This is a genomic window from Spirillospora albida (genome assembly GCF_000718255.1).
Taxonomy (GTDB): Bacteria; Actinomycetota; Actinomycetes; order Streptosporangiales; family Streptosporangiaceae; genus Spirillospora; species Spirillospora albida.
In genome coordinates, this window is sequence record NZ_JOFJ01000014.1 from 1 (window position 1) to 56,101 (window position 56,101).

Sequence of the window (56,101 nt, forward strand, 5' to 3'; positions counted from 1 at the left end):
CCGGATCGATAAAGGCACTGGCTTTTAACACGCTGTTGAGTTCTCAAGAAACGGACACCCACCGCGCTCAACCCGCATCCGCGAGTCTCGCCCCGGGGCAACCATACTAACTTACCCGATTCGTTCCGACTGTCAAGTCGATCCGTGAAGATCTTTTCGACATGGTCGGTGACGTACCGGTCTCTCGCGCGGCGACGGCAAGCCAGGAGAAACCTGTCCCGCATCGCTCTGTGAGAGGCGCCCTTCGGGCCGGCCGCCTCTCGGCGTCCTGCATCCCGTCTCGGGCTGACCAGATCAGCGTACCGCGCTCCGGGCGATGCCCGAACCGTTTTTCGGAGATCCGATCCCCCCGGGGCCGTCCGCCTCTCGGCGTCCCGCATCCCCTCGGGGCATGGAGAACATTATGGTCCGCCTCGAAACCCGTCAAATCCACCGCGCCGATCTCTGGCGCCCGCACGCGGCAGGCGGCACTATTCCTCCGTATGACCTCGTAATTCCCCCGCGGAGTGCGTCGGGTCACACTGCGGTACCGTCCGTGGATCGCCGTGGAGGGATGTCCGGAATCCGTGTTTCCGGCGATCCGGCGGCCGACAGCAGGAGGAGCGCCCCGTGAACGTCACCATCCGCGCTTCGGCGGAACGCCTGGTGGTCGCCGCGACGATGGGGCCGACGGTGCATGACGTGCACGCCTGGCGGTTCCGGATCGTGCCGGGGCTGATCGAGGTGCACGCCGATCCCGACCGGTTCCGGCCCGCCCCGGACCCGGCCGGGCGGGGGCTCCACCTCAGCTGCGGCGCGGCGGTGGTGAACCTGCGGCTCGCGGCCGCGCAGCTCGGGCACGAGGCGGTCGTGCGGCTCCTTCCCGACGCGGGAAGGCCGGCCGTGCTGGCGGCGGTGCGGCTCGCGGGCCGCCATCGGATCACGCGTGAGGAGCGCTTGCTCTACGCCGCCACGCTCCGTCCCTTCCCGTCCATGCCGTCGGAGGGGGCACCGCCTCCCCTTCCCGTGCTCAATGAGCTCGGAGAGGCCGCGCGGCTGGAGGGGGCCACCCTTCACCTGCTTCCGGAGTCGTCCGGGGGGCCGTCGCGCCGGGCTCTCCTCGCGACTCGTGGCGACTCCCCCGCCGAGTGGGTCCGGGCCGGCCAGGCCCTGCAGCGCATCCTGCTCAGCGGTGCCGCACGGTCCGTCTCGATGGCGTTCCGTTACGGCCGCGAGGATCTCCTGAGCGGGCAGGACGTCGCGGAGCCCGGTCAGGTTCCGCAGGTGCTTCTGGACATCGTCCAAGACGTTCGTGCCGTCAACAGGCGAGGGCTCGCCCGTTAGCCGAGCCCTCGGTGACGACCGGCGTCAGGCGAGTCTCCGGTACACCGACAGAACGAAGGAGACCGGCACCGGAAGCGGGTCCGGGAGGGTCTGCAGGCGCTCCACCAGGACGGGCTCGGGCACGTGGTGCGCGCTCGGGCCCATCAGGACGAGCGTGGTGACCTCGTCACGGGTGAGAACGACCTGGTCATCCAGTTCGTCTCGCAGGTCGAGCTTGAAGTAGCCCGCGAGCGCCGCGTCGGTGCGTTCCGTCTTGCGTTCGTCCACGGCCAGGAGGCCCAGGGGACCGATGAGGGATCCGAGGTGACGCGGGGACGGGGTGACCGTGAAGAGCAGGCCGTCGCCGTGCAGGACGCGGTGGAACTCGGCGGCGTTGCGCGGCGCGAACACGTTGACGACGGAGCCGGCGGCCCCGTCGCGGAGCGGCAGGGGGCGCCAGAGGTCGGCGACGATGGCGCCGGCGCGGGCATGGGCCCTGGCGGCGCGGCGGGCGGCGTGCTTGGAGATGTCCAGGGCCAGGCCCACCGCGTGCGGGTCGGCGTCCAGGATCCGGCTCAGGTAGTGGCCTGTTCCGGCGCCCGCGTCGAGGACGAGCGGCGCCGCGCCGCCGTGGTGGGCGACCGTGCGGGCCAGCCGGCTCGACAGCGATGTGAAGTGGCCGGCGCCGAGGAACGCCTCGCGGGCGCGGACCATCTCGGGCGTGTCGGCCGTCCCCGGGCGGGCGTTGCCCGGCAGGAGGTTGGCATAGCCCTGCCGCGCGATGTCGAAGGCGTGCCCGGCGGGGCACCGCAGTCCGCGGTCCGCCGGCGCGAGGTCCGCCCCGCACACGGGGCACACCAGGTACGGGACGACATCGGCGAGCATCCGTCCATCATCGTCCATGCGGCGGGGCCGAGGGACGGCGCGGCGGGTGTCTTCGCCGGAGCGCCGCCGCGCCGACACCCGGCATTCACGGCGATCAGGACTGGGCGCGCTTGCGCACGTCGTCCATGTCCAGGCCGCGCACCTGCTCGATGACGTTCTCCAGGACGTTCTCGGGCAGCGCTCCCGGCTCGGCGAAGACGATGATGCCGTCGCGGATCGCCATGAGGGTAGGTATGGACGCGATGCCGAACCGCTCGGACAGTTCCGGCTGCGCCTCGGTGTCGACTTTGCCGAACACGATGTCCCCGTGCTTGCCCGCCGACTTCTCGAACACGGGCGCGAACCGGCGGCAGGGACCGCACCAGTCGGCCCAGAAGTCGACGAGGACGATCCCGTCGCCTTGCGCGACCTCGTCGAAGTTCTCGGCGGTGAGTGTGACGGTCGCCATGTCGCTGTCTCCTCAGTCGGGGGTATCAGGACCCATAGAGCGGCTGACAGCCACGCAGTATTCCCCACGTGGGAATCACCGAACTGCGATCGGCGTTGTCCTCTTAGGGAGATCGCATCGGAGAAGGGTCAGGATGGCTGCAACCCGTACCAAGGGCGACAGGGTCGACGTCCCCGACAAGGATCTCGTCGGGGCCTACCTCGACCGGATCGGCCGCACTCCCCTCCTCGACGCCGAGGAGGAGGTCGATCTGGCGAAGGCGATCGAAGGGGGCCTGTACGCCGAACAGCTGCTCGACGAGGGGACGATCCCGAAGGGGGTGTCCCGCGAGGAGCTGGAGGAGGTGGCCGCGGCGGGGCTGCGCGCCAAGAGGCGTTTCGTGGAGGCGAACCTGCGCCTCGTCGTCTCGATCGCCCGCAAGTACCCGACCGACTCGTTGCCCCTCATCGACCTCATTCAGGAGGGGAACCTGGGGCTGATGCGCGCGGTGGAGAAGTTCGACTACCGGCGCGGCTTCAAGTTCTCCACGTACGCGACGTGGTGGATCCGGCAGGCGATCGGGCGGGGGCTGAGCCACACGGCCCGCACGATCCGGCTGCCCGTCCATGTGGAAGAGGAGCTGTCGCGGCTCCGGCGGGCGGAGCGGCAGATGAGCCGCGACCTCGGCCGCGAGCCGAACCGCGAGGAGCTGGCCGCCGCGCTGGGCGCGGCGGAGGAGCATGTGGACGAGCTGCTGCGCTGGCGGCGCGACCCGGCGAGCCTGGACGCGACCGTCGACGACGCGGGCGAGACGCCGATGGGCGATCTGCTGCAGGATCCGGAGGCCGTGACCCCGGAGGCGGAGGTCCTGGCACTTGACGAGACGGAGGGGCTCGGGCGGCTGCTCGAGCGGCTGCCGGAGCGCGAGTCGGCGATCCTGCGCGCCCGGTTCGGCATGGACAGCGGCCAGCCGCTGTCGTACGCGCAGATCGGCGCCCGGTACGGGCTGAGCCACAACCGGGTCCGGCAGATCACGGACCGTTCGCTGCGGCGGCTGCGGCAGTACGCGACGGACGTCGCGCCGGCGGAGGCCGAGCCGGCGCAGCGCGCGCTGGCGGGGGTGGCGGCCGGCGGCGAGGTCGGGCGCCCGGTCCCGGCGGACGCCGGGGAGCGCGCCGCCTGACGTGCATGATCAGCGGAAGGGGCGGTCCCGTCGCGGGGCCGCCCCTTCCGCTGTCTGAGGGCGGGTTGGCGGCGCACCACGGGGCGTGCCATAGCCTTTTCCTGTGAGTACTTCGAGCGTCCCGGGGGAACTCGACGCCTGGCGCGACCTCCCGGCCCTTCAGCAGCCCGAATGGGACGATCCCGCCGAGGCGCGGGCCGTCACCGCGGAATTGTCCCGGCAGCCGCCGCTCGTCTTCGCGGGCGAGTGCGACCAGCTCCGGGACCGGCTCGCGCAGGTGACCCGCGGGGAGGCGTTCGTCCTCCAGGGCGGCGACTGCGCGGAGACCTTCGACGGGTCGACCGCGGACGCGGTGAAGAACAAGCTGAAGACGCTGCTGCAGATGGCGGTCGTGCTGACCTACGCGGCGAGCGTCCCGGTCGTCAAGATCGGGCGGATGGCGGGGCAGTTCGCGAAACCGCGCTCGAAGCCGACGGAGGTCCGCGGCGGGGTGGAGCTGCCCGCGTACCGGGGCGACGCGGTGAACGGGCTGGCGTTCGACGCCGGCTCGCGGCGCAACGACCCGCGACGGCTGCTGAAGGCGTACCACTGCTCGGCGGTCACGCTGAACCTGTGCCGGGCGTTCACGAAGGGCGGCTACGCCGACCTGCGCCAGGTGCACGCCTGGAACCGGGACTTCGTGGCGCAGAGCCCGGCGGGCAAGCGCTACGACCGGCTGGCCGGGGAGATCGACCGGGCGCTGACGTTCATGAAGGCGTGCGGCGCGAACCCCGAGGAGTTCCACGGAGTGGAGTTCTACTCCAGCCACGAGGCGCTGCTGCTGGAGTACGAGCGGGCGCTGACGCGGATCGACCACCTGAGCGGCCTCCCCTACGACGTCTCGGCGCACTTCCTGTGGATCGGTGAGCGGACCCGGCAGCTGGACGGCGCGCACGTGGAGTTCCTGCGGCACATCCGCAATCCGATCGGGGTGAAGCTCGGCCCGACGACGTCAGCCGACGACGCGCTGCGGCTGATCGACCGGCTGAACCCCGACGGGGAGCCCGGCCGCCTGACGTTCATCACGCGCATGGGCGCGGGCCGGATCCGGGAGGCGCTGCCGCCGCTGATCGAGAAGGTCAGCCAGGGCGGCGCCCCGGTCGCGTGGGTGTGCGACCCGATGCACGGCAACACGTTCGAGGCGCCGAGCGGCCACAAGACCCGGCGGCTGGACGACGTCCTGGACGAGGTGGCGGGCTTCTTCGAGGTGCACCGCGCGCTCGGCACGCACCCGGGCGGCATCCACATCGAGTTCACGGGCGACGACGTCACCGAGTGCGTGGGCGGCGGCGAGGGCCTCGTCGAGGGCGATCTGCACCAGCGCTATGAGACGGCGTGCGACCCGCGCCTGAACCGCGGCCAGTCCCTCGACCTGGCCTTCATGGTCGCGGAGCTGTACCGCAAGTCGTCCTGACCTCGGCGGACGTAGACGAGAGCCCCGCGCCGCTCACGGCGCGGGGCTCTTCTGCGTCCATCGGCGCGTCCCGGCGGAACCGGCGGGACGCCTCAGACACTGACCTCGGCCCAGACGACCTTGCCGCCGGTGACCGGGTCGGCGCCCCAGGAGGAGGCGAAGCGGTCGACGATGAAGAGGCCGCGGTGCGATTCGTCCAGGGGGCCGGGGACGGTGAGGCGCGGGAGCTGCGTGGCGCGGTCGCGGACCTCCACGCGGACGCGGCCGGCGCCGCGCAGGAGGCGCAGCTCCAGGGCCGTGCCCGCGTGCCGGACGGCGTTGGCGACGAGTTCGGCGACGATGGCGGTGACGAGCTCCTCACGGTCCATCAGCGCCCAGGTGCGCATCGTGCGGGCGGCGAGGCGCCGCGCGTACTCGACCGCCTCCGTCTGGGGTGCCGCGCGCAATGTCGTCTCGGTCATGGGGTCGGTCACTCCGCCCGGTCGCCGTTCCGTGTGGTGTGCGGCCCGGGGACGGGGACCGCTCGGGGCCGGCCGATGTCAGCGTCCATCCGCCGGCGCCTCCTCCGGTGCCCCGTCCGCCGCGTCGGCGATGAGGAACCGGTCGAGGCCCGTGGTGCGCAGGACGTTCTCGACCCGGCCGTAGGCGCCGGTCACGGTCAGCGTCGCGTTCTGCGCGCGCGCGTGTTTGTATGCGCGGACGAGGACGTTCAGCCCCGAGGAATCACAGAAGTCGACCGCCGTCAGGTCGACGACGACCTCGCGCTCCCCGGCGTCCACGAGCTCGGTCAACCGAGCCCGCAGTTCGTCGGAGGAGTGCAGGTCGATGGAGCCGCGCGCGGCGATCGTCGCGCGGCCGTCCTGTCGCGTCGTGTGCAAGGCAAGCCCCACGCCACCCCACCTTACCGATTGTTGGTGTTCATCATGACGCCCGCAGAACGATGAGGGCAACGTCGTCGTTGGACGGCTCGGCGCCGAAGTCGCGCACCGCGCGCTGGATGCGCGCGGCGACGGCACCGGCGCTGAGCCCCGTACAGCCTGCCAGCAGCCGTTCCAGGCCGTGGCCGTCGCCGAGCAGCCGGCCGCCGGAGCGCCGCTCGGTGACCCCGTCGGTCACGCACAGCAGCACCTCGCCGCGGCGCAGCTCGACGGTGTCGGTGTGGAACTCCACACCGTCGAACACCCCGAGCAGCGGCTGCGGCGACGACGCCTCCCGCACGGCGCCGTCCGGGGCGAGGACGAGCGGCGGCGGATGCCCCGCGCTCGACAGCCGGATCGTGACGCCGTCGCGGCCGCGCCGCGGCGTGATCTCGCCGTGCAGCAGGGTCAGCAGCCTGCCCCGCTCGCCCTCGCCGAGGATGAGCCGGTTGAGCCGGGTCAGCACGGCGGGGACGGACAGGTTCTCGGCGGCGAGGATGCGCAGCGCGTGCCGGGCGAGGCCGGTGACGGCGGCGGCCTGGGGCCCGGTGCCGCAGACGTCCCCGATGGCGAAGCGCCAGCGGGGCGCGGCACCACCCGGGCGGCCCCGCGGGGGGCCGCTCTCGAAGACGTCGTAGAAGTCGCCGCCGACCTCACTGCCCTCCCCCGCCGGCTCGTACACGACGGCGACCTCCAGGCCGGGGATCTCGGGGATGCCGGGCGGCAGGAGGCTGCGCTGGAGTGCGCTGCTCATCGCGGTCTGGGCGGAGAAGAGGCGCGCGTTGTCGATGGCGAGGGCGGCGCGGCGGCCCAGCTCCTCGGCGAGCTCGATCGCGCTGCGCGGGAACCGGTCGCCGGCGGGGCGTCCGATGACGAGGGCGCCGATGCGGCGGCCGCGGGCGCTGAGCGGGAAGGCGTGGACCGTGTCGGAGGCCGGGTCCGAGCCGGTGTCGGAGGCGGGATCGGGGCCGTCCCCGGACACCGGATCCGGCCCGGCGGCGAGGCCGTTCCAGGGGCCGGTCGCGTCGGTGGGCGGTGCCGGGGCGCGGACGAGGAGGTCGCGCAGCCGGTCGGCGCGGTTCTCGTCGGCGTGCCAGACGTAGGCGAGGCGGGCTTCGCCGCCCTCGGCCTCGGTGACGGTGTAGACGGCGCACCAGGTGGCGAGGCGGGGGACGACGAGCTGGGCGACGAGCGCCATCGTGCGCTCCTGGTCGAGGGTGCCGGCGAGCAGGTCGCTGGCCTCGGCGACGAAGCTGAGCCAGCCCCGCCAGGATCGTTCCAGTTCGCCCACCCTGGCCCGCTCCAGGGCGAGCGACGTCTCATCGGCGAGCCGGCCGACGCGCAGCCGGTCGGCCTCGTCGAAGCGGCCGGGGCCGTTCGCGACGGCCACGATGACGCCGGTGACGCGGCCCTGGGTCGCCAGCGGAGCGGCGGCGAGGGACGCGGCGCGCAGCGCGGCGGCGGTCGGGTCGGCCGCGTCGGCGGCGATCCAGGGCGTGCCGGCGCGGACCTCGGGGCCGAGCGCGCCGATCGACAGCTCGCCGGGCTCGAGCTCGGCGGCGGTGCCGGTGGCGGCGCCCATGATGAGGCGGCCGTCGGGTTCGGTGAGCAGGACGGCCGCGCCGTCGGCGCCGAGGACGTCCCGGACGGTCGCGACGGCGTCCTCCATCGCCTCGACCGCGGCGGCGGAGCGCAGCAGCCGGTCGCCGGCGGCGGGCGTCTCCCCCGTCTGATCGCTCAGCCGGGACTCCCGGCTCCGGTGCGGCTGCCGCGCGTGCGCCGCGCCGGACGCGTCGGACGCGTCGGACGCGTCGGCCCGGTCGGCTCCGCCGGTCTCCGGCCCGCCGCCCTCGGGCCCGCCGTCCACGGCGGATCCGGACGCGGCGAAGGAGGGTGCGGCGCCGTTGACCGCGCCGTGCCGTGCCAGCCGGAACCAGACGCCCTTGGTGCCGCCGTCGTAGGAGACGCCCCAGGAGGCGGCGAGGCGCGCGATCGACGGCAGGCCCCGTCCGCTGGTCGCGGTGACGCCGGGCATCTCGATGCCGCGGGTGGGGTGCCGGTCGCGGATCTCGACCCTGACCGCGCCGTCCTCGAGGCGGCAGGTCACGTCGAAGGAGGTGCCCGCGTAGGCGACGGCGTTGGTGGCGAGCTCGCTGGTGGCCAGGACGGCGTCGTCGGCGAGCTCCTCGACGCCCCAGTCGGCGAGGGCCTTGCGGACGAACCGGCGCGCGTCCGCCACGGCCGCCGCGGCCGACGGGAACGTCGCCGACGCCGTCTGCCGATCCACCTGTCGCCCTTCGCTCGTTGCGCTGCCCTCGGCCCCTGCCATCGTGACAGACCGGCCGGTCCCCCGCCCACGATAGGCGGTGAACGCGGCCCCGTACGCCCACCGCCCGGCAGGTCAACCGGGCAAAGCGGTCCCCCGCCACGACACGACCGACGGTAACACGAAGGCTACGGGCGCCATTGACGGGCGTTGCCGTTCCTTTGCGCGGCGTGCGGCGATGCGGGGCGGCGGGGCGCACGGCGACGTAGAGTGCAGGTGCGGGCCGCACCGGCGCGGCGCGCTCACCGGGTACCTGACGACCGCGGGCCAGGAGGATGAAGAGCATGCCGCGTACCGCGTCCCGTGCCCGTCTCGACGGCGGGTTCCACGACACCGCACCGCGCTACAGCGACGCCGATCTGGCGCCGCTTCTGAAGGCGCTGGCCGCCGTCCGGGACGGCAAGGCGCGCGAGGAGCTGAGCGTTCCGGGCGAGGGCGCCGTGGCGCGGGCCGGGGAGATCCTGGAGGAGATCCGGCAGAACGCGCATCAGCTGACGTCGGGGCTGAGCCGGGTGCGGCGGGAGATCGGCAGGGAGGGCAGCCTCCAGGGGAGGCTGGCGCCGGGGACGCTGCGCGGCACGTGGGCGGCCGGGGTCGAGGACGCCAACGCCATCATCGGGAAGCTGACCGATCTGGCGACCGGGATCCACCAGGTGGTGGAGGCGGTTGCCGCGGGCGATCTGAACACGCGGGTGGAGCTGCGGGTGGCGGGCCGGCCGATGCGCGGGGAGCTGCTGCGGATGGCCCGTTCGGTGAACGGGATGGTCGAGCTGCTCGACCAGTTCACCTGGGAGGTCACGCAGTTCGCGCGGGAGGTCGGCACCGAGGGCCGGCTCGGCGGGCAGGCGTCGGTGCGCAAGACGACGGGCCGCTGGCGGGACGTGACGACGTCGGTGAACGTGATGGCGTCGCGGCTGACGGCGCAGGTCCGCGACATCGCGGAGGTGACGACGGCGGTCGCCAAAGGCGACCTGACCCGCAAGGTGACCGTCGAGGCGACGGGCGAGCTGCAGGAGCTCAAGCTCACCGTGAACCAGATGGTCGACCAGCTGTCGGCGTTCGCGGACGAGGTGACGCGCGTCGCGCGGGAGGTCGGCGCGGAGGGGCGGCTCGGCGGTCAGGCGAACGTGCCGGGCGTCAGCGGGGTCTGGAAGAACCTCACCGACAACGTGAACGCGATGGCGAACAACCTGACCTACCAGGTCCGCAACATCGCGCAGGTCACGACGGCGGTCGCCGAGGGCGACCTCGGCAAGAAGATCACGGTGGCGGCGCAGGGCGAGATCCTGGAGCTGAAGGACACCGTGAACACGATGGTCGACACGCTGTCGTCCTTCGCGTCCGAGGTGACCCGGGTCGCCCGCGAGGTCGGCACCGAGGGTCGGCTCGGCGGGCAGGCGCGGGTGCCCGGCGTGAGCGGGGTCTGGAAGGACCTGACGAACAACGTCAACGGCATGGCGTCCAACCTGACCTACCAGGTCCGCAACATCGCGCAGGTCACGACGGCGGTCGCGGACGGCGACCTGACCAAGAAGATCACGGTGGACGCGCAGGGCGAGATCCTCGACCTGAAGGACACCGTGAACACCATGGTCGACACGCTGTCGGCGTTCGCGAACGAGGTCACCCGCGTCGCCCGCGAGGTCGGCACCGAGGGGCGCCTCGGCGGGCAGGCGTACGTCCACGGCGTCAGCGGCGTGTGGAAGAACCTCACCGACAACGTGAACTCGATGGCGAACAACCTCACCACGCAGGTGCGGAGCATCGCGCAGGTCACGACGGCGGTCGCGCAGGGCGACCTGACCCGCAAGATCGAGGTGGACGCGCAGGGCGAGATCCTCGAGCTGAAGACCACGCTGAACACCATGGTCGACACGCTGTCGGCGTTCGCGGACGAGGTCAGCCGCGTCGCCCGCGAGGTCGGCACCGAGGGGCGCCTCGGCGGGCAGGCGATCGTGCCGGGCGCGGGCGGCATGTGGAAGGACCTGACCGACAACGTCAACGGCATGGCGTCCAACCTGACCTACCAGGTCCGCAACATCGCGCAGGTCGCGACCGCCGTCGCGCACGGCGACCTGACGCGGCGGATCGACGTGGACGCGCAGGGCGAGATCCTCGAGCTGAAGACCACGCTGAACACCATGGTCGACACGCTGTCGTCGTTCGCGTCGGAGGTCACCCGCGTCGCCCGCGAGGTCGGCAGCGAGGGGCGGCTCGGCGGGCAGGCCGAGGTCGAGGGCGTGTCCGCCACGTGGAAGCGGCTGACCGAGAGCGTCAACGAGCTGGCCGGGAACCTGACCACGCAGGTCCGGGCGATCGGCGCGGTGGCGAGCGCGGTCGCGCGCGGCGACCTGACCCGGACGATCACCGTGGAGGCGCGCGGCGAGGTCGCGGAGCTGAAGGACAACGTCAACCTGATGGTGGCGACGCTCCGCGAGACGACCCGGGCGAACGAGGAGCAGGACTGGCTCAAGACGAACCTCGCGCGCATCGGCGGCCTCATGCAGGGCCACCGCGACCTGATGCAGCTCGCCGAGCTGATCGTCCGGGAGCTGACGCCGACCGCGAGCGCCCAGTACGGCGCGTTCTACCTGGCGGAGAACGGCGGCGAGGAGACCGAGCTCGTCATGATCGCCGGGTACGGGGCGCGGCGCGGCCGGGCCGGCGCGATCCGGTTCGGGCTCGGCGAGGGCCTGGTCGGGCAGGCCGCGCTGGAGCGCCGGACCCTGCTGATCTCCGACGCCCCCGCCGACTACCTCAAGATCCGCTCGGGGCTCGGCGAGGCGTCCCCGGTCAACATCATCGTGCTGCCGATCGTGTTCGAGGACGCGGTGCTCGGCGCGATCGAGCTGGCGTCGTTCGGCCGGTTCAGCGACGTCCATCTGGCGTTCTTCCGGCAGCTGATCGAGACGATCGGGGTGACGCTGAACGCGATCCGCGCCAACACCCGCACCGAGGCGCTGCTCGCGGAGTCGCAGCGGCTGGCGCAGGAGCTGCAGGAGCGGTCGGACGAGCTGCAGCGCCAGCAGGGCGAGCTGCGCCACTCCAACACCGAGCTGGAGGAGAAGGCGGCGCTGCTGGCCCAGCAGAACCGGGCGATCGAGATCCAGAACTTCCAGATCGAGCAGGCCCGCAAGACCCTGGAGGAGCGCGCCGAGCAGCTGGCGATCTCCTCGCGGTACAAGTCGGAGTTCCTCGCGAACATGTCGCACGAGCTGCGGACGCCGCTGAACAGCCTGCTCGTGCTGGCGAAGCTGCTGTCGGAGAACCCGGGCGGCAACCTCACCGACAAGCAGGTCGAGTTCGCGCGGACGATCCACGAGTCCGGCACCGACCTGCTGGAGCTCATCAACGACATCCTCGACCTGGCGAAGGTCGAGGCGGGCAAGATGGAGGTCCACATCCAGCGGCTCCCGGTGTCGGAGCTGGTCGACTACGTGGACGCGACGTTCCGCCCGCTGTCGGTCGACAAGGGGCTGCGGTTCGGCGTGGAGGTCGCGCCGGACGTCCCGCCCGTCCTCGACACCGACGAGCAGCGGCTGCAGCAGGTGCTGCGGAACCTGCTGTCGAACGCGGTGAAGTTCACCTCGGAGGGCGAGGTGCGGCTGCGGATCGAGCGGGCCGGCGGCGCCGCGTTCACACTGCCGACGCTGTGGAACCACCCGGACGTCCTCGCGTTCCAGGTGATCGACACGGGCATCGGGGTCAGCGCCGACAAGCTGCAGGAGATCTTCGAGCCGTTCCAGCAGGCCGACGGGACCACGTCCCGCCGGTACGGCGGCACCGGCCTCGGCCTGTCCATCAGCCGGAACATCGCGCGGCTGCTGGGCGGCGAGATCCACGCCGAGAGCGAGCCCGGCCGGGGCAGCGTGTTCACGCTGTACCTGCCCGCCCGCTACACCGAGCCGGACGGGCGCCGCCGGATCGTGCCGGCGCCCGCCGAGGCGCCGGCCGAGGCGTCCGCGCTCCCGGCGCCGGCGGGCGAGGCGGGGGCGGGCTCCGGCCGCGAGCCGGCCTCGGCCCGGCCTCCCGCCGGGATCGCGAACGGGCTGTTGGAGACGCCGCCCGCCGACTTCCTTGACGCCGTGCTGTCCGGGCGGAAGGTCCTCATCGTCGACGACGACGTCCGGAACGTGTTCGCGCTGACGAGCGTCCTGGAGGGCTACGGGATGGAGGTCCTGTACGCGGAGGACGGGCAGGCGGGCATCGACGCGCTGCAGCGCAACCCCGACGTCACGGTCGTGCTGATGGACGTGATGATGCCGGGCCTCGACGGCTACGCGACGACCGCCGCGATCCGGGAGATGCCGCAGTTCGCGGATCTGCCCATCATCGTCATCACGGCGAAGGTGATGAAGGGCGACCGGGAGAAGAGCCTGGCGTCCGGCGCGTCGGACTACGTCCCGAAGCCCGTCGACGTGGACCATCTGCTTGACGTCATGCGGACCTGGGTGCAACCCTCCATCGCCGGTGACGGGGCCCGGTGACCGGATTCGGAGAGGGGCGGCGCGTGGACGGCAAGGCCAGGATCCTGCTCGTGGACGACCGCGTGGAGAACCTCATCGCGCTCGAGGCCATCCTCAGCTCCCTCGATCAGGACCTGGTCCGCGCGCGGTCGGGCGAGGAGGCGCTCAAGGCGCTGCTCACCGACGAGTACGCCGTCATCCTGCTCGACGTCGTCATGCCCGGCATGGACGGGTTCGAGACGGCCCGCGACATCAAACGCCGCAAGAAGACCCGCGACGTCCCCATCATCTTCCTGACGGCGGTGAACAGCGACCCCGACTACGCGTTCCGCGGCTACGCGGCGGGCGCGGTCGACTTCATCTCCAAGCCCTTCGACCCGTGGGTGCTGCGGGCGAAGGTGTCGGTGTTCGTGGAGCTGCACGCCAAGAACCGCAGGCTCCGCGAGCAGGGCGCGCAGCTGCGCGAGCAGGCGGCCCTGCTCCAGGCCCGTTCCGTCGGCGCGGCCGCCGCCGAGCGCCTGGCCGCGGTGGAGGAGCAGGCCGAGACGCTCGGCAAGCACGTCCCCGCCGCCGCGCGCGGCGAGTTCGCCGAGCTCAGGCGGCGCCTCGCCGAGCTCCGCGAGACCGTCGTGCCCGCCGGGGACACCGAGGTGTAGCCGGCGCCGCACGCTTCGCGGCGTCCTCGCGCGGGGAGGGTTCCGCTGCGGAGGTGGCCCGTGGGCGGTACCGCTGACATCACCGCGCTGTTCCTCGCGGGCGCCGGGACGGGCCTGCTGGCGGGAGGCACCACGTGCGCCGCCGTCCAGCTGGGGCTGCTCGCCGGTGCGGTCCGCGACGGCGGCGGCCCGCGCCCGGCCGCCGCGTTCCTCGCGGGCAAGCTGGCCGCGCACACCGCGCTGGGCGCCTTCCTCGGCCTCGCGGGCGCGGCGCTCCAGCCCGGTCCCCGGGTGCGCGGCGCCCTCCTCATCGGCGCCGCGCTGGTGCTGCTGCTCTTCGCCCTGGACCTGCTGGGGTTCGCTCCGGCCCGCCGCCTCGTCCGCCGCGGCAGGGCCGCGGACACCTGCGCCGCTCCGCCGGCGAAGGACTTCGCCGGACTCGGTGCGGAGGCGCGCGCGGGAGGGGTTCCCGGGCGATGCGGGGAGCGGGGCGATGGCGAGCGGTCCGCGCGGGCGGAGCAGCCCGTGAAGGGCGGCTGGGGGTGGCGGGCGTGGGGGCTGGGGGCCGCCACCGTGCTGGTGCCGTGCGGGTTGACCCTGTCCGTGGAGCTGCTGGCCGTTTCGTCCGGGTCCGCTCTGGGCGGGGCCGTGGTGCTCGGCGCGTTCGTGCTGGGGACGGTGCCCTTCTTCCTGCTGGCGGGGCTCGCGGCCGGACGCGTCCTGGACGTGCTGCGGGGGCGGGCGGCGGCGCTGCCCGCCGCCGTGCTGGCGGTCGCCGCCGGATGGACGCTGCTGTCCGGGCTGCGGCTCGGGGGGTGGCTGCCGGACGGGGGGTCGGCGCCCGCGTCGGCGTCGGCGCGGTTCGTGCGGGTCGACGCGTCCGGGACGCAGGTCGTGACGGTGTGGGCGCTCGACCGGGGTTACCGGCCGGCGCTGGTCACGGCGCGGGCGGGCGTGCCGACGGTGCTGGTGCTGCGGACGCGGGAGACGCGGGGGCACACGCGGGCGTTCACCATCCCGGCGCGGGGCACGGACGTGATCCTGCCGGTGACCGGCGAGACGCGGGTGGCGCTGGGCACCCCGGGGCGCGGCCGGATGCGCTTCGTGTGCGCGTCCGGCCACTTCCCCGGGGCCATCACGTTCCGCTAGGCAAGGCGGGCGCGGGCGGCGGCGATGCGGGTCAGGGTGCGGTCGCGGCCGAGGATCTCCAGGGACTCGAACAGCGGGAGGCCGACGGTGCGGCCGGTGACGGCGACGCGGACGGGCGCCTGGGTCTTGCCGAGCTTCAGTCCGTGCGCGGCGCCGATCGCCTCGAGGCGGTTCTTCAGCTCCTCGGCGTTCCAGGGCGCGTCTGCGTAGGCGGCCTCGGTGTCGGCGAGGATCGCGGCGGCGGGCTCCTTCATCGCCTTGGCCCAGGACTGCTCGTCGGACGGCGGCTCGTCCAGGAACGCGAAGTCGATCATCGCCACGATCTCCGAGAGGAGCGCGATGCGGGTCTGGGCGAGCGGCGCCAGCTCGGCGAAGACGGCGACGTCCACGTCGAAGGGGGCGTTCTGGAGGAAGGGCAGGCACGCGGCGGTGAACTTCTCCACCGGGAGCGCGCGGATGTACTCGCCGTTGATCGCGCGGAGCTTCTTGACGTCGAAGAAGGCGGGCGAGGTGTTGACGTCCTCGATGCGGAACTCGTCGACGATGACGTCCCACGGCACGATCTCGCGGTCGCCGGCCGGGGCCCAGCCGAGCAGCATCAGGTAGTTGCGCATGGCCTCGGCGAGGTAGCCCTCGGCGCGGTAGTCCTCCAGGGCGACCTTGTCGCGCCGCTTGGACAGCTTCTGCCGCTTCTCGTTGACGATCACGGGGACGTGCGCCCACACGGGCGGCTCGCAGCCGAGCGCCTCCCACAGCAGCTGCTGCTTCGGCGCGTTCGACAGGTGCTCCTCGCCGCGGACGACGTGCGTGATGCCCTGGCTCATGTCGTCGACGGCGTTGGCCAGCAGGAACGTCACCGAGCCGTCGGCGCGGGCGATGACGAAGTCCTCCAGGACGGCGTTCTCGAAGACGGGCTTGCCGCGCAGCAGGTCGATGACCGTGGTCTGGCCCTCGTCAGGGGTGCGGAACCGGAGGGCGCGGGCCGGGCCGGGCTCCAGGCCGCGGTCGCGGCAGAACCCGTCGTAGCCCTTGTGCTGGTCGCCGGTGCGGGCGGTCACGGCGTCGCGGGTGCACTCGCAGTAGTAGGCGCGGCCCTGCTCGCGAAGCCGCGCCGCCGCCTCGGCGTGCTTGTCGGCGTTGGCGGACTGGAAGTAGGGGCCCTCGTACTGCTCGCCGTCCATGCCGAGCCAGGCGAGGGCGCGGATGATGCCCTCGGTCCACTCGGGGCTGTTGCGGGACGCGTCGGTGTCCTCGATGCGGAGTACGAGCGTCCCGCCCGACTGCGCGGCGATCACCCAGTTGAACAGCGCGGAGCGGGCGCCGCCCACATGGAACATGCCGGTCGGTGACGGCGCGAATCGCACCCGGATCGAAGACGTGGAAGCCATGCCCTCAAGGGTAGAGCGCCGCGGCGGCGGCTCGCGCCAGGCCGTCGGCGCGCCGCCGCCGGTCTCCGGTCAGGGCGTCCAGTGCGGGTCGCGGCCGGCCAGGCCGAGGACGCGGTGCAGGAGCGGGGCGTCCGCCGGGACGGGCACCTCCGCGCCGAACGCCCCGAATTCGCGGCCCATCTCCGCGGTCGGGACGAGGTGGCCCCAGACGGCGTCGAGGACCCCGGGCGGGAAGCCGGGGTCGCGGCCGAGCGCGGCGGCGACGTCCCATCCGTGCAGGACGAGCTCGCTGAGGACGATCCCGCCGATGACGGACGCCGGCATGCCGTCCTTGCCGCCGGTGAGGCTGGTCGCGCCCTCCCACGCGGCCGGGTCGTCCCAGGCGGCGGCGGTCCTGGCGGCCTGCTCCGCGAACCGGTCGGCCCAGCCGGGTTCGGCGGTGAAGTCGTGGTCCTCCCCCGGCCCGGCCGGCGGCCGCCTCCGCGCGGCGGTCTCCCCGCACGCGTTCCAGTAGAGGAAGTGGTTCACGAGGGCCCGCAGGTCCCAGTCGGGGCAGGGCGTCGGCGCGTCCAGGCGGTCGTCCGGTACCTCCCGGACGATCCGCACCGCGGCCTCGGTGGCCGGTCCCATCTGGGCGCGCAGGGCGGAGGTGTCGATATCGCTCATATGTTCGATCATATCCTCACGGTAGGTCGGGCGGCGGCGCGTGGTTATGAAGAAACGCGACGGCTGGCCTGGAATGGTGAGACGACCCCTACCCGAGCGGACGCGCGGCATCCTCCGCCCGCGTGCCGGGCGGCGGCCCTCCCGGTCGAGACGTGCGCGCCGGACGCGGCCCTCGCCCCGTTCGTAAACCACCTCTGGCTCCTGCGACGATCGACCCATGAGCGACCCCCTCGACGGCCCTGTCGACGATCTCGCCGCGTTCCACCGGCTCGCCGCCGAGCGGCTCGCCTCGTTCGCCCACACGACCGTCCCGGACGCGCCGGACCTGCGGCGTGCGGGCGTGGTGCTGTGCGTGGTGGAGCACGGTGGCGTCCCGTCCGTGATCGTGATCAAGCGGGCGTACCGGGGGCGGAACGCGGGGCAGTGGGGGCTGCCGGGCGGCCGGCTGGAGCCGGGCGAGTCGCCGGAGGAGGCGGCGCTGCGGGAGCTGCGCGAGGAGATCGGCCTGGAGGCGGGGCCGGGCGACGTCCTCGGGCGGCTGGACGACTTCCCCGCGGCGTCCGGGTTCGCCATCACACCGGTGGTGGTCGCGCTGGAGGATCCCGGTCCGCTGCGGCCGAGCCCGGACGAGGTGCATTCCGTCCACTACGCGACCCTGCGGAAGCTGGCCGCCGACGACACCCCGATGTGGGTGCCGCAGGAGGACGGCGGCCGGCTCCTGCAGATGTGGCTCGGACCGCGGTGGCGCGTCCACGCCCCGACGGGCGCGATGCTGTGGCAGTTCCGCGAGGTCGTGCTGCTGGGCCGCGACGTCCGGGTCGCGGACTTCGTCCAGCCGGACTGGACGCGCCACTGACGCCTCAGAAGGTGCCGCCGTCCACGACGATCCGCTGCCCCGTGACGTAGGACGCGGCGTCCGACACCAGGAACCGGACCACGTCGGCGACCTCCCCCGGGGTGCACACGTGCCCGTACGGCGACGACGCGTCGTGCTGCCTGATGTCGTCCAGGCCCATGGTGGCCCGGACGAGGCGGCGCCCCATGTCGGTGTCGACGATGCCCGGCGCGACGATGTTGACGTGCATGCCGTGGCCGCGCTCCTCCTTCGCGAGCGTCAGCGCGAGCGCTTCCATCGCGGCCTTCCCCATGGAGTAAGGGCCGCTGAACGCCGCCATCAGGTCCGTGGCGACGCTGGACACGAACACCATGTCGCTGCGCTCGGCCCGCCTCATGAGCGGCAGCAGCGCCTGGCTGAGGTGGTGAGGGCCGAACGCGTGGACGCGCAGGACGCGCTCCAGCTCGGCCGGGTCGGTGTCGGCCACGCTGTCGCCGCGGCTGGCGATCCCGGCGCAGTGGACGAGGATGTCGCAGGCGCCGAACGCGTCCTCCACCCGGGCGGCGAGGCTCCGGCACTCGGCCAGGTCGTCGACGGACGCGCGGAACGCCCGGCCGGCCGCACCGGCCGCCTCGATGTCGGCGGCGGTCTCGGCGGCCGCCTCCTCGTCCCGGCGGTAGGCGATGCCGACCCGCGCGCCGTCCGCGGCGAGGGCGAGCGCGATGGCCCTGCCGATCCCCCGGCCACCTCCGGTGACCAGCGCGGTACGACCGGCGAGAGAACCCATGGACACTCCTTCGTCAGAGCCCGTTGCAGGCGTCCATACTGCCGTCTCCGACACCCGGAGGTAAGTGGCCCCTGACGTCACGCTCCCGAGGGAGCGGGCTCCGCGGTCAAACCAGGGCGCGGAGCCAGCCGGCGGCGACGTCGAGATGGTCGTCGGTCAGCCCGCGCGCAGGGTCGACGGCAACGAGGAGGTGCTCGCCCACGCCCGGCTCGGCGGCGATGTGGTCGGTGGCGTCCGGCTCGTCCTCGAACCAGACGAACGGCCTCCGCTCCACCCATTCGGCGACGTGACGGGCCTTCCACGCCCCCAGCGAGCCGCCCTCCACACCGGGGAACCGCGGGATCGGCACGAACGGCAGCTCCGGCAGCCCGACCCTCGGAGCGATCCACTCGTTGGCGTGGTCGCACCAGTAGCTCGCCCACGCCAGTTCCGCGCCGGTCGTCTCGGCCAGCCGCACCAGCGCCGGACCGTGCTTCCTGTTCAGCCACAGCCGGAACGTCACGCCGTTCGGCGAGCATCTGTGCCGGCGGAAACCCCGGTGGGGCCGCTCGAAGGGATTCAGCACGCCGTCGACGTCGAGCAGGATGAGAGGCGACCCCATACCGGGACCGTACGGCATGAAGGCCCCGCCGTCGAAGGGTTCGACCACCGGACCGCGAACGTACAGTGGACGGGGTCCGATGATCATCCCCCCGGGAGTCCCGACGATGCAGCGAGAACTCACTCTGATGGCGGTCCACGCCCATCCCGACGACGAGGTGCTCGGCACCGGCGGCCTGCTGGCGCGGTCCGCCGCCGAGGGGATCCGCACCGTCCTCGTCACCTGCACGAACGGGGAGCAGGGCGACGACTCGGGCGGCGTGAAGCCCGGCGAGCCCGGCCACAACGCCGCCGAGGTCGCCGAGCGCCGCCTCGCCGAGCTCCGCGAGTCCGCCGCGCTGCTCGGCATCGACCACGTCGAGCTGCTCGGCCATCAGGACTCCGGCATGGAGGGCTGGGCGACCAACGACCACCCGGAGGCGTTCGCCAACATCCCCCTGGACGTCTCGTCCGGGCGGCTGGCCGCTTTGATGGAGCGGTACCGGCCGCAGGTCGTCGTCACCTACGACGAGATCGGCGGGTACGGGCACCCCGACCACATCCAGGCGCACCGCATCGCCGTGGACGCGGCCGAGCGGACCGGCATCCCCGACAAGCTGTACTACACCGCGATCCCCCGCTCGGGGATCGGGCGGATGCTGGAGTTCGCGCGGGAGGCGGGCCTCGACCTCGGCTTCGAGCCGCCCGCCGACTTCGGCACCCCGGACGAGCTGATCAGCGCCGTCCTCGACGTGTCCGCGCACGTGGACGCCAAGCGGAAGGCCCTGGAGGCGCACGCCAGCCAGGGCGAGAACATCTTCCTGCTGCGCCTCCCCGAGGAGGTCCAGTTCATGGTGTTCTCGCAGGAGGCGTTCGTCCGCCGCTTCTCCCGCGTGGAGACCCCGGAGCACGAGGACGACCTCTTCACCGGCCTGCGCTGAGGGGCCGGGGCGGCCGGGCGGCCCACCGGGAGCCCGGCCGTGTCGCCGGCGTTCCCCGCGGCGCGCGCGGTGGCGAGCAGGCGCCGTTCAGCGGCGGGCGGCGCGGTATCCGTCACGGACGTCCCGGCGGAGCAGGTGGCCGAAGCCCGCGTGCTCCAGGCGGTGGACGAGCGCGGCCTCGGTGACGCCGAGCGCGGCGGCGGTCGCGTCCAGGCGCCAGTCGTGGGCGGCGAGGCGCTTGAGCAGGTGGCCGCGGCGCACCTGCGCGTCGGAGAGCCGGAACGTCTTCAGGTAGGCGACGCGTCCGCGCTCGTCGGTGATCGTCTCGCCGATGTGGTTCTCGCGGCGGAGGGCGAACGACGGCAGGAACCGCGACAGCTCGAAGCCGTTCAGGGACTGGACGGTCTGGTAGGCGGCCTCGGGGTCGAACAGCTGCCCGGCCATGACCTCGTCGTGGAAGTCGGCCCACTCCCGCGCGCGGCGGACGGCGGCGGCGCGGAGGTCCCGGAGGGAGCGGATCTCCGCGTCGTCGATCGGGGCGGTGACGTTCCCCGCGGGCGCGCCGAGCAGGCCGTAGGTGTAGATCAGCTCGCCGTAGAGGTCCTCGACGAGGGTGGCGTGCAGGGCGCGGTAGTCGTCGGGGTGCGGAGTGACGAAGGCGCCCGCGAGCGAGTCGGCGAGGTAGACGAGGACGCCGCACTGCCCCGGATGGATCTCGAAAATGCGGAGCGCCTCCTCCAGCCCGCCGACGCGGAAGCCGGAATATGCCTGCTCGGAGCGGGGCGACAGGCCGCGGTCGACCGCCCGGCGCGACCACTCCTCCCAGACGATCTCGGGGCCGCCGAAGTGCAGCGCGAGATAGCCCTCGACGGCGAAGTGCAGCGGCAGGAAGCGCAGCCGGTCCCCGCCCGCCTTCCGCGCCATGCGGCGGGTCGTCCGGATCGGCATGCCCGGTACGGACGAGGTGTCCCGCTCCAGGAGGCGGGTCCCGTAGGACGCGGCGGGGGACTCCTCGCGTCCGGTCCAGGACGCCACGAACGCGTGCGGGACGAACGAGGTGTAGACGGCGCCGCCGCCGACGTCCACGACGGAGAACGGCTCCTCGTACGCCTTGCGGTGCAGCCGCAGGTGCGGGACGGGCTCGTCCCGCAGGAGGGGGACGAGGCGTACCGAGCCCCACGTCTGCCCCGTCCCGGTGCGCAGGCCGTCGAGGCGGAAGGTCATGGGGTCTCCAGGAAGCGGGCGGTCTTCTCGTCGAGGTGGGCGCGCAGGTCGGCCAGGCCCGCGCGGCCCTCGGCGAAGCGCGCGAGCTCGACCAGGGACGGGAGGTCCTCGGCGTCGCGGATGCCGGCGGTCGGGACGCCCGGCGCGAGGCGGCGGACATCGAAGCCGTCGGCGTCGTACACCGGGTTGAGATGCGTGATCGCGACGCGGTGGTCCGGGTCGAGCCGGGTCCGCCAGATGCGCAGGACGTCGGCGGCGAGGCCGGGCGGGGCGTTGTCCCAGCCGTCCGAGACGATGATCAGCCGGTCGGGGGCGGTGTCGAGGGCGTCGAGGATACGCTCGCCGAGCGGCGTCGGGCCGAACGGGTAGAGCAGCGTTTCGTCGGTGCGGCCGGACGTCCAGAGCGGAACGTAGCGGCCCGGCGCCGCGAGCGCGTCCAGCAGGAAGGACGCGGCGAGCGCGACCGCGAGGGGGCGGCGGCGCTTGTGGCCCGAGCCGGACGTGGAGTGGCTGTCGTCCAGGACGGCGGTGACGGCTCCCCAGCGTCCGGCGGACGCGCCCGCGACACGGCGGGCCGCCGCCCGGAGCGCGCCGGTGAGCTCGGCGCGGCGCGCGGCGCGGTCGTCCAGCGGAAGGGACAGGACATAGGACGCGAGCCGGGTCAGCGGCATGGCCGACAGGTCGGTGCGCGGCGCGACGGCGTCGCGCGCGCTCTCCTGGTGGCGAAGGCGCTCGAGGCGGGTCATGCGGCGCTCGATCCCGGCCAGGAAGCGCTCGCGGGGAACGGCGTGCTTGGCGGCGAAGCCCTGCGCGACGGTGAACGGGAGTTCGTAGATCGCCGCCTCCTCGTAATGGGCCCGGCGCCATTTCTCGAGCACCGGCGTCTCGTACCTCTTCACCGAATGCGGGGCGAAGAGGAACGCGCCGAGCTCGCCGCCGGGCGCGAGGTGGGCGTGCCTGAGCGCGGCCTTGACGCCGCCGCGGTACTTGACGGCGTCGAACGCCGGGTCGCGGCGTCCGTCGAACCAGTCGCGGATGATCGCGCGCGTGCGGCGGTTGTTGACGCGCAGGTCGCGCAGCTCGCGGAACAGCCGGTGGACGCGCTGCTGCGGCAGCAGCTCCAGGCGCCGCGCGATCAGCCGGCCCTCGTGCCGGCGGCGGCCGGGGCCGGCGGCGCCCGCCCGTACGAGAAGGTTCCGGATGATCAGCGCGGCGTTGTGGTCGTTGATGTCGAGCGCGAGCGCGGACGCGTAGATCTCGCGGTGGCCGACGAGCATGTACTCGTGCAGGAATTCGAGCGAGAGGCGCTGCGCACCGGAGGCGTGGTGGAATTCGCGCTGCCCGGTGGAGGTGATCGCCGCGTTGACGAACATCAGCGCGTCCTCGCACGCGATCAGGTCCGCGAACGTCTCGCTCATCCGGTGCCCTCGGGTCGGCGAAAAGGGGAGGGATGCCGGCCGGGGAATGGAGGAGCGACAGCGAATCATCGCGTTACATCACGTATTCCGGAAGTCGCACCGGAGTCCCGCGGCCGGCTCCCGCACCGTAGCACCGGACGGCCGGGCATTTCCTCCCTATTCGCCCCGGGTCAGGAGCGGTAGGTGCCGAAGTACCACTCGTTGCCGTCCGGGTCGCGGGCCGCGAAGTCGCGGGAGCCGTGGTCCTTGTCGGACACCTCCTGGAGGATCTCCGCTCCGGCGGTCTTCGCCCGGTCGTGCAGCCCGTCCGGGTCGTCGACGGCGACGTAGACCGACGCCCTGGGGCTGTCGGGCTTGCCGACCATGACGATGCCGGTGTCGAAGGACAGCTCGGCGTGCACGATCACGCCGTCGCCGTCCCGGTGGACCTCGCGGACGGTGAAGCCGAACGCCCGCTCCAGCCACTCCAGGGCCTTGTCCCCGTCGGCGGCGCGGATGATCGGATAGAAGGTGCGCCGGGTCTCGTCTGCCATGTCGTCCTCCTCTGTCGGTCGTGGCATGCCCAGTCTGGGGCGCGGCACGGCGCGCGGTCTTGGACGAATGTGCTCAGCGGCGGGCGGCGTCGCGCTCGGCGGCGAGGCGGCGCGTCTCGGGCGAGACGGGCGCCCCGAGGATCGCCGCGACGACGTCGACGAGGTAGCTGGTGAAGAGGCGGTCGTCGGTGCGGGGGCCGGAGCGGGCGCGGCGGGCCAGCTCGATCGAGGCGTACAGGATGGCGGTGAAGCGGCGGTGCAGGCGCGCCGCGTCCGCCTCGAGGAGCGGCTCGACCAGGGTGCGCCAGCGGCAGAGGCTGTCGGACGGGTCGTCCAGCACGGTGACGGGGACGAGGGGGTCGGGGCGGTTCAGGACGTCCGCCCAGATCTGCAGGTACGCCCGCCCGGACGGGTCGGCGAGGCGCGGCGTCATGGGCCGGATCAGCGCGGCGGCGAGCGGCCGGATGCCCCGCTCGCCGTCCTCGTAGGCGTCGAGCAGGGCGTGCCGGCGGGATTCGATGTCCGGGGCGTGCCGGGCGAAGATCGCCCGGACGACCCCGGCGCGGTCCCCGAAGTGGTACTGGACGGCCGTGGCGTTGCGGGCGCCCGCCTCCTGCAGGATCTCGCGCAGGCTGACGGCGTCGACGCCGCGCTCGGCGTAGAGGCGCTCGGCGGCGTCCAGCAGCCGCTCCCGGGTGTCGTTCACTCGTTGCCGATCAGGTGCTCCAGGGCGTCGGCGTAGCGTTCGCGGGCCGCCGCGCGGCGGGTGGGCAGGTGGGCGGTGGGCCACAGGCCCTCGACGGGCTCGACGTCGCGGAGCAGCTGCCGGGCCAGCGTGATCTTGTGGACCTCGGTGGGGCCGTCCGCGATGGCGAGGGCCTGCGCCCCCATCATCATGGCGGCGAACGGCATCTCGTTCGAGACCCCGAGCGCGCCGTGCAGGTGCATCGCCCGCTGGACGACGTCGTGGTACACCTTCGGCATCGCGGCCTTGACGGCGGCGATGTCCTTGCGGACCTTGCGGTAGTCCTTGTGCCGGTCGATGAGCCAGGCGGTGCGCAGGACGAGCAGGCGGAACTGCTCGATCTCGATCCAGCTGTCGGCGATCTTCTCGCGGGTCATCTGCATCTTGGCGAGCGCGCCGAACCTGGTCCGCCGGGAGACGGCGCGCTCGAGCATCATGTCGAACGCCACGCGGACCTGCGCGATCGTCCGCATGGCGTGGTGGATGCGGCCGCCGCCGAGCCGGGTCTGCGCGATCGCGAACGCGCCGCCCTCCTCTCCGAGGAGGTTCTCCGCCGGGACGCGGACGTCCTCGTACCGCAGGTAGCCGTGCGACCCCTCGCGCTCCCCCGCGCCGACGCCGACGTTCCGGACGGTCGTCAGCCCGGGGGTGCCCGCCGGGACGATGAACATCGACATGCCCTCGTAGGCGGACACGTCCGGGTTCGTGACGGCCATGACGATGAGGAACGTCGCGTGCCGGGCGTTGGAGGAGAACCACTTCTCGCCGTTGATCACCCAGCCGTCGCCGTCGCGGACGGCGCGCGTGGTGAACAGGGTCGGGTCGGCGCCGGCGTGGGGTTCGGTCATCGAGTAGGAGGACGAGATCTCGCCGTCCAGGAGGGGGCGCAGGTAGCGCTCCTTCTGTCCGGGCGTGCCGAAGTGGGCGATGATCTCGGCGTTGCCGGAGTCGGGGGCCTGGCAGCCGAACACCGTCGGCGCCCACCGGGAGCGGCCGAGGATCTCGTTCAGCAGAGCGAGCTTCACCTGTCCGTAGCCCTGGCCGCCGAGCTCGGGGCCGAGGTGGCACGCCCACAGGCCCTTGCCGCGGACCTGGTCCTGGAGGGGCCGGACGAGGGCCTTGTAGCGGGGATCCGTCCTGTCGTACGGATCACCGAGGACCAGGTCGAGGGGCTCGACCTCGTCCCGGACGAAGGCGTCCGCCCAGTCGAGGAGTTCCTGGTAGTCGGCGTCGGTCTCGAAGTCCCATGCCATGGGGGCCTCCCGGGATGCGGTGCGCTCCGTCCCGTTGATAATCGACCTAGCTGAGTTACTAATGCAAGTGCATGACTGTTACTCTCCGGTAGACCTTCGTGCCGGAAAGGGAACCCCGCCGATGCAGCCCGCTCAGATCGATCCCGCCCTGGTGGACTTCGGCGTCCTCGACCGCTGGATGGACGCCCGGGACCTGCCGGGCGGCCCCTTCGAGGACGTCCGCTCTCTGTCGGGCGGCACTCAGAACGTGCTGATCCGGTTCCGCCGGGGCGGCCGCGACTACGTGCTCCGGCGCGGCCCCCGGCACCTGCGCGCGCGGACGAACGAGGTGCTGCGCCGCGAGGCCCGCGTCCTGTCCGCGCTGGACGGCACGGACGTGCCCGCGCCCCGCGTCATCGCCGCCTGCCCCGACGAGGACGTCATGGGCGGCGCGGTCTTCTACCTGATGACGCCGGTCGAGGGCTTCAACGCGACGGTCTCGCTGCCCGAGCCGCACGCGGGCGACCCCGGCGTCCGGCACGCGATGGGCCTGGAGGCGGCCCGCGCGCTGTCCGCGCTGGGCGCGGTCGACCACGACGCCGTGGGCCTGGCCGGCTTCGGCAAGCCGGCGGGCTTCCTGGAGCGGCAGGTCGGCCGCTGGATGTCGGAGCTGAAGTCCTACGGCGCGCTGGACGGCTACCCCGGACCGGAGATCCCCGGCCTGGAGAAGGTCGCCGCCTGGCTGGAGGCCAACCGCCCGCGGACGTGGCGTCCCGGCATCATGCACGGCGACTACCACCTGGCGAACCTCATGTTCTCCTTCGACGGGCCGCGGGTCGCCGCCATCGTGGACTGGGAGATGTGCACGATCGGCGACCCGCTGCTCGACCTCGGATGGCTGCTCGCGACGTGGCCCGGCGCGGGCGACGAGAGCTCGCTGCTCGCGGGCCCGTTCGGCGCCGCCGGCGGTTTCCCGGCGGGCGAGGAGCTCGTCGCCGCCTACGCCGAGCGCGCCGGCGCGGTCGAGGGCCGGGACCTGTCGTCCATCACCTGGTACGCCGTGCTGGCGTGCTTCAAGCTCGGGATCGTGCTGGAGGGGACGCACGCCCGCGCGTTCGCGGGGAAGGCCCCGAAGGAGACCGGCGACCTGCTGCACTCCATCACGCTCGGCCTGTTCCGCCGGGCCGAGGCGTTCATCGCGTCCTGAGGCGGCTCATCCGCCGAAGGGCCGCGGGGCGCCGCGCTCGCCGGCGCCCTTGCCCCAGGCCAGCACCTCGTACCTGACGCGCTCGAGGTGCCCCTCGCCCGTCCCGCTCGTGTACCGGCTCGCCGGCTTCCGGCCGTCGAGGAGGTAGCGGAACGTGTAGGTGTCGAGGTCGAGCATGATGCCGGCGTGCGACGGGGCGCCGGGCCCGCGGTCGCCGACGAAGCCGATGACGCTGCGTCCCCTGTAGGTGACCCGCACCTTGGTGAGGAGCGGCCAGCTCGGGCTGGCGAACATGCCCCTCCGCATCGGCCGTCCGCTCGCGGGGGCGCCGGTGTCGCCGTTGACGCCGGAACCGTCGTCCCAGAAGTAGGACGCGGTGGTGGTGCCGGTCAGGAGCGCCTTCTCCCGGCGCGGGGCGACGGCGTCGCGCACGGCGTTGCCGGCGCTCTTCGCCGCCGCCTTCGCCTGCGGGGCGTCCACGGTCGCGGGCGCCTCGGCCTCCGCGGGAGCGGTGTCGCCCGCCGCGGCCGCCACGCCCGCCCCGATGACGCCCGCGAGGGCGGTACCGGTGGCGGCGGCCAGGACGACGTCGATCGCGCGCTGCTGCATGAAGATCCTTTGTTCGGGGAACAGGTCAGCCGCTCCGCGCCGCGGGCATGGCGAAGACGCCGTCCGGGCATGGCGGAGCGGTTCCGAGACGGATGGCTCGGTGTGCCGCCGTGAAAGGGGGGAGTACCGCTTCGCGAGAGTCCGCGCATGGCGGGTCGCGCCCGCCGCGCAGCGCGCGTGGCCGTCGTCGGACACGCGGGCTCGGACGAGCTGGATGAAGCGGAGGAGAGGCCGACCGGGGGCGCAGGGGCCCGGCACGTGCGGCCGTGACGGTGACGGCCGCGAAGTCGGCGGGTCCCGCCTGGCGGGCGGGAGAGGGCGACAGCGTTCAGCTGTGGCCGCGGATCAATGGTTCGTTGACCCCGGCCGGGCTCGACTATAGCCGGATTTGGAGCGCTTGAACCAAATGATGGTCTTCGTCACTTTTGACGCATAGATCATTAGACGCGAAGAGCCGGGATGGGCGGGGCGCGACGCGGCGAGCGCGTCAGGCCCCGTCCACCCCGGCTCGGCGAACCGGCGGGACGGCGGTCAGCGGGCTTGGTGGTAGACCGACGGCACGAAGGGCGTCGGCCCCGTCCCGCCGCCGTAGACCCCTGTCTGCTGCGCGTAGCCCGGCCCGGTGTAAGCGGGTTCGGGGTAGGCGGGTTCGGGGTAGGCGGGTTCGGGGTAGGCGGGCTGCCGGACGGGCTCCGGATGGGCGGGGCCGCCGAACGGCGACATCCCCGGCATCTCCGGCCCGGCCGTCGGCGCGGCCTGCGGGAAGGGCGGCGGCTGCGAGGGCGGCGGCACGTGCGAGCCGTCCGCCCGGCGCGGCTCCCGCTGCGGCGGCGCGCCCGGCGCGCCGCGCCGCTCGGCCAGCACCGCCATGAGGGCGCGCGCCGTCTCGGCATCCATCTTCAGCAGGACGCTGGGCATCCCCGACTGGTCGACGAACGGGGAGACCGAGGGGGCGGCGGCCACCCTCGGGAGGACGGCCCGGATCTCCTCGCGGAGGTCCTGCGCCAGCCGAAGCGCCTGTCGGTCACTGTCACTCAAGTGTGCGTTCATCGCGATCTCCGGGGAGTTCACGTGCGGGGGTCCGGGGCAATCCTGCTAGGGATGGCGTGCAGGTGCAAGAGCTGATGCACGTGCATTTCACGAAATATTCCCCCGTATCCCCCGTCACCGTCGATCATTCCGCCTCCCTTCCTGCCCCGTTTCCCCAGCCGTCTAACCGCTCACCAGCTGCGATGACCATCCGGTCACCGGGCGGCTGCGAACCGTCACCGGCTGCCGTGCGGAGCAGGCGTCGCGTAGGTTTCGGCGGAGGCACGACGGAAGGCGGGACGCACATGACGGAGACCCTGGGGGTCCGCGCGCTCAACCGGGCGACGCTGGCGCGGCAGCTGCTGCTCGCACGGGCGGAGATCCCCGTCGCGGCGGCCGTGGAGCGGCTCGGCGGCATGCAGGCGCAGGAGCCGAAGCCGCCGTTCCTCGGGCTCTGGACGCGGGTGGCGGGGTTCGAGCCCGCCCATCTGCTCACAGCGCTGCACGACCGGTCGCTCGTCCGCGCGACGGCGATGCGGGCGACGCTGCATCTGATGACGGCGGCCGACTACCGGGAGTTCCGCACGGCGCTCCAGCCGGCGCTGGACGCGGCGCTGCGCGTCCTCGGCGACCGCGCCAAGGCGCTCGACCTGGGCGAGGTGGTTCCCGCCGCCGTGGCGCACCTGGAGAAGGGGCCGCTCACGTTCAACGAGGTGCGCGCGCTCCTCCAGGAGGACCTTCCGGACGTCGACGACCGCGCGCTGGGGTACGCCGTCCGGCTGTGGGTGCCGCTGGTGATGGTCCCGACCAACGACCGGTGGGGGTTCCCGCGCACGTCCGCGTTCACGCTCGCCGCCGAGTGGCTCGGCCGCCCGCTCTCCCCCGGACCGGCCGTCGAGGAGCTGGTGCTGCGGTACCTCGCCGCGTTCGGCCCGGCGTCCGCCGCCGACGCGCAGGCGTGGTCGGGGCTGCCCGCGCTCGGCGAGGTCCTCGACCGGCTCCGGCCACGGCTGCGCACGTTCGCCGACGGCGCCGGCCGGGAACTGTTCGACCTGCCGGACGCCCCGCGCCCGGACCCGGACTCCCCCGCCCCGGCGAGGTTCCTGCCCGAGTTCGACAGTCTCGTCCTGGCGCACGCCGACCGGCGCCGGATCATCGCGGACGCGCACCGGCCGTTCCTCACCACGAAGAACCTGCGGGTCCGTTCCGTCTTCCTCTGGGACGGCTTCGCCGCGGGCGTCTGGGAATCGGAGTACAAGCGCAAGGTGGCGACGCTGCGGCTGCGGCCGTTCTCGCCCTTGCCGGACGCGGCGCTCGGCGCGCTGACGGCCGAAGGGGAGGCGCTGCTGCGGTTCATCGAACCCGGAGCGAAGGAGACCGTCGTGGAATCCGGTCCGGAAATGGCCTGACCGCGCCATTCCGGGAATGGCGCGGCCGGGGGTGGAAGGTGCGGGCCGTTCAGCTTCGCTTGATCAGGACGCCGCCGTACTCGCACAGGTCGCTTCGGAACTTGGTGGCGCCGACGAAGCCTTCCAGTTCCACGGGGACGGGGGCGAGCGGCGGCTGATCGGGGTCGGGGCGCCAGGCGCTGATGTCGGTGAGGCCCGGCTCGACGGGGTCCAGTCCCTCCAGCAGGGCGTCGACCTCCTCGCGGCTGCGGGTCCGCCACGGCATGCCGGCGCCGTTGGCGCGGGCGTCCATCTCGGCGCGCCGCTCCGGGTCGGAGCAGGTGATCTGGGTGAAGACCAGGTGGCTGCCCGGCACGGCGCGGTCGGTGATGCTGTGCACGATGCGGCGGGCCTCGGCGTCGTCCATGAGGTGGTGCCCGACGGACAGGTAGAGCACGGCCAGCGGCTCGTTGAAGTCGATCAGCCGCTCGGTCTCCTCGTGCGCGAGAATGGCCTCGGTGTCGGCCATGTCGGCGGTGATCACCGCGGTGGACCCGCCGTCCGCGAGCAGGGCGCGGGCGTGCACGAGGACGATCGGGTCGATATCGACGTAGAGGGTCCGGGCGTCGGGGGCGAACTTCTGCGCGACCTGGTGAACGTTGTCATCGGTCGGCAGGCCGCAGCCCAGATCGATGAACTGCCGGATGCCGGCCTCCTGCGCCAGATACCGGACGGCCCGGTACAGGAACAGGCGGTTGGCCCGCGCGATGTCGACGATCTCCGGGAACGCGGGCAGGCTGGCCAGCGCGAACCGCCGGTCGACCTCGTAGTTGTCCTTGCCGCCGAGCGTCCATCCGTAGAGCCGCGCCGATGCCGGCACGTCCGTTGAAATCCCCGGAATGTCACTGTCCACGAACCGCACCCGCTTTCACACCGATTTCGACGGTTGCACACTATCGAATCGGCCGTCTGAAACAGCGGATCTCTCCATATTCTCGGACCGCCGCACGGGAATGCACGCGGCGAGGGCGGCGGCCGCGGCGGCGACCCCGGCCCCGATGAGCAGCGCCACCCGGAAGCCGTTCTCCGACGGCAGCGCGTGCCCGCCGAGATCGACGGTCAGCCGTGCGAGGACGACGCCCATGACGGCGGCGCTCACCGAGGTGCCGACCGAGCGCATCAGCGTGTTGAAGCTGTTGGCGGACGCGGTCTCCGCCGGCGGCACGGCGCTCATGATCAGCGCGGGCATGGCGCCGTAGGCGAGCCCGACCCCCGCGCCGCACACGCACGTCACGAGCATGAGGCCCCAGGTGGAGCCGAGCAGGACGAGGCCGGAGGCGTAGCCGGCGCCGACGACGAGGCTGCCGGCGGCGAGGGTGACCTTGGGGCCGCGCGCGGCCGACAGCTTCGCGCCGAACGGCGAGACGAGCATCATCATCAGGCCGCCGGGCGCCATCCACAGCCCCATCGAGAGCATCGACTGGCCGAGCCCGTAGCCGGTGGCCTCGGGCAGCTGCATCAGCTGCGGGATGACGAGCGACTGCGCGTACATCGCGAAGGCGACCAGGACCGACGCGGCGTTGGTGACGAGGACCTGCGGGCGGGCGGCGACGCGCAGGTCGACGAGCGGGTCGCGGGTGCGCAGCTCCCACCGGCCCCAGGCGGGCAGGACGGCGGCGGTGGCGGCGAGCAGGCCGAGCGTGGTCGCGGACGTCCAGCCCCAGTCGGCGCCCTTGGAGACGGCCAGCAGCAGGCAGACCAGGCCGGTGCCGAGGCCGAGCGCGCCGAGCAGGTCGAACCGGCCGCCGCCGGTGCCGGGCCGGCCCTTCGGGACGAGCAGCAGGACGAGCAGCAGGATCAGGGCACTCAGCCCGGCGGTCGCCCAGAACAGCACGCGCCAGCTGGTGTGCTCGGCGACGGCGGCGGAGAACGGCAGGCCGAGCGCGCCGCCGACGCCCATGGAGGCGCTCAGGGCGGCGATGGACGACCCGAGCCTCGCGGGCGGCAGCACGTCCCGCAGCAGGCTGATGCCGAGCGGGATGACGCCCATGCCGACGCCCTGCAGGCCGCGTCCGATGATCATCGGAACGATGCCGGACGCCAGCGCGCACAGCACCGAGCCGAGGATGAGCGGCAGCGTGGACAGCACGATCATGCGGTGCTTGCCGTAGCGGTCGCCGAGCCGGCCCGCGACGGGGGTCGCGACCGCGCCCGCGAGCAGGGTGGCGGTGACGACCCAGCTGGTGTCTGACGCCGTGCTGTCCAGGATGCGGGGCAGGTCGCCGAGCAGCGGGACGACGAGCGTCTGGGTGATCGCGGCGGTGACGCCCGCGAAGGCGAGCACGCCGACGATCCCGCCGGGGCGGGCGGCGGGCTGTGGGTCCGTCACGGGTTCTCCTCGAAATGTGCATAACGCAAGATTTGTGCATCATACACATCAAATGCGCCATGCATATCGGCGTGGTATACCTGGCCGCGGAGGGGAGGCGGCATGACCACGCCGGACGAACCGGACTTCCTCGAGCAGCCGCGGATGATCGAGTTCGAGGCCATGCTGCTCGGGCGGCACGGTTTCCTGCCGAACGCCCGCGCGCGGGCGGCCGGACGGCTGGACCGCAGCGCGTACGTGCTGCTCAGCCGGCTCGAGATCGACGGCCCGATGTCGATCGGCCAGCTGAGCGACGCCTTCGGGCTCGACGCGTCCACGCTGAACCGGCAGACCGCGGCCATGCTGCGCGGCGGTCTCGTCGAGCGCATCCCCGACCCGGACGGCGGCATCGCCCGCAAGTTCCGCGTCACGGCGGAGGGCGAGAGGCGGCTCGCCCAGGACCGCGACGCCTACACCCGGGGCGTGGCGCGGGTCCTCGCCGACTGGACCCCGGAGGAGATCGCCGCCTTCGGCGCCGCCCTCCGCCGCTTCAACCGCGACATCGAGCGGCTCGACGGCCGCCCCTGGCCGCGTCCCTGACCCACGCCGCCGCCCGCCTGCCCGGCCGCCCGCGCCTCCGGCCGGCCGGGCGCCGCTACCCTCTACGCAGGCGGCCGGGCCCGGCCGCGTTCCGGTGGAGAGGGCGGGATGGCGAAGAGACCGGCCGGTGACGTTCGGCGGCCGCTGACCCGCTCACTGATCGTCTCGACCACCATCGCGATCATCGAGCGGGACGGCGCGAAGGCGCTGTCCATGCGGAAGATCGCGGCGGAGCTCGGAGTCGGCGTGATGTCCCTCTACAACCACGTCCCGAACAAGGACGCCCTGCTGGAGGCCGTCGCCGAGGAGGTCCTCGCCGGGCTGGACGCCGCCGGCACCGATCCCGCGCTCGACTGGCGGCACAACGCGCGCGCGATGGTCGCGGCGTTCCGGGCCGCCGCGCGGCGGCATCCGCGCAGCATGCACCTGGTGCTGACCGGGCGGGCCGGGCGGGTGTTCGGCCGCCGCCCGATGGAGCGGGCGCTCACCCTGTTCGGCGCGGCCGGCTTCGATCCGGAGACGTCCGTCCGGGCGCTCCGGGCGCTGATCGCCTACATGATGGGCGCGCAGATGATGGAGGGCGGGGCGCTGCTGATCCCGGGGCGGCGGCCGGGCGACCTGACCGGGCCGCACATCGACGTGGACTTCGCCGAGATCCCGCATGTGGCGGCGCTGGCCGACGACCTGCTGCACAGCGATCCGGAGGCCGATTTCCAGGCCGGCCTGGAGATGCTGCTCTCCGCGCTCGACCGGCTCCCCCGCCGGGCCGGCTAGCGGGCGGCCGCCTCGACGGCGGACAGGAACAGCTCCAGGCCGAACTCGAAGTCGGCGTCCCGGTCAGCCTCGGGCGCGAGCGGGGCGGGGCAGTCCGCCGGGCAGTCCACCGGGCCGTCCGCCACCGGGCCGGGGCCGGCGTCGCGGAGCTGCGAGCCGAGCGTGTAGGCCATCATCGCCCGGACGACGCGGACGGAGGTCGGGCCGTCGATGCCGGCGGCGTCGCAGATCGCGAGGGCGCGCTCGATCGCGCGCAGCCCGACCGGGATGCCGGTCTTGTTGCCGACCACGAGCGCGATGCTGCGCGGGTACTCGTCGGTGGTGCGGCGGAACGCGCGGATGAGGCCGCGGGCGTCGGCGCGCCAGTCGCCGGTCGGCTCGGGCAGCTCCAGGGTCTCCATCACGTACTCGGCGATGCCCCGGACGAGCTCCTCCTTGCTCGGGACGTGGTTGTACATGGCCATCGCGCTCACCCCGAGCTCGGCCGCGACGGCCCGCATCGACAGCGCCCTGACGCCCTCGCGCTCGATGAGGGCGACGGCGGTGTGCACGATGAGGTCGCGGGTCAGCACGGTCCGCAGCACCGGCCGCGGCGCGTGCTTCGGCATGGCGTGTCGTCCTCCCCGTCCGGCGTTCCGTCCGGCGATTTTATGCCCGCCGCCGGGCCGTCCCGGCACTCTCGACGGGAAAACGAGAACACGTTACAGTTTTCTCATGATCGCCCTGACGTGGGACGCGCCCGACGCCGACCATCCGGCACGCCGGGCCGCGCGCGCCTCCATGACCGCCGTGGCCGAGGGACGCAAGGACGACTGGCTGGCGCTGTTCGCGCCGGACGCCCTGCTGGAGGACCCCGTCGGGCCGTCCTTCCTGGACCCCGAGGGCGCCGGCCACCGGGGACGCGACGGCATCGCGGCGTTCTGGGACGGCTTCATCGGCACCATCGCCGGCTTCCGGTTCCACATCAGGGACTCGTTCGCGAACGGCCCGTGCTGCGCCAACGTCGCGACGATCACGACGATGATGGACGACGGCTCGACGATGGACGTCGACTGCGTCCTCGTCTACGTCCTCGACGGCGAGGGGCTCATCACGTCGCTGCGCGCCCACTGGGAGCCCGACCGGGCGCTCGCCACCGTCACGCGTCCCGCGCACTAGCCGGACGCGCGCGTCAGTCGAGGGCCGACAGCGGCCGGGCGATCGACTCCAGGCTCCGCCGTTCGGCCTTGACGCCGACGAGCAGCTCCACCACGCCCGCCGCGATCATCAGGGCGGCGCCGAGCGAGAACGCGAGCGCCGTGTCGCCCGGCACCCCGCTGCCCACCAGCTTCGAGAAGATCAGCGGGCCGGTGATGCCGCCGACCGCGGTGCCGATCGCGTAGAAGAAGGCGATGGCGAGCGCGCGGGTCTCCATGGGGAAGATCTCGCTGACGGTGAGGTAGGCCGAACTGGCACCGGCGGACGCGAAGAACAGCACCACGCACCAGCAGGCGGTGAGCGTGACCGCCGTGAGGTGGCCCTGGTCGAACAGGAAGGCGGTGCCGAGCAGCAGCACGCCGGACAGGATGTAGCAGCCGCTGATCATCGGGATCCGGCCGACGGTGTCGAACAGCGGGCCGAGCAGCAGCGGGCCGAGGAAGTTCCCCAGCGCGATCACGGCGTAGAAGTAGCCCGTGTCGGCGCCGATGTCGAAGAACGTCGTGAGGATCTCGGCGTAGCCGAACGTGATCGCGTTGTAGAGGAACGCCTGGCCGATGAACAGCGAGAACCCCAGCAGCGCCCGCTTGGGGTAGTGCCGCCACAGGCTCGCGGCGATCACGCCGAAGCCGAGGCTCTTGCGCTGGTGGATGCGGATCGACTCCTCGGCGTCCGGGAGGTCCCTGCCGGTCTCCCGCCGCACCTCCTCCTCGACGCCGCCGACGAGCTCCTCCGCCCGCTCCGTATGCCCGTGGATGATGAGCCACCGGGGGCTCTCCGGGACGTTCCGCCGCACCACCAGGATGATGAGCCCGAGGACGACCCCGAGCCCGAACGCGAGCCTCCACCCGACGTCCACCGCGAACTGCGACAGCAGCGGGACGGTCAGCAGCGCGCCCGCCGCCGCGCCGAGCCAGAAGCTGCCGTTGATGATGAGGTCGACCCGGCCGCGGTGCCTGCTCGGGATCAGCTCGTCGATCGCCGAGTTGATCGCCGCGTACTCGCCGCCGATGCCGAGGCCGGTGATGAACCGGCAGAGGAAGAACCACCAGGCCGTCCACGACAGGGCGGTCAGCGCTGTGCCCGCCAGGTAGACGGCGAGGGTGATGAGGAACAGCTTCTTGCGGCCGAACCGGTCGGTGAGCCAGCCGAAGAACAGCGCGCCGGTGCAGGCGCCCGCGACGTAGATCGCCGCCGCGAGCCCGGTCACCTGGCTCGCGGTGATGTCGACGCCGCTGCCGGGCTTGCCGAGCTGGGGGGCGAGGTTCCCGACGATCGTCACCTCGAGGCCGTCCAGGATCCAGACGGTGCCGAGCCCGATCACGATCATCCAGTGCCAGCGCGCCCAGGGCAGCCGGTCGAGCCTCGCCGGGATCCTCGTCTCCACGGTCTGCTGTTCCATCACCACGCCCGGGTTGATCTCCGGAAGAGCGCGGGCCAAACAAGCGCCTGCCTGATTTGACCTCTTGAGGGGGTTAGCGAGGGAGAGCCCCGCGCGCCGGCCCGATGGGGGCCGGGCGGCCGGAGCCGGTCAGCCCTCCACCCATCCGTACTTCTGCGCGAGCGTGAGAAGGCTCCCCCGCAACCGGGTGATCTGCGCGCCCGTGAGGTCAGGGACGTCGCGGAGGAGGAGATCGGTCAGCTCGTGCGTGAACTCGTCCCTTGACAGGACGTCGCAGAGCCCGTCGTCGTCGTCCGACAGCCCGGCGGGCGCGGACGCCGCCCGCGCCGGGCGCGGCCGGTCGAGCACGTGCACCGAATACGCCTTCAGACCCCGTTCCCCCTGCGCCACCTCGAACTCGACCGCCGTCCCCGGGGCGAACATCGACTTCTCGTCCAGCAGGTCGTTCGCGTGGACGAACACGTCCTCGCCGCCGCTGTCGGGCGCGATGAAGCCGTAACCGCGCACATCGTCGAACCGCAGCACCTTGCCCGTCAGCACCATGACGCCGACCACCCTCCAGCGAACCACCCTCCAGCGAACACCGCGACCGCCATCATAGGTCGTCGCCGCCGCGGCCCGTGGGCATGACCCGCGGGGATCCGGTCACCGGCGGGACCGGGCGGCGAGGCGATCCCCGTTCTTGTTAGGCTCACGGCCAGCACGCCCCCTTAGCCCAACTGGCAGAGGCAGTCCCCTTAAAAGGGACCTGTTGTCGGTTCGAATCCGACCGGGGGTACCGGCGGTCAGGAGACCGGGTCGCGGACCGGGACGGCGCTCCGTTCCGGTCCGCTGACCGTGCCGCCGCGCCGCGCGAGCCGGCGTCCGTACCGCTGCGCGGGCGCCTCGAGCCAGCGGTACACCGCCCAGCTCACCAGGAGCAGGACGGCGGTGAAGACGAGGAGGCCGAGCGGGTCGTCGGCCCGCTCCAGGCCGCCGAAGTGGACCGCGAGGACGATCAGCAGCGGGTGCAGCAGGTAGACGGAGAAGCTGATCGCGCCGAGTCCGGTCAGCGCGCGGGGGAAGCGGCGGCGGCGCAGCAGCCAGGCCGCCGCGAACGTCGCGGCGGCACCGAGGACGGCGGTGGACCAGATCACCCGGTCGCCGCCCCAGTAGTCCCCGGCGGCGAGCCCGGCCGCGGTCACCGCGGCGAGGACGCCGCCGCCGGCGAGGAGCGCGCGGCGGCGCGACACCTGGCGGTGCTCGGCCCGGTACGCGACGGTGCCGGCGAACATCACCGCGAGGATGGCGAGGCCCTCCCAGGCGGCGACCCTGGAGTTCATCAGGACCAGGACCGCCGCGAGGAGCCCTCCGAGGAGCCCTCCGGCGACGCGGGCCGCCGGGCGCGCCGACACGGCGGCGGCGATCGCGCCGGCCAGCAGCAGGACGGTGGCGATGACGATCGGCCCGGTCCCGGCCGTCCGGGACAGCAGCATCGGGGGGAACAGCACGATCGGGAGCGCGACGGCGGAGACCAGCGACGTCCCGGCGAGGGCGAGCGAGACGGTCATCGAGCGGCGGTGCGTCCCCGTCACGAACAGCGCGACGACGATGAGGTAGAACGCCATCTCGTAGGACAGTGTCCATAGAACGTTCATCACGTTCGGGACGGCGACGAGGTCCTGGAGCATGGTCAGGTGCGCGAGGACGGCGGTGACCGGATGGTAGGAGTCCAGGTCGCCGCGCAGCCCGGTGCGGCCGGCCAGGAACGGCACGAGCGCCAGGACGGACGCGAGCGCGAGCAGCGGGTAGATGCGGAAGAACCGGCCGGTCCAGAACCCGCGGACGCTGCCGCGCCGCTCCAGTGACGCGGGGATGATGTAGCCGCTGACCAGGAAGAACACCAGGACTCCCCAGCGTCCGAAATCGAACCGTCCGCTCAGCGCCCGCTGGGCGGACGGCAGGTAGTAGTAGGCGGCGTGGTGGGCCGCCACGGCGAGCGCGGCGACGCCTCGCAGCACGTCCAGCCAGGCCAGCCGTGCGGGGGGCCGGTCGCTCGGTCCGGGAGCCATCCGAACAGGGTAGGGCCGCGGGGCACGGTTCGCGATCGCGGATGAGCGGGCGCCCCGGCGGCCTCCCGGGCCGTTCTCCGCCTATGGTGACGGGAACGACCCGCAAGGAGGCCATATGTCCGGTTCGCTCGCCTTCCGCCCCTGGGTGCCGCCGCACAGCGAGCGGCTCGTCCAGGACGTCTCCGCGTCGGCCGCGGGCCGGGATCCCGGCGGGCTGCTCGCCGAGATCGAGGGGCTGGCGGCGGCGAACCACCGCATCCACGACGTGGAGTGCGTCAACCTCAACCCGGCGACGAACATCCTGAACCCGCGCGCGGAGGCGCTGCTGGCGGCGGGCCTCGGGTCCCGGCCGTCGCTGGGGTACCCGGGCGACAAGTACGAGACGGGCCTGGAGGCCGTCGAGCGCATCGAGATCATCGCGGCGGAGCTGGCGGCGGAGGTGTTCCGCGCCCGGTACGCCGAGGTCCGGGTCGGCTCCGGCGCGCTCGCGAACCTGTACGCGTTCATGGCGACGTGCCGTCCGGGCGACACGATCATCGCGCCGCCCGCCGCGATCGGCGGGCACGTCACCCATCACGCGGCGGGCGCGGCGGGGCTGTACGGGCTGACGACCGTGCCGGCGCCGGTCGCGGCCGACGGCTACACCGTGGACGTGGCGGCGCTGCGCGCGCTGGCGGCGGAGGTCCGGCCGTCGCTGATCACGGTCGGCGGCAGCCTCAACCTGTTCCCGCACCCGGTCGCGGCGATCCGGGAGGTGGCCGACGCGGTCGGCGCGCGGGTGCTGTTCGACGCCGCGCACCTGTGCGGCGTGATCGCCGGGGGCGCCTGGCCGGACCCGCTCGCCGAGGGCGCGCACCTGATGACGATGAGCACCTACAAGAGCCTCGGGGGCCCGGCGGGCGGGCTGCTCGTCACGGACGACGCGGGGCTCGCCGAGCGGCTGGACGCGATCGCCTACCCGGGCCTCACCGCGAACTTCGACGCCGGGCGGACGGCCGCGCTCGCGGTCGCGCTGCTCGACTGGCGGGCGGAGGGCCGCGCGTACGCGGACGCGATGGTCGCGAACGCGGCGCGGCTGGCGGCGGAGCTGGCGGAGCTCGGCGTGCCGCTGTTCGCGGCGGAGCGGGGGGCGACCCGCTCGCACCAGTTCGCGGTGCTCGCACACGGGTACGGCGGCGGGCAGCGCGCCGCCCGGCGGATGCGCCGCGCGAACCTGCTGGCGTGCGGGATCGGGCTGCCCGCCGGACCGGTGGACGGCGGCGACGCGAACGGGCTGCGGATCGGCACCCCGGAGATCACGCGGCTCGGGATGGCGGCGGAGGACATGCCCGTGCTCGCGTCCCTCGTCGCGCGGTCCCTCGACCCGGCGACGGAGCCGGAGACGGTCGCGCCCGAGGTGACCGAGTGGCGGAAGCGGTTCTCCGGCGTGCACTACACGGTCGGCGGCCCGGCACCCTCCCCCCGTGCCGGCGACGGCCTTCACACGTGACGTTCAACACCAAACCGGACAAACAGGGCGTTGTTCGCCGTCCCCGGCACGGGGGGCGGATGGCATCCGCACGGGCCTTCCGCAGCGGCGCTCAGCCCTGTCGGGCCGACGATTTCGCAGGATCGTAACGTTCCCATCCGCTCACCCGTCGGCCAGGCCACGTTCTGCCGACGGTTGTCACAGAGTGATGACGAACTGGCCGTTCAGATTGAGAGCTAAGTATGCTTCCTCGCTGTTAGTGCAGGTTGTGGGGGAAATCCAAAGGAGTGGCCCGTGTCCGAGGCCGAGCAAGCACGCGGCTCTCATGGGAAGGCGCGCACCCGTCCCATCCGGCAACGGATCGCGCTGCTCCTCGCGCTCCCGCTCGCGACGCTGATCGCGCTGTGGGCGTTCGCGATGACGATCACGCTGTCCGCCGCCCTGGAACGCGACGACTACACCACCGTGTACGAGCAGGCCGGCCTGCCCGCCCTGGACGTCACCAGCCTCGTCCAGGCCGAGCGCGCCGCCGCCGTCGCCGTCCTCACGATGCGGGACACCACCCGCGCCACCCGCTACCAGCAGGCGATCGCCGCGACCGACAAGGCCGTCGCCGCCTTCCGCAAGACCGGGTTCGCGGCGGACACCACCGGCGCGATGGACGCGAACGTCCGGCAGCGCCTCGGCGACCTCAACCGCTCGTTCGGCGTCCTCGGCGTGCTGCGAGCCCAGGTGAACGGCCAGCGCATCACGCCGGTCGCCGCGATCGACGCCTACGGCGCCGTCAACGACGGCGCGCTGCGCATGCTCACCACCCTGGTCAGCGTCGACGACGTCGCCGTCTACCAGCAGAGCACCGCGCTGCTCTACTCGTACTGGTCCCGCGACTTCATGCTGCGCGAGGACGCCCTGATCTCGGCGCTGCGCCCCGGCGGGCGCGTCGGCGTCACCACCCGCGCCGCGTTCGCCCGGTGGGCCGGCAGCCGCGAGGAGCTGTTCAAGCTCGGCAACGCGCCCGTCCGCAACGACATCGCGACGATCCTCAAGCGCGTCGACGGCTCCGTCGTCTACGGGCGGTACTCCACGCTGGAGGCCCGCTTCGCCAAGGAGGGCCTCGTCCCCGACCAGGCGGACTGGCGGGCCCAGATGGCCACCCTGTCGCCGCTGTGGATGAAGTCCATCTCCGACGCCAACGCCGTGCTGCGCGACAAGCTCATGCAGCCCGCCATCGACAGCATCATGACCCGCTTCTACATCGCGGGCGTCGCCGGCCTCGCCGGCGTCATCCTGTCGATCGTGCTGTCGCTGCTGTTCGCCCGCCGGATCGCGGCGGAGCTGCGCCGCCTGCAGAACAGCGCCCAGCACCTCGCGCACGAGCAGCTCCCCCGCGTCGTCGCCCGGCTGCGCCGCGGCGAGCGCGTCGACGTGGACGCCGAGGCGCCCCGCCCCGCCACCGGCAAGACGCGCGAGATCGCCTCGGTCGCCGACGCGTTCTCCGCCGTCCAGCGCACCGCCGTCGGCACCGCCGTCGGCGAGTCCGAGCTGCGCGCCAGCATCAACCGCGTCTTCATCAACCTGTCCTGGCGCAGCCAGTCGCTGCTGCACCGCCAGCTGCGGCTGCTCGACCAGATGGAGCGGCGCGCGTCCAGCCCCGAGGAGCTGGACGACCTGTTCCGCCTCGACCACCTCACCACCCGCATGCGGCGGCACGCGGAGGGCCTGGTCATCCTGTCCGGGTCGCCGACCGTCCGGGCCTGGGACCACCCCGTCGCGGCCGAGGACGTCGTCCGCGCCGCCATCGCCGAGGTGGAGGACTACACCCGGATCGAGGTCGTCGGCGTCACCGCCGCGGCCGTCAGCGGCGCCGTCGTCGCCGACGTCATCCACCTGCTCGCCGAGCTGATCGAGAACGCCGCGTCGTTCTCGCCGCCGACCACCGAGGTCACCGTCCGCGTCGAGACCGTCGCGAACGGCCTCGCCGTCGAGGTCGTCGACCGCGGCGTCGGCCTGCACCCCGAGGAGCTCGACGAGCTGAACCGGCGGGTCTCGCAGTCGGTCGAGTTCGACCTCGTCGACACCGACCGGCTCGGCCTGTTCGTCGTCTCGCGCCTCGCCGCCCGGCACGGCATCCAGGTCAAGATGCAGCCCTCCGCGTACGGCGGGACGACCGTGATCGTCCTCATCCCGCACAAGCTGGTCGTGGTGGACGAGGACTGGCACCCGCCGGCGCTGGAGGCCGCCGACGCCGGCCAGGGCGGCGGGCACCGCCTCGGCCGCCCGGCGCGCCCCGCGCTCGCCGGCCCCGCCGCCGGGATGAGCGCCGCGATGGGCGGCGCGCCCGCCTACGTCCCGCAGGCCGAGCCGTCCGCCGCGCCGGCGGCCCCCGCCGCGCCCGTGGCCGCGCCCGAGTACGTCCCGCCGACCGAGCCGCCCGTCCCGGCCGCCGGCCCGCCGGCGCCCCTTGAGCCCCTCGCGCCGTCCCGGACGTCCGGCGCCCACACCGTGGCAGGGGGCGCGCACGCCCGGCCCGAGGAGAAGGAGGAGCACATCGAGACCGACACCGCGGCGGCCGACGGCAAGCTGCCCCGCCGCGTGCGGCAGCGCAACCTCGCGCCGCAGCTGCGCGACAGGCCCGCCGCGCCCGCGCCGGGCGGCCACGTGGACGAGGCCGACGACGACTTCGACGAACCGAGCCCCGAGCTCAGCCGCGACCTCATGGCGTCGCTGCAGTCGGGCTGGCTGCGCGGCAGGGACACCGGCACCGACGCCGGCGAACCCGGCGCGCACGAGGAATGGGGGGAATCATGACTCAGCCGGGCCACGTGACCGGTGAGCTCGACTGGCTGCTGGACGACCTCGTCCAGCGCGTCGGGGAGGTGCACCAGGCCGTCCTGCTGTCGCGGGACGGGCTCGTCATGGGCGCCTCCGGCGGCGTCACCCGCAAGGACGCCGAGTTCCTCGCGGCCCTGTCGTCCGGCTTCCACAGCCTGGCGAACGGCGCCCGCGACCACTTCGGCGCCCGCTCGGTGCGGCAGACGGTCGTGGAGCTGGACGGGCTGCTGTTCTTCATCATCCCGGCGGGCAGCGGCAGCTGCCTCGCCGTGCTGAGCGACGCGGGCGGCAACGCCGGCCTCGTCGCCTACGAGACCACGATGCTGATCAAGCGGGTGCGGCGTCATCTGGGCGCGGCGCCGCGCGCGGGCGCCGACGCCCCCGGCCCCGGGTGAGCGGCATGGAGGAGACGCCGAGAGAGCGCTGGGTCGGCCGGGAGGCCGGGCCCGTCGTCCGGCCGTACGCGGTCACCCGCGGCCGGACCCGGACCCGGGGCGGCCTGGTCATCGACCTCGTCACCATCCTCGTCGCGACCGGCCGGACGCCCGGCGACCGGGTCTGGCTGTCGCGCGAGCAGCGGCGGCTGCTGGAGCTGTGCCGCCGCCCCAGCACGCCCGCCGACCTCGCGTCGGAGACCGACCTGCCGTTCCGGGTCGTCCAGATCCTGCTCGAGGACCTCCACCAGTACGGACTGATCGAAGAACTGCCGCAGCCGGAGCGGGACTCCGGCCGTCCCGACCCGCAGATCCTGATGAGAGTGCTCGATGAACTCCGCCGCATGTGACGGCCCCTCCGCCCGCGACGCGGACGACGTGCCGCTGCACACCCTGAAGATCCTGGTGGCGGGCGGGTTCGGCGTCGGCAAGACCACGTTCGTCGGCGCGGTCAGCGAGATCCGGCCGCTGCGCACCGAAGAGGTGCTCACCGACGTGTCCGAGGGCGTCGACGACCTCAGCGGCGTCGAGGCGAAGTCGACCACGACCGTCGCGATGGACTTCGGCCGCCTGACCTTCTCCGGCGGCGTCCGGCTGTACCTGTTCGGGACGCCCGGGCAGGAGCGGTTCTGGTTCATGTGGGACCAGATCGCCTACGGGGCGGTGGGCGCCGTGGTGCTCGTCGACACCCGCAGGCTGACGTCCAGCTTCGCCTCGATCGACTTCTTCGAGCAGCGCGGCATCCCGTTCGTCATCGCGGTGAACTGCTTCGACGACGCCCGCCGCTACAGCACCGACGAGATCCGGGACGCCCTCGACCTGGACCCGGACGTGCCGGTGCTGCTCACCGACGTCCGGCACCGGGACGGCGCGAAGGCGATGCTGGTGCGGCTGGTCGAGCACGCCCTCCAGATGTCCCGCGCCTGATCGCCGCCCGGTACCGTCGGGGGTGCGAAAGGAGTCCCGCATGCCCGCCGTCCGCCATCTGCCCACCTCGGAGTCCGAGGACCTCATCGCGCTCACCCGCGAGCTCGCCGCGAAGGAGCTCGCGCCCCGGGTGACCGCCGCCGAGCGGGAGGGCGCGTTCCCCCGCGAGGTGTTCGCGACCCTCGGCGCGGCGGGGCTGCTGTCGCTGCCGTACCCGGAGGAGTTCGGGGGCGGCGCCCAGCCGTACGAGGTGTACCTCCAGGTGCTGGAGGAGATCGGCGCCGTGTGGGCGAGCGTCGGCGTCGGCGTCAGCGTGCACGCCCTCTCCTGCTTCCCGTTGTTCGCGTACGGGACGGACGAGCAGCGCTCCGCGTGGCTGCCCGGCATGCTGTCGGGCGAGAGGCTCGGCGCCTACTGCCTGTCGGAGGCCCACGCGGGCTCCGATCCCGCCGCGATGCGGGCGCGGGCCGTCCGGGACGGCGACTCCTACGTCCTGGACGGGGCGAAGGCGTGGACGACGCACGGCGGCGAGGCCGACTTCTACACCGTCATGGCCCGCACGTCCGACGACGGCGCGCGCGGGATCTCGTGCTTCCACGTCCCCGCCGGCACGCCCGGCCTGGAGTTCGACAGGCCCGAGGACAAGATGGGCCTGATGGGCTCGACGACGGCGACCGTCCGGCTGGAGGGCGTCCGCGTCCCGGCCGGGAACCGCATCGGCGCCGAGGGGCAGGGCCTGTCGATCGCGCTCGCGGGGCTGGACGCGGGCCGGCTCGGCATCGCGGCCGTCGCGACGGGGCTCGCCCAGGGCGCCCTCGACACCGCCGTCCGGTACGCGAAGGAGCGAGAGGCGTTCGGTAGGGCGATCATCGACCACCAGGGCCTCGCGTTCGTCCTCGCGGACATGGCCGCCGCCGTCGAGTCGGCCCGCGCGACGTACCTGTCGGCCGCCCGGCTGAAGGACGCGGGGCGCCCCTACGGCCGCGAGGCGTCCATCGCCAAGCTCATCGCCACCGACAACGCCATGAGGGTCACCACGGACGCCGTGCAGGTCCTCGGCGGCGCCGGCTACACCCGCGACTTCCCCGTCGAGCGGTACATGCGGGAGGCGAAGGTCATGCAGATCTTCGAGGGCACGAACCAGATCCAGCGCCTCGTGATTTCGCGTCACCTGGCCCGATAGGCAACGTTTCTACCTGCGCAGTTGGGATACCGCACCCAGCTATCCCCGTTCTCGGCACGCTTTCGCCCGTTCTCGATACGGGTTCGCCCGCATGATCGTCTCCCAGGGGTCTCCCAGCGGCTCCCTGCCCGAAGACGCGCGGGCCAGCATCGTCGAAGATGTCGAGCGTGCCGTCTCCCAGTTGCGCGCCTTCGACTGGCTCACCCGGCAGCCCCTCCGCCGCCTCCCCGTCCTCGTCTGGTTCGCCGACGAGGACGGAGGGCTCGTCGGTCATCCCGCGGACCTGTCCCCCGAGGAGGCCCGCACCGCGTTCGACGCGTGGGTCGGGCATCTCGCCCTCTCCCCCGATCCGGTTCGCCACCGTGGCGGAATCACCCGGCTGCGCGCGCAGGAGCAGGTCGACGGAGTCCTTGTCACCCTGCATGCCGAGTACCGGCCACCCCTGGGGCGTCGGCCTCTCCCGCGGCACGGACAGCGGTGACCAGAACGGCGCGCTCCATGGCCGGCCTTAGCGGTACAGGGTCCGGCGGGCGCGGGCGGCTCGACGGTCCATCAGCCAGGTGAGGCCGGCCTGCCCCTTGGCGGCCTGGTGGGCGCGCAGCCCCGGGATGTTGGCGGGCGGGGGGCGCAGGGACTGGGTGAGGTGGTCGCCGCAGAGGGCGGCGAGGACCGCGTCGACCTGTTCGGCCGGGACCGTTCGGGTGTGGGGGTGGGCGCGCCAGACCGGTTCGGGGTCGATGCCGCTGAAGGCGGCCACCGAGGGCAGCAGGAACAGCAGGTCCATCCACGGTGTGGTGGTGACGGCGTACGGCCAGTCCACGACCATCACGGTGTCGCGGGTGAGGAGCAGGTTGTCGGCGCGCAGGTCGGTGTGCGCCAGGGTCTTGCCGGTCGCGGCCTCGGCCCAGCCGCTTTCGAGGTCAGCGAGCAGATCGAGGTTGTCGCGCGCCCGGGCCGGGAGCCGATCGGGCCTGTGCGGGCCGTCCCCGGCGGCCATGCGGCGCCAGGAGGAGAAGTTGTCCGCCAGGTCGTCGGTGATGGGCAGGGCGCCGTCGAAGGCGGGGGTGAGGGTGTCGGCCATCGCGGCCAGCGCGGTGACGACGCGGTCCAGGTCGCGGATCGTCCAAGGCTGGGCGGGTGGATGTCCGTCGATGTCGTCGAGGGCGAGGGCGACCCAGGTGCCGTCGTCGTAGCTCCAGCGCAGCCTCGGCGCGGGGGCGGTGGCCGGCAGGTCGCGCATGACTTGGGCTTCGCGGCGGTAGAGCGCGGGCGCGTGCGGGTCGCGGGCGGTGGAGATGGCCTTGAGGAAGACACGGCGGCCATCGGCCAGGGTCAGCCGGGACGCCAGCCCGGGGCTGAACCCTCCGGTCTGGCGCTGCTCGGTGGTGACGGCCGCGCCCATAGCGGTGGTGAACGCCGCCCGCAGCGGGCCGGGCAGCTCGTCCCACCCGATCCGGTTGGTGTGGCCGGTCATGTTCCCCTCGCGGTCATCGCTGGCACTGACGCATCCCGTCACGTCCGATGTCTAGCAGTAACCGCGTCTCGTCGCTGTGATTGTGGTGCAGGTGGTACTCGCGGGCGGCGCCGAGGAACTCCATGGCCGCGGCCGCCATGCCGTAGGCGGCCAGCGCGGCGTGTTCGGCGGCGGTGAGCTGGTGGTGCCGGTCGTACTGGGCCGCCAGGGCGGTGAGCCGGTCCGGGAGCGGATCGGAGGCGCCGGCGGTGAGGTTGGCGGCGGCCACGGCCAGTTCCTGGATGCGGGGTGCCGCCCGGCGGCGCCGTAGTCGATCAGGACGATGCGGTCGGCGGTGTCGATGAGCACGTTGCCCTTGGTGATGTCGCCGTGGATGAGGGCGTCGGGCAGTTCCCATGTCGGTACGGCGGCCATCGCCGAGACGGCGGCGTCGACCAGTCGGCGGGCGGGGGCGTCCAGGTGGTCGCGGACCGCGGCGGCGGTCGGGGCCAGCTGCGGGATCGCCCACGGGTCGCAGACCGGCTCAGGGTGCAGGCCTGCGGTGTGGAGCCGGTCGAGCTGGTCGATCAGGTCCGCGGATTCGGCGGAGGTCGGCGGCCGGTCCAGAGCTTGACGATATGTAGCGGCCGGTGGGGGTGGTGACCGCGAGGTTGGTGTCCTCGTAGCCGGTGCTGATCGTCGTCCAGGCGGTGACCTCGCCCAGGCGGCAGGTGGCGGCCGCCGCGTGGGCGAGGCGGGCGCACTGGAGCGCGGGGAGGCGGGTGCGGGTCATCGCGGGCTGCCGTGCGCGAGGGGGAAGGGGATGACGTCGCTGATGGACGGTGCGGCGGTGAGGGCCTGCACGAGCCGGTCCAGGCCGATGCACAGGCCGCCGGCGGGCGGCATCCCGGAGGCGAACACCGCTTCGACACCTGGTTCGAGACGACGCTGCGCAAGGAGTTGTCCAAGCCTGGCATACACCTGCGGACGTACCGCCGCTCGCGCTGACTCAGACACGACGAAGCAGCCCCCGCCCTCCCGGAGGAGGAGCGGGGGCCGCTGCGCGCTCTGGGCCTGCCCGGGGGGCGGGGTGCCCACGCGGGAGTGGTTTCGCCAATGTGAGATCTTGTCCGGCTGGAAACCGGACAAGATCTCACTCACTGAGGAATGCGAGCGCAGCTGCTCGTGTTAATAAGCGTAGCCGCCCGGGCAAAAAGTTCCGGGTATGATAGCCCGCATTTTCGGTGGCCGATCTGCGAGGCTTGCGAATCGACGCACATCGACCGGCCAGAGCCCGTTAGGCCCGTCGACCGTTAGACCGTCCTTGCCGTAGTCGTTGAAGTCCAGCATGAGACGCCGCTGGGGTTGGCCGTAGACGAGACAGACCATCACCAGGGGCCCGGTTTGTTCGTCATCGAGCTCGGCTTGTACCGGGCCCTGAAGCGAGTTTGAGAAGTACCTGATCAGCCATGCTGCCCCTTTCTCGGCGTCCGATCCTCCACGGCGGCCTCTGTGGTCAAGATCGAGTCTGGCGAGTCCGGCCACGTCCCGCTGGCGAATTTCGGTGATTACTTCTCCGACTCGGGTTCGCAGGGCGGGCGCGTCGGGTCCGGTAAAAGTAACTCCTGGCGGCGGGGGGGAAGGCGCATCGTCGGCAGAGCATCCAGCCAGCGGGAGCATCGCGACAAAAACGATCATCGCCGCCGCGCGCCGCCAATGTTCTACCCCGTGCCCGAACATGGTCACCACCTCACCCACACGAATCCGACCCCGCCGACGTATTCCTCGGCTGTTGGCCACAGCGGCTTGTAGGTATCGCCGTGCGGCCTGCCGGTGGTTGTACGGGTCTGCTGAGCCATGTAGATTCCGTACTTATTATTCTTTGTCTTCCTGGACACGATGGCCGCGTGCGAGATTGGCCTTCCTTTATAGCGCCTGAAGAAGATGGTGTCACCCACCTGGATATGGGCGTAGGTGGGCTGCCAATACCCGCGAGTTCCTCTGCTTCCGAACTTCCAAGTCGTGAAGTGTTGCATGCTGTTCTCGGCGCCGGCCCAGGTCCAGGAATCCCTAAGCCAATTCGTCCACCATGCGCCTCTGTACTCATACCACCCGTTGATGTGACGGGCGCCGCCGCCCTTGTTAATCGCATGGGACACGAAATTGGTGCAGTTTTCGTAGTGCCTTTGCTTGTGCGTCTTAGCGTTGCGAATCGCCCATGTCGCAATCCCGGTGTGGTAGAGGCCGCTACTTGCCCGGCCAAGGGTGGAGCTGGCTCGCGCGCTTACCGACGGGGTCGTGGAGAGGTCTTGGGAAGGGGCGAAGGCTTCGTCGGGAGGTTGAGGCAGTGCCTCTTCCTGTTCAGGCGTGTAGGCGTTGATTTCTGCCGGAGTCGGGGTGGCGTCTGAGTCCACGAGGGTCAGGGTCGGCTGCGGCGGTGCGGCGGCCTGTATCGATCGGGCGGCCATCGCACCGGCGGTGCTCGGAACGGAGAAGCTGAAGGTGCTCTCGCGGTTGAACTCGTTGGTGACCCGCTGTTCGGTCTCGGCGCCGAGGTCGTTGGCGTAGACGGTCTGGCCTTCGATTGTGGCGGTTACGGTGACGGTGCCGGTGTCCGCCGAGTACGCGACGAAGGTCGCCGGATACGTGGTCGACGTGCTGATCTGGGCGGCCTGGTGTGTGGCGGCGGCCTCTCGTGTTTGGACCATCTGGTCGGTCTGTGTCGTGAGGAGGTCCTCGAAGGCGCTTTCCCTGGGAGCTGGCTTCCACGGCGGCCGCAGCGGTGTCGAACTCGCCTTCCATGATGCCGTTCTGGCTGCTCAGGTACTCCTTCACGGTGGTCACGAACGTGTTCGCGCCGAGAGGTATCGCCTGTGGGGTCACCGTTGGAGTGCTGGCCCATGGGCCGGGTCCGTGACCGGAGCGGGCACGGATCCGGAAAAGGTAGGCGGTGCCGTTGGACAGGTCGGAAATCTTGACCTGTGTGTCGGGCGTGGTGACGGTGCGCAGTACCTGGCCGTCCGGGCCTACCGCCTCGATCTCGTATTCACTGATGGGAGAGGTCTCGGTGGCGTCCTCGCCCTCGGTGACCTCGCCTGCGGCTCCGGGATCGCTCGGCGGCGTCCACGTGACCAGGGCGGCGCCGTCGCCGGCCGAGGCGACCGGTCCTTCGATCATCCCTGGAGGACCGGCCGGGATGTAGGTGACTGTGGCGGATATCGTGCTCGCAGGGATGGTGATCTCCGGCAGATCCTGGCCTTGGGTACGCAGGAACACGCCGTCGTTCTCGTCGGCGCCGTGCTGCCATATGGCGCCCAGTTCACCGAGGTCCAGCTTCGGGCTCGCCGAACTCGTGGTCTCGGTCACCGCGTCTGGGAGGAGTTTCTCCTCAGTTTCGGCCCCGGTCGGCTGCGCGGACAGGTTCTCGGCCAGTTGGTGCGCCGACAATGTGACCGCGTCAGGGCAATCGGGCGCACAGGAGGGTGATCCGAGGTCGATCGTGACGCTGGTGACGCGGGCGCCCGCAGGTAGCGAGGCCAGGTCGACCTTGAGTGCCGACAGTTGGGCGTCGGTCGACGTCCCGCCCACTCTGACGGCGGTGTCGTCCGCCAGCGGGCACGCCGAGCCATCGCACGCCTGTGCGCCGACCTTGGCGGTCCTGACGCTGATCTTGTCCGAAGCCAGAGTCAGGCTGCGGGTCTCGGGCTGGGGGCCGGTTCCCTCTGCGGTGAAATTGGTCAGTGCGCTCCTGGGTGTGCAGGACGCACCGACACAGGCATCCATCTGCCACTGGTAGCTCTGTCCGAGCCGGACCAGGCCCTCTGGCAGCCGCAGGCTGACGCGCTGGCCGCCTTGAACGGTGCCTTGGCCGATCGGGCTGGCCCCCAGCTGCCGGCCTGCGGAGTCGAAGAGATTGAAACGTCCGGTAACGATTCCGTTGGAGGGCCGTGAGACCGTGCCTGAGAGGACCGGCACTTCGGGGTCGCCGAGGTCGGCGTCCAAGGTGGCCGGAACCAGAGGCGCGTCCACCGTAAGTGCCTTCCACGCTGACCACAGCGCGTCCCGGCCGTCGTCGACCTTGACCCGGAATCGGTACGCACCCGGGTTGGTCAGCCGTCCTGCCGGCACTGTCCACGTGGCGGGCTGGCCGACGGGGACGGCGCTTCTCGTGCCGCTGGCCACAGGAGCGCCAGACAAGGCGGGGGCGACCTCGAAGGTGTAGGTGATCGGGCCTGCGCCATCGGAGGCCGTGGCCGACAGCACAGGGGCGGCATCGGTGACGCGGACGCCGTCGGTCCCTTGGCGATCGGAGGGAGTAGCGGTCAGCTCGGTGAGGGCCGCCAACGGTTCCGGCCGCACGAAGTAGCCGCGGATGGAGAACTGGACGTGGACGGTGGAGTCGCTGTGGTTGGTTACGGTGAGCTTGCCGTCGGTGCCCGGTCGGACGATGTCGGTGAGCTGGCTGGTCTCACCCTTCATGAACTGCAGGGTGCCGAGCTTCGCCTCGGTGCCCCCGGTGGGAGTGATCGACAGGGAGCCGGTGGCGGCGGGCTGGAAGGCGGTGAGGCTGCCGGCGACCGCGGAGATCCGCTGCATTGGGGTGCTGGTGGCGGAGGTGGCGGTGAAGGTCAGCGATGCGCGTGCGGCCAGCGGGGTGGTGGTGCCGCCGGGGGTGCCGACGCCGCTGTCGGTGCGCAGCAGCGTCTTGGGCTCGACGGCCTCGAACCCGGCCCCGTCGGTGTCGGTGGTGGTGGTCTTCTTGAAGTAGCCGCGGACGGCGATGGCGACGTTGATCGGGTTGGCGCCGTGGTTGACCAGCCGGATGCGTCCGCCTGTGCCGACGCGGACGATGTCGGTGAGGCTGTTGTTCTCCCCTGCGGTGTACAGCAGGGTGGAGGAGGTGGGGTCGGACTCCCCGTCGGCCCACAAGGAAAGGCCGGCGTTGGTGGTGGCGCCCAGGGCGGCGATGTTGATCGCGACCGAGTCGACGCCGGTGGCGGGGATCCCGGCCTTGCCTGTGACCTGGAGGGTGATCGGGGTCTTGGACGCCAGCGGGGTCTTGGGTCCGTCGGCGGGGCCGATGCCGGGGCGGGAGTCGTAGATGTAGGCGGCGTTGAGCGGGTGGTACTCGGTGGCGGCCTGGGTGGCGGAGGCGTCCAGGAAGTAGCCGCGCACCGCGATCCGCACGTCCACCGGGTTCGGCCCCGTGTTGGTCAGGGTCAGCTTCCCGGTGGAGGTGAGCCGGATCAGGTCGTCGGTGGAGTTGTGATCGGTGGGGTTGTAGTACAGCGTCACCGCGGTGGACGGCTTGTCCGAGGGCCGCAGCACCAGATAGCCGTAGCCGTCGGACCCGCCACGCTTCCAGATGTTCAGCGCCACCGCCGACACCCCCGACGCCGGGATCCCGGCCTTCCCGGCGACCTGGACGGTCACCGACCCGTTGGCCGGGATCTCGGCGACCGGGGCGTTCACTCCGGACAGGGTGTCGTACAAGCCGACCAGCGGCAACGACACGAACTGCCCGCTGGTGCCGGTGTCCGCTCGGGCCAACTGGCCGGGCCAGGCCAGGACGACGAGACCTGCGGCGGCCATCACCAGCGCGGTGGCCAGCACCAGCACCCGTGTGCGGGCATGCTGCAGAGACGAACCCACTAAGGCTCCTTGTGCACGTGATGAGAGGGCGCGTCCCCGTGCTACCGGGGGAAGCTCACTTAGGGCACGCGCTGATGAGGCTGTCGCGCGACCACTGAACGCCGCCCCAAGGTAGCAACCAGTCAAAGATGCCTAAAACGGACGTAAGTAAAATTTGGAGTCGGTGGTGTCAACGCCCCCCTGTGGGAGCACCCGGGATCCTGAGGAAGCTGGGGAACCACCTCTGGGAGCAGAGCGGCTCCCGCGGACCTCAATGCGGGCAGCGCCATCGCCCGCACAACGAAACACGCCCCGCCTCCCGAAGGAGACGGGGCGTCTGTGAACCCTGATGGCTACCGGCGACCAGCCAGGCGCCCTGAGGCAATCTCCAGCCGGCTGACCCGCAGGGCTGCGGCGCGCCACCCATCGCGGACCTGGTCACCCGAAAGGTCTCCGACGTCGGCAGCAAGGTCGACCGGCTGGCCGACCAGCACGACGGGCTCCGGCAGGACCTCGCCGACGCCCGCACCGACATCGCCGACCACGGGTCGACTTCGGAGACCTTGTCGTAGATCTCTCGCGCTCCTATCTGGACGCCGAGCGGGTCGGGCGGCTGGGTCACGTCACGCTCCATTTCGGACGGGTACAGAGCCGGTCATGCGGTGTCGGGAGACGAGATACTGGCGTCCCACAGGCCGCCGTCACGGGCGGCTTTGATGCCGCTGTAGGGCGGCTGACCGGTCTTGGCGGGGGTGGTGAGGCGGACCTGCGCGATCCGGACCGTGCCGACCACGGCGCGGGGCGCCTCGAACGCGACCTGCGAGACGCGGGCGAGGAGCACCTGAGGCTGCGCATCTATACGACGCTCGGAGACGCCCCCGTCAACTCCCTGTTCAGCAGGGAGGAGATCCGGGCCCGGGAGATCGCGCTACGGAAGCGGTAGGCGGCGAACACTGTGGAGAACTGCCGGTCGCTCCTGGCCACCATCCTCGGCGACGCCCGGGACGCCGGCCTGGTGGACGCCAACGCGGCCAGCCGGCGCGGGAACCGCCGCGGAAAGGTGATCACCCGCCGTCTCGAGCGGACCACCGCGCCCAAGGAGTGGCTCACACCGCTGGAAATCCTGCTGCTCGCCGAACGCGCGGCCGCGCTGACTGGGCGCGATGACGACTTCGTCATGTGGACGGTGTGCGGCTGGTGCGGGCTGCGATGGGGCGAGCTGATGGGGCTCCAACGCTCGGCGTTCCTCGGCGACAGACTGAGGATCGACGTTCAGCTGTCGCCGCCCAACGGCGGCCCGTTCGTGCTGCGCCATCCCAAGAACGGCTCACTTCGCAACGACCAGCCCCAGTTCTTCTGCGCTGTAGACCTTCCCCCCTTCCTGTCCGCGCTGCTGACCCGTCACATCTCGACTCGCCCCCCTGCGGATTGCGGCTGTGGCTGCGGCGGGCGCAAGTTCCTCTTCCTCAATAAGGAGGGTGGTCACCACTTCCACGGCACCTACGAACAATTCCCCTGGTCCCAGGCCGCCCACGGCGTCGTCTCCGGCAGGCCGCCGCGCCCGGGACGCTCGGCCGATGCCCCGGCGAGGCCGGTCCTGGTGGACTGCTCGGCGGGCTTTCCGGGCCGGCCCCTGTCACCGGCGTGGCCCAAGGCGGACGGCCCTGTTTGGACGCCGCCGCTGATTCGCGGGGTGCCGCGCTACGACCAGCCCGTCATCGACGTCGTGGCCGTGGACTGCCCGAGCTGCCCTGCGCGCGAGGGGCAGCCGTGCCGCTCTGCCTACGGCGCGGTCCTCTCCAACCGCCCGCACCGGCCTCGCGTCCGGGCGGCTGCCGAACAGGGGCACCGCCGTGTTCTGGCGCTCGCGTTTCGGCTGCCGATCAAGGCGGGGCTCACCCCCCATGGGCTGCGGCACTCCCACCGGGTCCTGCTGGACGAGATCGGCACTCCGGACGTGCTGGCCCATGACCGGCTGGGGCACAGCAAGCCGGGGATCGGGCGCGTCACCGCCTCCCCAGCCCCGGCACCCGTCCGAATGCGCAGGTAGTGGCCTATGGCGGCGTCGTCAGCCTGGCGCCGCCGATGATCAGGGACGGAGCGGGAGAGGCGGGCGCCTCGAAGCACATGCAGATCTTCGAGGGCACCAACCAGATCCAGCGGCTCGTCATCTCCCGGCACCTGTCCCGCGAGGCGTAGCGCGCCGGCGGGCGGTCATCCGCCGGCGGGGCGCCCGTCGCGGCCCGCCGGCAGCAGGCTGGCCCGCATCGCGCCGGCCAGCCACTCCCGGAAGGCCGCTTCCGGCCAGCCCCGGCCGTGCACGAGCGCGCCGTAGTGGGCCGGGTCGTTCAGCAGCCACAGCACGTCGGTGGCCCGGTCGAGGCCGGTGCGCAGCCGGCCGGTCCGCGCCGCGTGCGCGGCGACCCGGGACGCGGCGTCCCGCCGGTCGGCCCGCAGCGCCCGGCGCAGCTCCGCCACCTCGGGATCGGTGCCCGCCGCCCGGTGGACGACCCCCAGCACGCCGGAGGCGCGCCCGCCGAGCAGCGCGCACACCCCCGCGTAGGCGTCCAGGACGTCGGCGGGGCACGACGCGTCCCACACCGGCCGGAACCAGGGCCGGTCGGCGGGCGGCACCGGCTCGTCGTCGCCGCCGAGGGCGCGGTCGACCACCGCCCGCAGCAGCGCGGGCTTCGGCCCGCACGCCGCGGCGACCGCGGACCGGTCCACGCCCGCGGCGAGCGCGACCGCGGCGATCGACGTCGCCTGGTACCCGTCGCGGACGAACAGCTCACCGGCCGCCGCCACGATCGCCCGCCTCGTCCGCCGCGCTCCGTCCCCGCGCACGGACGAGCGGTGCCCCCAGGTCTCCACGCCGGAAATGTTACGGTCAGTCCTGCCCTGCGGCGAAGGTCCGCAGCCGGGGCAGGTCGACGACGGTGATCCGGCGCCACCCGGTCCGGATCAGCCCCTCCCGGCGCAGCCCGTTCAGCGCGCGGGCGACCGTCTCGCGTGACGCGTCCATCCAGCTCCCCAGCTCCTCCTGCGACAGCGGCGGCCCGATCTCGATGCTGCCGTCGGCGGCGGGCGGCACGTAGGCCGCCGACAGCTCCGCCAGGTTCGCCAGCAGCAGCGCGAGGCGCTGCGTCCCCCGGCTCGCGACATGGGCCTTCAGCCGCCGGTCCTGGTCGTCGAGGCGCTGCACGAACGTGCCGGTGACGAGCCGCCACACCTCCGGGTGCGCCTCCAGGAACCCGGTGAACCGGGCGGCGGGCACGACCAGCGCCCGGATCGGCGACAGCGCCGTCACCGTCGCCGACCGGGTGCGCCCGCCGAGGGCCGCGCTCTCCGCCAGCAGGTCCCCCGGACCGCGGACGGCCAGCACCACGTCGTGCCCGTTCTCGGTCGAGGACGTGACCTTCACCCAGCCGCGCTCGATGATGATCACATGGTCGGACTCGTCGCCCTGGTACACCAGCGGCGACCGCACCGGGTAGTTCTTTGGGCGCGCGGCGGCCCGCAGGGCGGACCGCTGCGCCTGGTCGAGCGCCGTCCAGAACCCCGGGCGCGGCGCGGACGGGGCGGGGTGCAGAGCCAACGGCTCCTCCTCGGAGTCCTCGAAGCGCCGAATGGCGTTCGTACCGCGGGGTCAACCGAACGGTAAACCTCTCATGCCGGGCAGGGGAAGCCACCCGGCCGATCCGCGCGGCCCCGGCGCCCCTGACGCCGCCGGCGGGCGGCGGCGTCAGGGGGCGGCGTCAGGGGGCTCAGACGCCGCTCGGCACGGTCGCCCGCTCCCGCCGGCCCACCGGTTCCGCGCGCAGCGGGGTGAGGGCCGAGGTCGTCCGGAACCAGCACAGCGCGTCGTACCGTTCGGCGACCTTCGTCCGGACGTACTGGCGCGCGTCCAGGTCCGGGTCGTAGACGACGCCGATCGCGCGGTGCCCGAGCCACGTGTCGAACCACTTCGGCCGGCCGGACTCCGGCGGCGCGATGAACAGCGCGCGCTGCAGCTCCCGCTCCGACTCGGCGAGCAGGGCCTCCAGCGAACCGTGCGCGGGCGGCGGGACGTGCACGACCTCCTGCGGCCCGCCCCAGCGCGGCGCGGCGACCACCTCGCCGGGCCCGCCCGCGAACCCGACGACGCACACGTTCCCGCGGCCGTGCCGGTCGCGGGCCAGCTGCCCGACACTGACCATTCCCCGGCCGCGCATGTCGGTGGCGCGGGCGTCGCCCACGTGGGTGTTGTGCGCCCACACGACGCCCTTCCCGCCGTGGTGCTCCAGCAGCCGGTCGAGCGTGTCGGCCATGTGGGTGTCGCGGATGTTCCACGACTCGGGGCCGCCGTCGATCATCGTCCGGTAGTAGAGCTCGGCGTCCGCCGCGACCTCCGCGTTCTGCCGGGCGTCCAGCTCCGCCAGCGCGTCCCCGGCCCGGCC

The 56,101-nt window shown here is 72.7% G+C and carries 53 protein-coding genes, 1 tRNA gene and 1 pseudogene (1 of these 55 cut by a window edge); 23 read left to right on the plus strand and 32 right to left on the minus strand.

Translation table 11 applies throughout. The features are described from left to right. Positions 1–609 precede the first annotated feature (609 nt). Positions 610–1,323, plus strand: coding sequence for a P-loop NTPase family protein (locus IE99_RS0118280; RefSeq protein ID WP_051712708.1), 714 nt, complete (start codon positions 610–612; stop codon positions 1,321–1,323). A gap of 24 nt (positions 1,324–1,347) precedes the next feature. Here IE99_RS0118280 and IE99_RS0118285 read toward each other — a convergent pair whose 3' ends face one another. Further along, positions 1,348–2,205, minus strand: coding sequence for a putative RNA methyltransferase (locus tag IE99_RS0118285; protein ID WP_245623256.1), 858 nt, complete (start codon positions 2,203–2,205; stop codon positions 1,348–1,350). A gap of 76 nt (positions 2,206–2,281) precedes the next feature. Further along, positions 2,282–2,635 (minus strand): thioredoxin, encoded by a 354-nt coding sequence (trxA, locus tag IE99_RS0118290; protein ID WP_030171900.1) that lies wholly within the window; start codon positions 2,633–2,635, stop codon positions 2,282–2,284. A 133-nt stretch (positions 2,636–2,768) separates the two neighbouring features. On the opposite strand from trxA, the gene IE99_RS0118295 reads away from it, so the two are divergent. Together IE99_RS0118295 and IE99_RS0118300 are read left to right on the plus strand one after the other, a co-directional pair. Continuing rightward, positions 2,769–3,797 carry a sigma-70 family RNA polymerase sigma factor gene (locus IE99_RS0118295; RefSeq protein ID WP_030171903.1) on the plus strand — a complete coding sequence of 343 codons (1,029 nt, stop codon included), beginning with the start codon at positions 2,769–2,771 and terminating at the stop codon, positions 3,795–3,797. A gap of 103 nt (positions 3,798–3,900) precedes the next feature. Then, positions 3,901–5,250 (plus strand): class II 3-deoxy-7-phosphoheptulonate synthase, encoded by a 1,350-nt coding sequence (locus tag IE99_RS0118300; protein ID WP_030171907.1) that lies wholly within the window; start codon positions 3,901–3,903, stop codon positions 5,248–5,250. A 92-nt stretch (positions 5,251–5,342) separates the two neighbouring features. Here the strand turns inward: IE99_RS0118300 and IE99_RS0118305 are convergent, their stop codons facing one another. The 3 genes from IE99_RS0118305 to IE99_RS0118315 form a co-directional block, all read right to left on the minus strand. Continuing rightward, the gene (locus tag IE99_RS0118305; RefSeq protein ID WP_037559709.1) at positions 5,343–5,711 is read right to left on the minus strand and encodes an ATP-binding protein; all 369 of its coding nucleotides are present in this window, start codon (positions 5,709–5,711) and stop codon (positions 5,343–5,345) included. A 78-nt stretch (positions 5,712–5,789) separates the two neighbouring features. Continuing rightward, positions 5,790–6,140, minus strand: coding sequence for an STAS domain-containing protein (locus tag IE99_RS0118310; protein ID WP_030171912.1), 351 nt, complete (start codon positions 6,138–6,140; stop codon positions 5,790–5,792). Positions 6,141–6,171: 31 nt separating this feature from the next. Then, positions 6,172–8,454 (minus strand): SpoIIE family protein phosphatase, encoded by a 2,283-nt coding sequence (locus IE99_RS0118315; RefSeq protein WP_030171915.1) that lies wholly within the window; start codon positions 8,452–8,454, stop codon positions 6,172–6,174. Between the two features lie 323 nt (positions 8,455–8,777). On the opposite strand from IE99_RS0118315, the gene IE99_RS0118320 reads away from it, so the two are divergent. Genes IE99_RS0118320 through IE99_RS0118330 form a run of 3 tightly spaced genes read left to right on the plus strand, consistent with a single transcriptional unit; the run spans position 8,778 to position 14,764 of the window. Then, a complete protein-coding gene (locus IE99_RS0118320; RefSeq protein WP_037559685.1) occupies positions 8,778–12,980 on the plus strand; it encodes a hybrid sensor histidine kinase/response regulator in 4,203 nt (1,400 codons plus the stop codon). A 23-nt stretch (positions 12,981–13,003) separates the two neighbouring features. Beyond that, positions 13,004–13,615: a response regulator gene (locus tag IE99_RS0118325; protein ID WP_037559710.1), complete on the plus strand. Its 612-nt coding sequence runs from the start codon at positions 13,004–13,006 to the stop codon at positions 13,613–13,615. Between the two features lie 60 nt (positions 13,616–13,675). Continuing rightward, a complete protein-coding gene (locus IE99_RS0118330; RefSeq protein WP_211258847.1) occupies positions 13,676–14,764 on the plus strand; it encodes a sulfite exporter TauE/SafE family protein in 1,089 nt (362 codons plus the stop codon). Here IE99_RS0118330 and gltX read toward each other — a convergent pair. Both gltX and IE99_RS0118340 read right to left on the minus strand, forming a co-directional pair. Next, positions 14,761–16,152, minus strand: coding sequence for a glutamate--tRNA ligase (gene gltX / locus IE99_RS0118335; RefSeq protein ID WP_084219608.1), 1,392 nt, complete (start codon positions 16,150–16,152; stop codon positions 14,761–14,763). The genes IE99_RS0118330 and gltX overlap by 4 nt on opposite strands. A gap of 69 nt (positions 16,153–16,221) precedes the next feature. Then, positions 16,222–16,818, minus strand: coding sequence for a TIGR03086 family metal-binding protein (locus IE99_RS0118340; RefSeq protein ID WP_037559686.1), 597 nt, complete (start codon positions 16,816–16,818; stop codon positions 16,222–16,224). Between the two features lie 217 nt (positions 16,819–17,035). Between IE99_RS0118340 and IE99_RS0118345 the strand changes: the two genes are divergently transcribed. After that, positions 17,036–17,674, plus strand: a complete 639-nt coding sequence (locus IE99_RS0118345) for an NUDIX hydrolase (RefSeq protein ID WP_030171932.1) — start codon at positions 17,036–17,038, stop codon at positions 17,672–17,674. Positions 17,675–17,678: 4 nt separating this feature from the next. On the opposite strand, the gene IE99_RS0118350 is transcribed toward IE99_RS0118345, so the two are convergent. Then, positions 17,679–18,440, minus strand: a complete 762-nt coding sequence (locus IE99_RS0118350; RefSeq protein WP_030171935.1) for an SDR family NAD(P)-dependent oxidoreductase — start codon at positions 18,438–18,440, stop codon at positions 17,679–17,681. Positions 18,441–18,546: 106 nt separating this feature from the next. After that, positions 18,547–19,041: an HAD domain-containing protein gene (locus tag IE99_RS0118355; protein WP_030171938.1), complete on the minus strand. Its 495-nt coding sequence runs from the start codon at positions 19,039–19,041 to the stop codon at positions 18,547–18,549. A gap of 106 nt (positions 19,042–19,147) precedes the next feature. On the opposite strand from IE99_RS0118355, the gene IE99_RS0118360 reads away from it, so the two are divergent. Next, positions 19,148–19,960 carry a PIG-L family deacetylase gene (locus IE99_RS0118360; protein ID WP_030171941.1) on the plus strand — a complete coding sequence of 271 codons (813 nt, stop codon included), beginning with the start codon at positions 19,148–19,150 and terminating at the stop codon, positions 19,958–19,960. Positions 19,961–20,047: 87 nt separating this feature from the next. Here IE99_RS0118360 and IE99_RS0118365 read toward each other — a convergent pair whose 3' ends face one another. From IE99_RS0118365 to IE99_RS0118385, 5 genes are all read right to left on the minus strand, one after another. Beyond that, complete coding sequence (locus IE99_RS0118365; RefSeq protein ID WP_030171944.1) at positions 20,048–21,184, minus strand: ARPP-2 domain-containing protein; 1,137 nt, start codon at positions 21,182–21,184, stop codon at positions 20,048–20,050. After that, complete coding sequence (locus IE99_RS0118370) at positions 21,181–22,602, minus strand: hypothetical protein (protein WP_030171947.1); 1,422 nt, start codon at positions 22,600–22,602, stop codon at positions 21,181–21,183. The genes IE99_RS0118365 and IE99_RS0118370 overlap by 4 nt, the downstream gene beginning before the upstream one ends. Before the next feature lie 170 nt (positions 22,603–22,772). After that, positions 22,773–23,135: a VOC family protein gene (locus IE99_RS0118375; protein WP_030171950.1), complete on the minus strand. Its 363-nt coding sequence runs from the start codon at positions 23,133–23,135 to the stop codon at positions 22,773–22,775. 73 nt (positions 23,136–23,208) lie between these two features. Then, a complete protein-coding gene (locus tag IE99_RS0118380; protein WP_030171954.1) occupies positions 23,209–23,841 on the minus strand; it encodes a TetR/AcrR family transcriptional regulator in 633 nt (210 codons plus the stop codon). Next, positions 23,838–25,133 (minus strand): acyl-CoA dehydrogenase family protein, encoded by a 1,296-nt coding sequence (locus IE99_RS0118385; RefSeq protein ID WP_030171957.1) that lies wholly within the window; start codon positions 25,131–25,133, stop codon positions 23,838–23,840. The genes IE99_RS0118380 and IE99_RS0118385 overlap by 4 nt, the downstream gene beginning before the upstream one ends. Positions 25,134–25,254: 121 nt before the next feature. Between IE99_RS0118385 and IE99_RS0118390 the strand changes: the two genes are divergently transcribed. After that, positions 25,255–26,319: a phosphotransferase family protein gene (locus IE99_RS0118390; RefSeq protein ID WP_030171959.1), complete on the plus strand. Its 1,065-nt coding sequence runs from the start codon at positions 25,255–25,257 to the stop codon at positions 26,317–26,319. A 6-nt stretch (positions 26,320–26,325) separates the two neighbouring features. Here IE99_RS0118390 and IE99_RS0118395 read toward each other — a convergent pair whose 3' ends face one another. Continuing rightward, positions 26,326–26,928, minus strand: coding sequence for an RlpA-like double-psi beta-barrel domain-containing protein (locus tag IE99_RS0118395; RefSeq protein WP_030171962.1), 603 nt, complete (start codon positions 26,926–26,928; stop codon positions 26,326–26,328). Positions 26,929–27,459: 531 nt separating this feature from the next. Further along, entirely contained in the window at positions 27,460–27,966 is a 507-nt protein-coding gene (locus tag IE99_RS0118400; RefSeq protein ID WP_157610372.1) for a hypothetical protein, read from the minus strand. A 296-nt stretch (positions 27,967–28,262) separates the two neighbouring features. On the opposite strand from IE99_RS0118400, the gene IE99_RS0118410 reads away from it, so the two are divergent. Continuing rightward, positions 28,263–29,366, plus strand: a complete 1,104-nt coding sequence (locus tag IE99_RS0118410) for a winged helix DNA-binding domain-containing protein (protein WP_030171969.1) — start codon at positions 28,263–28,265, stop codon at positions 29,364–29,366. 49 nt (positions 29,367–29,415) lie between these two features. Here IE99_RS0118410 and IE99_RS0118415 read toward each other — a convergent pair whose 3' ends face one another. Together IE99_RS0118415 and IE99_RS0118420 are read right to left on the minus strand one after the other, a co-directional pair. After that, positions 29,416–30,225 (minus strand): SAM-dependent methyltransferase, encoded by an 810-nt coding sequence (locus IE99_RS0118415; protein ID WP_245623257.1) that lies wholly within the window; start codon positions 30,223–30,225, stop codon positions 29,416–29,418. A gap of 48 nt (positions 30,226–30,273) precedes the next feature. Beyond that, positions 30,274–31,734, minus strand: coding sequence for an MFS transporter (locus tag IE99_RS0118420; protein ID WP_030171975.1), 1,461 nt, complete (start codon positions 31,732–31,734; stop codon positions 30,274–30,276). Positions 31,735–31,836: 102 nt separating this feature from the next. On the opposite strand from IE99_RS0118420, the gene IE99_RS0118425 reads away from it, so the two are divergent. Beyond that, the gene (locus IE99_RS0118425; protein WP_051712710.1) at positions 31,837–32,313 is read left to right on the plus strand and encodes a MarR family winged helix-turn-helix transcriptional regulator; all 477 of its coding nucleotides are present in this window, start codon (positions 31,837–31,839) and stop codon (positions 32,311–32,313) included. Positions 32,314–32,421: 108 nt separating this feature from the next. Next, positions 32,422–33,087 carry a TetR/AcrR family transcriptional regulator gene (locus IE99_RS0118430; protein ID WP_051712712.1) on the plus strand — a complete coding sequence of 222 codons (666 nt, stop codon included), beginning with the start codon at positions 32,422–32,424 and terminating at the stop codon, positions 33,085–33,087. Here IE99_RS0118430 and IE99_RS29370 read toward each other — a convergent pair. Next, on the minus strand, positions 33,084–33,695 hold the full coding sequence (locus IE99_RS29370) for a TetR/AcrR family transcriptional regulator (protein ID WP_030171984.1): 612 nt from the start codon (positions 33,693–33,695) through the stop codon (positions 33,084–33,086). The two genes, IE99_RS0118430 and IE99_RS29370, sit on opposite strands and share 4 nt — an antisense overlap. Positions 33,696–33,801: 106 nt before the next feature. Here IE99_RS29370 and IE99_RS0118440 point away from each other — a divergent pair, with 106 nt between their 5' ends. Next, positions 33,802–34,245: a nuclear transport factor 2 family protein gene (locus tag IE99_RS0118440; protein WP_030171986.1), complete on the plus strand. Its 444-nt coding sequence runs from the start codon at positions 33,802–33,804 to the stop codon at positions 34,243–34,245. A 13-nt stretch (positions 34,246–34,258) separates the two neighbouring features. On the opposite strand, the gene IE99_RS0118445 is transcribed toward IE99_RS0118440, so the two are convergent. Then, positions 34,259–35,686, minus strand: coding sequence for an MFS transporter (locus IE99_RS0118445; protein ID WP_030171989.1), 1,428 nt, complete (start codon positions 35,684–35,686; stop codon positions 34,259–34,261). Between the two features lie 129 nt (positions 35,687–35,815). Further along, on the minus strand, positions 35,816–36,256 hold the full coding sequence (locus tag IE99_RS0118450) for a cold-shock protein (protein ID WP_245623258.1): 441 nt from the start codon (positions 36,254–36,256) through the stop codon (positions 35,816–35,818). A gap of 134 nt (positions 36,257–36,390) precedes the next feature. Here IE99_RS0118450 and IE99_RS0118455 point away from each other — a divergent pair. Continuing rightward, a tRNA-Leu gene (locus tag IE99_RS0118455) sits at positions 36,391–36,464 on the plus strand. A gap of 7 nt (positions 36,465–36,471) precedes the next feature. On the opposite strand, the gene IE99_RS0118460 is transcribed toward IE99_RS0118455, so the two are convergent. After that, a complete protein-coding gene (locus IE99_RS0118460) occupies positions 36,472–37,737 on the minus strand; it encodes an acyltransferase family protein (RefSeq protein WP_084219609.1) in 1,266 nt (421 codons plus the stop codon). A 115-nt stretch (positions 37,738–37,852) separates the two neighbouring features. Between IE99_RS0118460 and IE99_RS0118465 the strand changes: the two genes are divergently transcribed. The 7 genes from IE99_RS0118465 to IE99_RS0118495 all read left to right on the plus strand — a co-directional run bounded on the left by IE99_RS0118465 (position 37,853) and on the right by IE99_RS0118495 (position 45,062). Then, the gene (locus IE99_RS0118465) at positions 37,853–39,226 is read left to right on the plus strand and encodes a serine hydroxymethyltransferase (protein ID WP_051712714.1); all 1,374 of its coding nucleotides are present in this window, start codon (positions 37,853–37,855) and stop codon (positions 39,224–39,226) included. A gap of 273 nt (positions 39,227–39,499) precedes the next feature. Continuing rightward, the gene (locus tag IE99_RS0118470) at positions 39,500–42,013 is read left to right on the plus strand and encodes a sensor histidine kinase (protein WP_030172000.1); all 2,514 of its coding nucleotides are present in this window, start codon (positions 39,500–39,502) and stop codon (positions 42,011–42,013) included. After that, entirely contained in the window at positions 42,010–42,432 is a 423-nt protein-coding gene (locus IE99_RS0118475; protein WP_030172003.1) for a roadblock/LC7 domain-containing protein, read from the plus strand. Before IE99_RS0118470 ends, IE99_RS0118475 begins: the two co-directional genes overlap by 4 nt. 5 nt (positions 42,433–42,437) lie before the next feature. Then, positions 42,438–42,821, plus strand: coding sequence for a DUF742 domain-containing protein (locus IE99_RS0118480; RefSeq protein WP_030172006.1), 384 nt, complete (start codon positions 42,438–42,440; stop codon positions 42,819–42,821). Further along, complete coding sequence (locus IE99_RS0118485; RefSeq protein WP_030172008.1) at positions 42,802–43,398, plus strand: GTP-binding protein; 597 nt, start codon at positions 42,802–42,804, stop codon at positions 43,396–43,398. The genes IE99_RS0118480 and IE99_RS0118485 overlap by 20 nt, the downstream gene beginning before the upstream one ends. A 40-nt stretch (positions 43,399–43,438) precedes the next feature. Beyond that, positions 43,439–44,581, plus strand: a complete 1,143-nt coding sequence (locus IE99_RS0118490; RefSeq protein WP_030172010.1) for an acyl-CoA dehydrogenase family protein — start codon at positions 43,439–43,441, stop codon at positions 44,579–44,581. Between the two features lie 91 nt (positions 44,582–44,672). Next, positions 44,673–45,062 (plus strand): hypothetical protein, encoded by a 390-nt coding sequence (locus IE99_RS0118495; protein WP_030172012.1) that lies wholly within the window; start codon positions 44,673–44,675, stop codon positions 45,060–45,062. A gap of 27 nt (positions 45,063–45,089) precedes the next feature. On the opposite strand, the gene IE99_RS0118500 is transcribed toward IE99_RS0118495, so the two are convergent. The 7 genes and pseudogenes from IE99_RS0118500 to IE99_RS0118530 form a co-directional block, all read right to left on the minus strand. Continuing rightward, positions 45,090–46,055, minus strand: a complete 966-nt coding sequence (locus IE99_RS0118500; RefSeq protein ID WP_037559689.1) for a phosphotransferase family protein — start codon at positions 46,053–46,055, stop codon at positions 45,090–45,092. 13 nt (positions 46,056–46,068) lie between these two features. Next, on the minus strand, positions 46,069–46,323 hold the full coding sequence (locus IE99_RS33115; RefSeq protein WP_030172016.1) for a hypothetical protein: 255 nt from the start codon (positions 46,321–46,323) through the stop codon (positions 46,069–46,071). A gap of 29 nt (positions 46,324–46,352) precedes the next feature. After that, positions 46,353–46,661, minus strand: a pseudogene (locus IE99_RS33670) (phosphotransferase); the annotation flags it as partial. A gap of 162 nt (positions 46,662–46,823) precedes the next feature. Then, positions 46,824–46,955, minus strand: coding sequence for an amino acid--tRNA ligase-related protein (locus tag IE99_RS33440; protein WP_211258849.1), 132 nt, complete (start codon positions 46,953–46,955; stop codon positions 46,824–46,826). 821 nt (positions 46,956–47,776) lie between these two features. Continuing rightward, positions 47,777–48,448 (minus strand): amidase domain-containing protein, encoded by a 672-nt coding sequence (locus IE99_RS31280; RefSeq protein WP_169744453.1) that lies wholly within the window; start codon positions 48,446–48,448, stop codon positions 47,777–47,779. Beyond that, positions 48,396–51,686, minus strand: coding sequence for a fibronectin type III domain-containing protein (locus IE99_RS0118520; RefSeq protein ID WP_030172022.1), 3,291 nt, complete (start codon positions 51,684–51,686; stop codon positions 48,396–48,398). The genes IE99_RS31280 and IE99_RS0118520 overlap by 53 nt, the downstream gene beginning before the upstream one ends. A gap of 634 nt (positions 51,687–52,320) precedes the next feature. Beyond that, complete coding sequence (locus tag IE99_RS0118530; protein WP_030172032.1) at positions 52,321–52,506, minus strand: hypothetical protein; 186 nt, start codon at positions 52,504–52,506, stop codon at positions 52,321–52,323. A 114-nt stretch (positions 52,507–52,620) separates the two neighbouring features. Between IE99_RS0118530 and IE99_RS0118540 the strand changes: the two genes are divergently transcribed. Further along, positions 52,621–53,715, plus strand: coding sequence for a zinc finger domain-containing protein (locus tag IE99_RS0118540; RefSeq protein WP_030172035.1), 1,095 nt, complete (start codon positions 52,621–52,623; stop codon positions 53,713–53,715). Next, positions 53,715–53,864 (plus strand): hypothetical protein, encoded by a 150-nt coding sequence (locus tag IE99_RS31955; RefSeq protein ID WP_157610373.1) that lies wholly within the window; start codon positions 53,715–53,717, stop codon positions 53,862–53,864. Before IE99_RS0118540 ends, IE99_RS31955 begins: the two co-directional genes overlap by 1 nt. A 15-nt stretch (positions 53,865–53,879) precedes the next feature. On the opposite strand, the gene IE99_RS0118550 is transcribed toward IE99_RS31955, so the two are convergent. The 3 genes from IE99_RS0118550 to IE99_RS0118560 all read right to left on the minus strand — a co-directional run. Further along, on the minus strand, positions 53,880–54,536 hold the full coding sequence (locus IE99_RS0118550; RefSeq protein WP_211258850.1) for a TetR/AcrR family transcriptional regulator: 657 nt from the start codon (positions 54,534–54,536) through the stop codon (positions 53,880–53,882). Positions 54,537–54,552: 16 nt separating this feature from the next. Beyond that, the gene (locus IE99_RS0118555; RefSeq protein ID WP_051712716.1) at positions 54,553–55,260 is read right to left on the minus strand and encodes a Crp/Fnr family transcriptional regulator; all 708 of its coding nucleotides are present in this window, start codon (positions 55,258–55,260) and stop codon (positions 54,553–54,555) included. A 169-nt stretch (positions 55,261–55,429) separates the two neighbouring features. Then, positions 55,430–56,101, minus strand: the 3' portion of a protein-coding gene (locus IE99_RS0118560; protein ID WP_211258851.1) for an erythromycin esterase family protein. It continues 624 nt past the right edge of the window; only the last 672 of its 1,296 coding nucleotides appear in the window; its start codon lies off the right edge, out of view; the stop codon is at positions 55,430–55,432.

Excerpts from the sequence above, each read along its gene's own strand:
- IE99_RS0118285 (WP_245623256.1), bottom strand. The coding sequence starts at position 2,205 with ATGGACGATGATGGACGGATGCTCGCCGATGTCGTCCCGTACCTGGTG.
- trxA (WP_030171900.1), bottom strand. The coding sequence starts at position 2,635 with ATGGCGACCGTCACACTCACCGCCGAGAACTTCGACGAGGTCGCGCAA.
- IE99_RS0118295 (WP_030171903.1), top strand. The coding sequence starts at position 2,769 with ATGGCTGCAACCCGTACCAAGGGCGACAGGGTCGACGTCCCCGACAAG.
- IE99_RS0118305 (WP_037559709.1), bottom strand. The coding sequence starts at position 5,711 with ATGACCGAGACGACATTGCGCGCGGCACCCCAGACGGAGGCGGTCGAG.
- IE99_RS0118320 (WP_037559685.1), top strand. The coding sequence starts at position 8,778 with ATGCCGCGTACCGCGTCCCGTGCCCGTCTCGACGGCGGGTTCCACGAC.
- gltX (WP_084219608.1), bottom strand. The coding sequence starts at position 16,152 with ATGGCTTCCACGTCTTCGATCCGGGTGCGATTCGCGCCGTCACCGACC.
- IE99_RS0118340 (WP_037559686.1), bottom strand. The coding sequence starts at position 16,818 with ATGAGCGATATCGACACCTCCGCCCTGCGCGCCCAGATGGGACCGGCC.
- IE99_RS0118345 (WP_030171932.1), top strand. The coding sequence starts at position 17,036 with ATGAGCGACCCCCTCGACGGCCCTGTCGACGATCTCGCCGCGTTCCAC.
- IE99_RS0118350 (WP_030171935.1), bottom strand. The coding sequence starts at position 18,440 with ATGGGTTCTCTCGCCGGTCGTACCGCGCTGGTCACCGGAGGTGGCCGG.
- IE99_RS0118355 (WP_030171938.1), bottom strand. The coding sequence starts at position 19,041 with ATGGGGTCGCCTCTCATCCTGCTCGACGTCGACGGCGTGCTGAATCCC.
- IE99_RS0118360 (WP_030171941.1), top strand. The coding sequence starts at position 19,148 with ATGCAGCGAGAACTCACTCTGATGGCGGTCCACGCCCATCCCGACGAC.
- IE99_RS0118365 (WP_030171944.1), bottom strand. The coding sequence starts at position 21,184 with ATGACCTTCCGCCTCGACGGCCTGCGCACCGGGACGGGGCAGACGTGG.
- IE99_RS0118370 (WP_030171947.1), bottom strand. The coding sequence starts at position 22,602 with ATGAGCGAGACGTTCGCGGACCTGATCGCGTGCGAGGACGCGCTGATG.
- IE99_RS0118375 (WP_030171950.1), bottom strand. The coding sequence starts at position 23,135 with ATGGCAGACGAGACCCGGCGCACCTTCTATCCGATCATCCGCGCCGCC.
- IE99_RS0118385 (WP_030171957.1), bottom strand. The coding sequence starts at position 25,133 with ATGGCATGGGACTTCGAGACCGACGCCGACTACCAGGAACTCCTCGAC.
- IE99_RS0118390 (WP_030171959.1), top strand. The coding sequence starts at position 25,255 with ATGCAGCCCGCTCAGATCGATCCCGCCCTGGTGGACTTCGGCGTCCTC.
- IE99_RS0118395 (WP_030171962.1), bottom strand. The coding sequence starts at position 26,928 with ATGCAGCAGCGCGCGATCGACGTCGTCCTGGCCGCCGCCACCGGTACC.
- IE99_RS0118410 (WP_030171969.1), top strand. The coding sequence starts at position 28,263 with ATGACGGAGACCCTGGGGGTCCGCGCGCTCAACCGGGCGACGCTGGCG.
- IE99_RS0118425 (WP_051712710.1), top strand. The coding sequence starts at position 31,837 with ATGACCACGCCGGACGAACCGGACTTCCTCGAGCAGCCGCGGATGATC.
- IE99_RS0118430 (WP_051712712.1), top strand. The coding sequence starts at position 32,422 with ATGGCGAAGAGACCGGCCGGTGACGTTCGGCGGCCGCTGACCCGCTCA.
- IE99_RS29370 (WP_030171984.1), bottom strand. The coding sequence starts at position 33,695 with ATGCCGAAGCACGCGCCGCGGCCGGTGCTGCGGACCGTGCTGACCCGC.
- IE99_RS0118440 (WP_030171986.1), top strand. The coding sequence starts at position 33,802 with ATGATCGCCCTGACGTGGGACGCGCCCGACGCCGACCATCCGGCACGC.
- IE99_RS0118445 (WP_030171989.1), bottom strand. The coding sequence starts at position 35,686 with ATGGAACAGCAGACCGTGGAGACGAGGATCCCGGCGAGGCTCGACCGG.
- IE99_RS0118460 (WP_084219609.1), bottom strand. The coding sequence starts at position 37,737 with ATGGCTCCCGGACCGAGCGACCGGCCCCCCGCACGGCTGGCCTGGCTG.
- IE99_RS0118465 (WP_051712714.1), top strand. The coding sequence starts at position 37,853 with ATGTCCGGTTCGCTCGCCTTCCGCCCCTGGGTGCCGCCGCACAGCGAG.
- IE99_RS0118475 (WP_030172003.1), top strand. The coding sequence starts at position 42,010 with ATGACTCAGCCGGGCCACGTGACCGGTGAGCTCGACTGGCTGCTGGAC.
- IE99_RS0118480 (WP_030172006.1), top strand. The coding sequence starts at position 42,438 with ATGGAGGAGACGCCGAGAGAGCGCTGGGTCGGCCGGGAGGCCGGGCCC.
- IE99_RS0118485 (WP_030172008.1), top strand. The coding sequence starts at position 42,802 with ATGAACTCCGCCGCATGTGACGGCCCCTCCGCCCGCGACGCGGACGAC.
- IE99_RS0118490 (WP_030172010.1), top strand. The coding sequence starts at position 43,439 with ATGCCCGCCGTCCGCCATCTGCCCACCTCGGAGTCCGAGGACCTCATC.
- IE99_RS0118495 (WP_030172012.1), top strand. The coding sequence starts at position 44,673 with ATGATCGTCTCCCAGGGGTCTCCCAGCGGCTCCCTGCCCGAAGACGCG.
- IE99_RS0118500 (WP_037559689.1), bottom strand. The coding sequence starts at position 46,055 with ATGACCGGCCACACCAACCGGATCGGGTGGGACGAGCTGCCCGGCCCG.